The following is a 56610-nucleotide window of genomic DNA, read 5'->3' as shown; positions in this document are numbered from 1 at the left end:
AAAATAATAAACCGGCCCTGCCGTCAGGCTAAGGCCGGTTTTTCTGCAGTTACTTATTCTTTAGGTTTAAAATGCGGCCCCCAGAGAAACAAGATGATAATAGAAATGACAATCACCAGAGGAGGCGCGATCATGATTAGAAAGAAGTCCATCCCAATCATCCTTTCTTCGAGGTTTTTCCTTGCACATATTTGCTGTCGAACAGAAACAACCGCATGATCAGGAACAACGAAGGAATCAGCAGAACCAATCCGGCAATGAAGGCGACAATCAAGGCAATGGCCATCGTTTCGTTAGTAAATCCGTCGTAAATCGTAATGTACGGATACAACAGGTAAGGCAAGTGGGCCGCCCCGTATCCGAAGAAAGCGAAGGCGTATTGCAGGATGACAAAGATAAATGCCGTTCCATACCTGCGCCCTTTCCACAGAAAGAAGAAAACGACGAGAAAACAAAGGAACGATAGGACGAACATCCACGACAGATCGACCATTCTGTTAAAATGCTCCGGATTGTGTTGGCTGATAAAGAAGAAAACGAACAGGCTGGCAAGTATCGTCGGCATGCTCCAGGCAAGGGCATATTTACGCAGGATGCCGAGAGCGGCATCATCCTTCGCTCTGGAAGCATAATAGGTCAGGAATGTTGCCGAGATATACAAGACGCTGACGATGGCCAGCATCACGACGGCCCATGAATAAGGGCTCAGGAACAGCTTGTTGTACAGGAAAGTAATTTTTCCGTCGACTACGGAGATATAGCCTCCCTCGGAGATCGTCAGCACGGTCGAAAGCGAGGCCGGGATAAGAAGCCCCGTAGCGCCATAGAGAAAGGCGTAAATCCGGCTGTTCCTGGCTCCGTAGGTGCCGAAGGCGTAATAAGATCCGCGAATGGCCAGCAGAATAATCGCGATGCTTCCCGGAAGCAGCAGAGCCGTTCCGAAATAATAAGCCGTGTCCGGGAAAAAACCGATAATGCCAACGAAGAAAAAGACGAGAAACACATTGGTGACTTCCCATACGGGAGATAAATAGCGTTCAATAACCCCTTGGATAATATGCCTCTTGCCCGTAATCATACTGGAATAGCTGAAGAAGCCGGCCCCGAAATCGATGGAAGCCACGATCAGATATCCGAACAAAAAAATCCACAAAACGGTTATCCCTACAACTTCGTAGCTCATTGAAGATAACCTCCTTCTGCCGCGCCCTCCTCCAGCTCTTTCTCAGCCGGGTGGTTGCGGAACAGCTTTCTCAGCACCTTAATGCAGGTTATAGCCAGTACAAGATACAATAAGCTGAACAATATAAGCATAGTTCCTACGTGCTCGGATGTCGTAGCTCCTTCCACCGTTTTCATATATCCTCGCAAGATCCAGGGCTGACGTCCGACTTCCGCGAAGATCCAGCCGAATTCGATAGCCAGGATGGCTAACGGGCCGCTGGCCACGATGAGCCTCAGCAAGGTACGGCGATGCGGGTTCCACGATTTTTTGTACTGCAGAACCATATAAACGCAGGAGATCAAGGCGAGGAAGACGCCGATCATAACCATTCCGTCGAACAAATAGTGAATATAGAGCGGCGGGCGCTCGTCTTCCGGAAAATCGTTCAAGCCGATCACTTCGGTGTTCGGCATGCCATGAGCCAGTATGCTGAGAGCATAAGGAATCTCAATGGCGTATTTGACCTGATTATCTTCCGTGAGAATACCCCCTAATATGAGGGGAGCCTTTTCGATAGTTTCAAAATGCCATTCGGCCGCAGCGAGCTTCTCCGGCTGGTATTTGGCGAGAAATTTACCTGAGAAATCACCGATCACCGCCGTCGAAATGGAGAAAATAAACGCCGCTGTCATCGTCAGATTTAATGCTTTTTTATAGTAGACGTGATCCCGTTTCTTCAACAGGGAGAAAGCCGCTATCGCAGCGAGAATAAAAGCGCTGGTCATATAGGCGGACGACAGGACATGGGAGACCTTAGTCGGTGTGGCCGGATTGAACATGGCCGCCAACGGCTGAATGTCCACAAGCTTGTTGTCTTGAAGCGTAAACCCTTGCGGTGTATTCATGAACGAATTGACGGTCGTGATAAAGAAAGCCGAAGCAGAAGAACCGATGACAACCGGAATGACGAGCAGGAAATGAGTGAAGCGGGATTTGAACCTGTCCCATGTATACAGATAAATTCCTAAGAAAATCGCTTCAAAGAAGAAAGCAAATGTCTCCATGAACAACGGCAAAGAAATAACCTGGCCGGCAACCTGCATGAAGCTCGGCCACAGCAAGCTCAGTTGCAGCCCGATAGCTGTTCCGGTTACAACGCCGATCGCTACCGTAATGACAAATCCCCGGGCCCAGCGTCTGGCAAGTAAAATATAATGGGGGTCCTTGCGGCGGATGCCCGTCCACTCGGCAAGAGCGATCATGAGAGGCACCCCGACGCCGACCGTTGCGAATATAATATGGAAACCGAGTGTTAAAGCCGTAAGAATTCTGCTGTATAAAGCCGGATCATTTGCAAACATGGCGTGAACTCCTTTCTCCCGTCAGGGTCAGAATAATCTTCTCAATAAGGCCAGCAGCATAACGGAAGCGGTGATGATGCACAGTACGATCAGCTTTTTTTCCTGTTTTTTATAATGGTTCATTCGGCTTCTTCCTTTCCATTAGCCAGAATTAATCCTCTTATCTATATATTAAGCTGAAAAGTGTGATCTTTTTCACATATATTGTGAGGAGTTCATGTCAACTTGTTTACAAACTGATGAATATTGCATGGCAGCTTGGTGACACAGGTATTCGGAAGCAGATTGGCAAGTGTCATTGATGCCGGGGAATGTCTTCACTGGAGACGGGTACTTGTCCATAGGCGCAACAGAAATAGTCGGTCGGTTCCACCAGATGTACGGGAACAAGGAAAAGCAAAGAAGCCGGGGGAAACCTTTGGCTTCTTTGCTTTTGTCAGTGCATGCGAAGATTGCAGGCCGTTTATTGACACTCGATTTATAAACGCTTATTCCGAACGTTTTTTGTCGGATTCGTAAATTGTAGGGGTGCCGAAAGGCTGGAACGATGAAATTTCTTCCTCGCCCAATCCAAAGGCCGTTTTACCGGATTTGGATTCCGCATGGGCGCCAAGTCCGTAGGGCATAACGTTTGGCAGTCCTGCGGCCTGCATGTTAGCCTCGTACGGCATGAAATTGGGCAATCCTGCGGCCTGCATGTTAGCCTCGTACGGCATGAAATGGGGCAGTCCTGCGGCCTGCACGTTAGCCTCGTACGGCATGAAATGGGGCAGTCCTGCGGCCTGCATGTTAGCCGAGTAAGGCTTCACATTGGATTGGCCGGCAGCCTGCATGTTAGCGGAGAACGGCATCACATTGGGCTGACCAGTAGCCTGCATGTTAGCGGAGAACGGCATGACATTGGGCTGACCTGCGGCCTGCATATTAGCGGAGAACGGCATGACATTGGGCTGACCTGCGGCCTGCATATTAGCGGAGAACGGCATGACATTGGGCTGACCTGCGGCCTGCATATTAGCGGAGAACGGCATGACATTGGGCTGACCTGCCGCCTGCATGTTAGCGGAGAACGGCATGACATTGGGTTGGCCGGCGGCCTGCATGTTAGCGGAGAACGGCATGATATTGGGCTGGCCGGCGGCCTGCATGTTAGCGGAGAACGGCATCACATTGTGATGGCCGAAATCATCCGGCTCTTGACCATACGGCATTATGGTAGGGGTGTATCCAGGCGCACCATATGTTTCATAGGGCATCGAATAAGGATGGAAGCCTCCCTCTTCGGCAAGGCCATGAAGTCCGGGATAACCCGGGGATTTGGACTTCCCGCCGGTTTGCAGCGGACCGATATTCGGCGCCGCCTGATAAGGCATCACCTGTGCAGGTGCGTTGGACATCGCCGAGTACGGTGCCGTTTGTTCCTTATATAATGTCTCGGTATGCATGCTGTGAAGTTTGGGGATGCCTACGACCTGACCGGCGCTTAAAGTCTGTGAACCTTTAAGATGAGGGTTCATCGTGCTAATGATTTGTGCCGGAACGTTGTAGGTTTCCGCCAGCCTTCCTAAGGTGTCTCCGTCCTCACACATATGCTGAGTGTAGAAGCTTTCATTCCTCTCATCGTCCTCACGGAAAAACGGGAAGAAGAACGGGGTCAGGAAGAAGAATGGAAAGAAGCGGCGCGGAAAAAAGAACGGACTGAAAAACGGGAAAAACTGTCTTTCGTCAAAACCTTGTGTCGTCGATGACTCAAATGAAGCACTCATGAATCGATCCTCCCAATCATTTCTGTTTGTTTTTTAAATATAGGCCATTATATGTGCGAATTCATGAACTGGTTCAATCGCCCGCCCATTTGGGCTTGCCAGAAGATTTTACATTCGCTTAACGAAACGATTGTTTTCCATTAACAAACCGTTGTTACGATGGAATTGTTAAGAACGAAGAGCATTTTTAAAAAGGGAGGACTCATGAATGTTTAAAAAGGTGACGAAAAAAGGTTTAAGCTTGGCTTTATCTGCCGTCCTGGCAGTAGGATTATTGGCCGGATGCGGCGGCAAAGAACCGGCGGGTAACGCGGGAGCGAATCCAAGCCCATCCCCGACGGCAACGGCACAAGCGAATGAGCCGGATAAAAATCCGGAAATCAGCGGCATGGTGACTTCCTCCGGATCAACGGCTCTCCTGCCCCTCGTTAAGCAAGCGGCGGAAGATTTTATGGCGAAGCATGAGAAGGTAACCATCAACGTGACCGGCGGAGGTTCCGGAACCGGAGTCAAGAATGTGGCGGACGGAACGTCGCATATCGGAAATTCGGACGTAGAGGCCGACGAGCAGTATAAAGATATTCTGGTAGATCATATCGTAGCGATCGCTCCGTTCGCACTTATTGTTCATAAGGACGTAACGGTCGACAATTTGACGAAGCAGCAGGCGGCGGACATTTACATGGGGAAAATCACGAACTGGAAGGAAGTTGGCGGGGAGGACAAGCCAATCGTGCTCGTTCACCGTCAGGACAGCTCCGGTTCCCGTAAAATCATTCGCAAGCTGATTCTCGACGGGCAGGAATTTTCCAAAGAGGGAGTTACCCAGGATTCCAGCAAGACGGTCGTAGAAGCGGTTGCTTCGACCGAAGCGTCTATCGGCTATGTTGATACACCTTACTTGAACGATCAGGTCAAGGCTCTGAAAATCGACGGTGTCGCGTTTTCCAAAGAGACTATCAAGGACGGCACCTATAAGCTTTATGGAGAGGAGCACATGTATACGAAAGGACAGCCGGAAGGAGCCACGAAAGCCTTCCTGGATTATATCATGAGCGATGAATTCCAGAATGAAAAGGTGGAGAAGCTTGGATTTCTGCCGGCCAACCTGTTGAAATAATAGCGATCATTCCGAAACTTTCAGGCCAAACGGTTCTTCTCTTGTGAAGGATCGTTTGGCTGTTTTGATGAAGGAGCAATTCCTGTTATGGCAGCCTTTTTTAAAGTTCGGGGCTCCCCGCAAAGTACCGGAATACGCTTCGAAGGCCATGCGTCATTTTGTGGGATATTTTACAGGGCTCCCCGCAAAGTACCCGGAATAAGCTTCGAAGGCTGCGCGTCACTTTGTGGGGGATTATAGGGATACGTTGGAAGCTTTTTTTTATATATTTCATAAAGATTGAAGGGCAGCGGCGAAACAAAGAGAGGGTTGGGGCTCATTTTTACAATGCGTTAACAAAAGCTTGATTCTCCTCTAACATAGTTCCCTTATGATGAAATTACTTGAAAAAAAGATTTGCCGGGACATCTGATCGAGATGTACGAAGGGGGATTATCATTTGGCTTACAAAATAGAGGACAAGTTGGAGGAGGTTAAGTCCGTTGCACCGGAGAGCGGCGGCACGGCTCGCTGGACCCATAACCAGAACAGTAAGGACACGGTGATGAGGTGGCTGTTTATCGTTAGCGCTTCTTTAGTCTCCGTTATCATTTTTTCAATTATATTGTTCGTAGGCTTTCAAGGAACACAGGTGTTTAAAGATGTCTCTTTCGCACAGCTTTTTCTGTCTACGGACTGGAGTCCGTTATCGGATACTCCCAAGTTCGGTATTCTGTCCTTCCTGTTCAGCACCTTGCTGTTGACTCTGCTGTCGGTCATCCTGTCCGTGCCGATTGCCTTGTCAGGAGCGGTGTTCATGGCCAAGATCGCTCCGAAATGGATGAGGGAACTGATGAGGCCGGCAGCCGACTTGTTCGTCGGAATTCCATCGGTCGTATACGGACTGATCGGACTGACGGTGCTCGTTCCTTTCCTGGGCAAAACGTTCGGAGGTGCGGGATACGGTATACTGCCTGCAGCTATTATTCTGGCCGTCATGATCCTTCCTACTATTCTATCCATCTCCGAGGATGCTATCCGCAGCTTGCCGGGCAGGCTGGAAGAGGCGTCCCTGGCGCTGGGAGCCACCCGCTGGCAAACCATCTGGAAGGTGCTGCTTCCCGCAGCCAGGCCGGGGATACTGACTGCCATTATTCTCGGAATGGGGCGGGCTATCGGAGAAACTATGGCTGTCTTCATGGTCATCGGTAACTCGCCTAAAATGCCCGGATCGCTGCTCGATTCCACAACCGTATTGACGACCGCGATTGTAAAAGATATGGGCAACACGTTCTACGGCACGGCCTGGAACAACGCGCTCTATATGATGGCGCTGGTCCTGCTCGTCATTTCCATGCTGCTGATCATCATTATCCGAGTCGTCGCCAAAAGGAGTGAACTGCGTTGAAGCTTAGCAAAACAACCGATCGTATTGCGACCGTCTATTTTTGGGTGATGGGGATCGTGATCGTTGCCATTCTGGCCTGGTTTCTGATTCGGATTCTGGGTGACGGGCTGCCTCATATTTCCTGGAGCTTCGTGACCGGCAAGCCTTCGGAAATGACGGCGGGAGGGGGAGTAGGTCCCCAGTTGTTCAACTCGTTCTACATTCTGTTCCTGTCTCTGGCGTTCTCGCTCCCGATTGGGGTCGGAGCCGGAATATACCTGGCCGTATACGCTAAGAAAAATAAATTTACGGAGCTGGTCCGCATATCCGTCGAGGCACTGTCCTCTGTTCCGTCGATAGTCTTCGGGCTGTTCGGGGCGCTGTTGTTCGTCAGCCTGATGGGTCTGAAATTTTCCATCCTGGCGGGGGCGCTTACCCTGTCGCTGCTGAACCTTCCCGTATTGGTGCGGGTGACGGAGGAAGCCATTCGTTCCGTCCCGGAATCCTACTGGGAAGCCTCGCTGGCGTTAGGCTCCACACGCTGGCAGGCGATCCGCAAGGTGCTTATCCCGGCTTCCCTGCCCGGGCTTATAACCGGGATTACCCTTGTATCGGGCCGGGCGCTTGGGGAAACCGCGTTATTGATCTATACAGCGGGGCTGTCGGTTTCGCGAACCTTTCCCGATTTCAACCCGTTGGTGATGGGGGAAACCTTGGCGCTTCATCTGTGGTATTCCGGTTCCAGCTCGCTCGCTCCGGATGCTAAAGAAATAGCTAAAGCGAGCGCCGCACTGCTCGTAATTATCGTATTGGTATTTAATTTGCTCATAGCCATTCCAAGCCGAATACTGCAAAAAAGGCTGTCAGGAGGGAAATAACCGGTGGGTCAAACAGAGAAAATCAAAGTGGAACGATTAAATTTGCATTATGGAACAAACCAGGCTTTGTACGATATTGAAATGAACATTCCGGAAAATTCGATTTGTGCCTTGATCGGGCCTTCCGGCTGCGGGAAATCCACCTTCCTGCGGACGCTGAACCGGATGAACGACCTTATTGAGGGCGTCAAAATAACCGGGGAAGTCAAGGTTGACGGCCGTAATATTTACTCGCCGGACACCGATGTCGTCTCCTTGCGCAAGCGGGTGGGGATGGTTTTCCAGCGGCCGAATCCTTTTCCCATGAGCATATTTGATAATGTGGCTTATGGACCGCGAATTCACGGAACGAAGAAGAAGGCTGTCCTTAACGAAATTGTGGAGCGCAGTCTGAAGCAGGCGGCTCTATGGGATGAGGTCAAGGACCGTTTGCACAAATCCGCGCTGGGCTTGTCCGGAGGACAGCAGCAGAGGCTGTGCATTGCCCGTCTGCTGGCAGTGGAACCGGACGTTCTGTTGATGGATGAGCCGACCTCGGCCCTCGATCCGATTTCCACCTTGAAGGTGGAAGAATTGACGCAAAATCTGAAAGAACGGTACACCATTATCATTGTTACTCACAACATGCAGCAGGCCGCCCGGATTTCCGATTATACTTCATTTTTCCTGAACGGGTATTTGGTGGAGACGGACAAAACCGACAAAATGTTTACGGCCCCGGGAGATCAGCGTACGGAAGATTATATCACTGGCCGATTCGGCTAAAGGACCGGCGGAGGAAATTTAGGAGGGAGAAGAAATGGATACTCGCCCGAATTACCGGCAATCGTTGGCTGAATTGCAGCGATATCTGATGAAGATGGGAAACGAGGTCGAGCAGCAGATCCAACAGGCTGTTCAATCCTTGACCGATCTGGATGAGCGGAAAGCGAAGGAGACTGTGAGCCGCGACGATTCGATCGATGATATGATGATGAGAATTGAAGAGCGCTGTTTACGGCTTATCGCCCTGCAGCAGCCTATGGCTACGGATTTAAGAATTATTGGCATGACGCTGAAGATCGCCATCGATTTGGAACGGATTGCCGATCATGCGGTCGATATCGCCAAGGTTACGCTTCGATTGTCCGGTGAGAAGCTGGTCAAACCGCTCGTCGACATTCCAAGGATGGCCGAAGCCGCCATGGGGATGGTCAAGGACAGCTTGCTGGCCTTTACCGAGAGAGATATCCAGCGTGCGGCCGCCCTGGCCGAGCAGGATGATGTTGTCGACCATATCTACAGCTCCATGCTCCAGGAAATTACCGGCATGCTGGGCAAGGAACCTTCATCGAACCGGCAATGGATCCACCTTCTTCTGGTCGCCAATTATTTGGAACGGGTAGCCGATCATGCGACCAATATCGGAGAAGGAGTCATTTATCTGGTCACCGGCAAGCGCAAAGATCTCAATTTGTAATCCGGTCAGATTACAGCAGCACTGTCAATTGTTCGAGTTTACGAATAACGGCTACTTTTTTGCTCCCTATTTTTCTGAGGGAGCTTTTGTCTTTATGCCCGGGATTTAACCAGATCGCATCCATACCGGCACGGAGCGCACCGATTACATCGTTGGGCCATGAATTCCCGACCATAAGCGCCTGTTTGGGAGTGACCTTCATAGCCTGCATGGCATGGACGAAGATAGCCGCATGGGGCTTGCGCTTATCTTTCTGCTGGGAAGTGAATAAGTGTTCGGGAGGGAAAAATTTGTCCAGCCCGAGAGCGGTTAAATGCCGCTCCTGCTTCTCTCGCCGGCCGTTGCTGATGATGGCCAGCCGATAGCGGGGAGCCAAGTATTCCAAAGTATCGAGAACTCCCGGAAACAGCTTGGGCGATTGCTGCGCTCTTGCGTCGATCCGCTGCAGCAAGGATTGAATAAAGGATGGCTCCTGAGGGAGAGGGAGCGGTTTCAAAGCAGCGGCAAGAGAGCTTTGCCTTAACTGCAGACGGGAAGCGGAGGTACGTTTTTTGGAGCCGGCTCTCGATTTGTATTCGGAGTGAAACTTCGCCAGCGCCTGCCTGGCTATCCCATCTCTCTCAACGGAAAACCAACGGTCTGTGTATTCCTGCAGCACTTCGATGAAGCTTTCGTTATAGGCCGAGTCGGGGTCAAGCAAGGTTTGATTCATATCGAAGAAGATGACCCTCTTCCTCTCCGGCGTAAATAAACGTTTCAATTAACGTTCACCTCGGGCGTCGAATTTTGTAACTGCTCACTCTATCCCTATGCGGGCTTCAACTAATTTATCCTGCCGCTTTCATGCCCTGTCTATCGTATGCTATGATGAAATAAGAATGAATAATGGGGTGTGTGCGCATGAGCAAATTAATATTAATTGATGGTAATAGCATTGCCAACCGCGCTTTCTACGCTTTACCCTTGTTGACCAATTCGAGCGGACTGCACACCAATGCCGTCTACGGATTTACGACCATGCTGCTCAAATTGATCGAGGAGCAGCAGCCGACGCATTTCATGGTCGCCTTCGATGCCGGCAAGGTTACGTTCAGACATAAAGATTATAAAGAATATAAAGGCGGAAGAGCGAAGACGCCGCCTGAGCTGTCCGAGCAGTTTCCCCTGCTCAAAGAGCTGCTCCAAGCCTTCGGAATCACTCAATTTGAACTGGAAGGATACGAAGCGGACGATATTATCGGAACCCTGACCCGTCAAGCGGATGAACAGGGCATTAACGTGCTGGTAGTTACCGGGGATAAGGACATGCTGCAGCTGGCATCCCCGCAGGTCACTATCGCCCTGACGCGCAAGGGCATAAGCGAGGTAGAATTGTACGATCCTGCAGCCATTGAGGAGAAGTACGGTCTTAAGCCTCTGCAAATTATTGATTTGAAGGGTCTGATGGGCGATTCCTCCGATAATATACCGGGAATTCCCGGTGTGGGAGAGAAGACCGCGCTCAAGCTGCTTCATCAATATGGCAGTGTGGAAGAAGTGCTTGCCCATGCGGACGAATTGAAGGGCAAGATGCAGGAGAAGGTTAAGACTCATGCGGAGGATGCCCGGATGAGCAAGGAGTTGGCCACCATCTTCCGGGAGGTCCCGATGGAGTTGACCTTGGACGAGATGGCGTACTCCGGAAGCGAGGGACAAGCACTCGCTTCTATGTTCCAGAAGCTGGAATTCAAATCTTTGCTGGATAAGATGGATTTCACCGCCGAGGAAGCGGGAGAAGAGCCGGCTGAGGAGCTTGAATGCCAATGGGTGGATACGTCAGCCGCCGCTGCCTTCGCGGACAAGCTGAAGACGGTAAGCGCCATCTATGTGGAAGTGATCGGGGACAATCCGCATTATGCGGAAGTGGTCGGCATTTCCTTCTATGACGGAGAGACCGCCTATTATGCTCCTCTCGATGTGATTCTGTCGGAGGAAGGGGCGCCGATTCGCGCTTGGTTGTCCGACCCTTCGAAGAAGGTGGCATCGTACGATGTGCATCGGGCGGATGTGGCGCTGTCCTGGCAAGGCATAGAGCTGCGAGGCTGCTCGTTCGACGTGCAGCTCGCCGGTTATTTGCTGGATCCGACGGAAGCGAGCCATACGTTAGCCGCTATTGCCTCCAAATTTTCCGTCGGTGGGCTGAAGGAAGACGAAGCGGTGTACGGCAAGGGGGCTAAATTCAAGCTGCCGGATTCGGAGACGCTGAATAACCATCTTGGGCGCAAAGCGGAAGTGATCGCCAGGGTAACCCCGGTTCTGGAGAAAGCTCTGGAGGACAGCGAGATGGCCAAGCTGTTCCATGAGCTTGAGCTTCCTCTGTCCGCCGTGCTGGCCGGGATGGAGAAGCAAGGAATTCTCGTACACTCGGAAGAGCTGAGGACGCTTGGGGTCGAGCTGAATGAGCGCATCCAGGATTTAATGAAGACCATCTATGACTTGGCCGGAGGAGAATTCAATATCAACTCTCCCAAGCAGCTGGGCGAGGTTCTGTTTGACAAGCTGCAGCTTCCCGTGATCAAAAAAACGAAAACCGGTTATTCCACCGATGCGGAAGTGCTGGAGAAGCTGGCTTCGCGCCACGAAATTGTGCAGCATTTGCTTAATTACCGCCAACTGGCCAAGCTCCAGTCAACTTATATTGAGGGGCTGTTAAAAGAAGTTAACGAACAGACCGGAAAAATTCACACTTATTATAAACAAACGATTGCAGCCACCGGCAGACTCAGCAGCCAATACCCGAACCTGCAGAACATTCCCATCCGGCTGGAGGAAGGCCGCAAAATCCGTAAAGTCTTCGTTCCGTCGGAACCCGGCTGGTCTATTCTCGCGGCCGACTACTCGCAGATTGAGCTGCGGGTGCTCGCTCATATTTCGCAGGACGAGAAGCTGATGGAAGCTTTCCATCATAATATGGACATTCATACCAAGACGGCAATGGACGTATTCGGAGTTGCTGAGGAAGACGTGGATTCCAACATGCGCCGCTCTGCGAAGGCCGTTAATTTCGGAATTGTATATGGAATCAGCGATTACGGACTATCGCAAAATTTGGATATTACCCGAGCGGAAGCGGCCCGGTTTATCGAGCAGTATTTTTCCGTCTTCCAGGGGGTTCGCCGATATATGGAAGAGATTGTAATGAAAGCCCGCAAGGACGGCTTCGTAACGACCCTTCTCCAGAGGCGCCGTTATTTGCCGGAAATTAATGCGTCCAACTACAATCTTCGCTCCTTCGCGGAACGCACCGCCATGAACACGCCGATCCAAGGGACGGCAGCGGATATTATCAAGCTGGCCATGGTCCAGATCGCCGACCGCTTGAAGCGGGAGAAGCTGGCCAGCCGCATGCTGCTGCAGGTTCATGACGAGCTGGTGTTCGAGGTGCCTGATAATGAATTGGAGACTATGAAGCAGCTGGTTCCTGAAATGATGGAAAAAGCGATTAATCTGGACGTACCGCTGCGGGCCGATGTAAGCTGCGGAAGGAACTGGTACGAGGCCAAGTAGCCGGCCGGGTGGCAATCGCCCCGGTGTTGAGGTATGCTCAGTAATGTGAAGAACTGAATGGCCGGAGGTGAACAAGATGCCAGAGCTTCCAGAGGTAGAAACTGTAGTTCAAACATTAAACAAGCTCGTTAAAGGAAAGAACATCAACGAAGTCAGCGTCCATTTGGCGCGTATTATACAGCGGCCGTCCGACCCGGATGAGTTCTGTGCCATTCTGAGGGGAAGGTCTATACACAATATTGAGCGGAGAGGGAAGTTCATCCGTTTTCTTCTGGACGGTCTTGTTCTCGTCTCCCACTTGCGGATGGAGGGGCGCTATGGTCTCTACCAATCGGATGAACCGGTAGAGAAGCATACGCATGTTATTTTTCATTTTGATGACGGTACGGAGCTGCGCTACAAGGATGTGCGGCAATTCGGAACGATGCATTTATTCTCCCCCGGAGAAGAATTTGTCCAGCCTCCCTTGCATAAGCTTGGACTAGAGCCGCTCGGTCCCGAGTTTACGTTCGAGGCGTTCCGTGAGCAAATTTCTCCTCGCTCCACGAAAATCAAGCCGCTGCTGCTGAATCAGGAACGGATTGCAGGAATAGGCAATATCTATGCGGATGAAGCCTTGTTCAGGGCCGGTATTCATCCGGAACGAACGGCGGATTCCCTCACACGTAAAGAATTGCTCCGGCTGCATGAAGCGATCATAGAGACGCTTCAGGAAGCGGTGAGTGCCGGCGGGTCCTCTATCAAATCGTATGTCAACGGCCAAGGAGAAATGGGCATGTTTCAGCAGAGTTTGAATGTTTATGGCCGTAAGGATATGCCCTGCAACGAATGCGGACAGCTTGTTGCCAAAACCGTTCTTGGAGGAAGAGGGACGCATTACTGTCCTTCGTGCCAACCGTTAAAAAGGCGCAAAGTCCGCCGATAAACAGACCGGAGACGGGCCTGCTTCCCGCTTCGGTATCCGTCCATTCCTGCGATAAGCATGCAGTGGGCCCTGTATCCCGGGCATGCACAGAATAACGGCTTCTCCCATATGATGAAACTGACTCGCCTAACCGAGGACTTTATTCCCGGAATAGGAAAGGTCCCGTCAGGCGGGCGGTCTTCACGGGAGGGATGCAGGGATGATGGCGACATCATTAATCATATTGGCATTAGCTGTAAGCTTGGATGGGTTCGGTGTAGGGATTACATATGGTTTGAGACGGATCAGAATCCAGGCCTTCTCTATAATAATCATTGCTATTTGCTCCGGGTTGACCATTCTTCTATCCATGCAAATAGGGGGCTTGCTGTCCCGGCTATTTTCCCCGTCAGCAGCCAGTGCGCTAGGAGCCTTCATTCTGATCGGCATTGGAATCTGGTCTTTATATCAAATGCTGTCCAAAAAAGACGAGTCCAACGAAAATTCCGATTCCGGAAAACCGGAGCATGAGCCGGCGGCATCTTCATCTACCCATGTAAATAAAGCCATTGTCAGGATTGAACTCAAACGGTTGGGGCTGGTCATCCAAATTTTAAAAACCCCTTCGGCCGCTGATTTGGACCGTTCCGGGGTCATCTCCCCCTCAGAAGCGGCCTTGCTTGGCCTGGCTTTGTCTCTGGACGCTTTCGGGGCGGGTATAGGAGCGGCGTTATTAGGCTATAATCCTTATGTCACTTCTGCGGTTATCGCTATTTCCAGCGGTCTGTTTATTGCCGCGGGGCTTTATGCGGGCTTGCGTTTTGCGGGGTTTGGCTGGATGCGGAAATTATCGCTGCTGCCAGGTTGTTTTTTAATTATGATGGGGATTTCCAAGCTGTTTTGAAAAGACCGAGATGGGCGGGTAAGACACAGGCCGAAGGTTATATATGAAGCAACGGGATTTGTCTTATATTACTGTGTTTATAGACTATTATTGGGAGTGCAGCTTTTATGAATATAGGTTTGACTGGAGGAATAGCCAGCGGCAAATCAACCGTAGCCTCTATACTTGTTGAGCGGGGAGCGGTATTGGTTGATGCAGATCGGATTGCCCGGGAGGTAGTGCTTCCCGGAACCGAGCTGTTGGAGCAGGTTGCGAACCGTTTCGGACAAGCTATTCTTAATCCGGACGGTTCCCTGAACCGCAAGAAGCTTGGAGAAATCGTATTTGCGGATGACGCAGCGCGCAAAGATCTGGAGGGCTTGCTGCATCCGCAAATCCGATTGGGTATGAAACAAAGAATGCAGGAGGCGGAGGATACGGACCCCGGCCGATTGGTCGTTGTGGATGTGCCGCTTCTCTATGAATCCGGTCTTCAGCATATGTTCGAGCAGGTAATGGTGGTCTATGTTCCCCGTTCAAAGCAATTGGAGAGACTGATGGCGCGGGACGGAATTACCGCAGCACAGGCGGAGCAGAGACTAAACGCTCAGATGGATATCGAGAAGAAAAAAGAGCTGGCCGACATTGTTATTAACAATGAGGGAAGCTTGACGGATACGATACGACAAATTGACCACTTTATAGAAGGAAAGGGGCTCTGATGAAAAGAAGACGGAAGCGAAGCCGGTTATGGTTCGTACTTTCATTTATTGTAGTGATCGTTGTCTTATTCTACAACAGCAATTGGCTTGGCAAGCTCGTTCATCCGATTCACTACCAGAAGGAAATTTTTCAGTTTGCGGAGCAGAACGGATTGGACCCTTATTTGGTAGCCGCCATTATCCGGGTGGAAAGCAACTTTAATCCCGATGCGGAATCGAAGAAAGGTGCTGTCGGGCTGATGCAGCTAATGCCGGACACGGCCGACTGGATATTGGAGAAGGAAGGATTTAGCACGTATGATTTCAAAGATTTGCGAAATCCGGAGCTTAATATTCAGGCAGGCACGAGATATCTGAATTTCTTGTTTGAATATTTTAACAATAATCGATTTGAGGTATTGGCTGCATACAACGCGGGGCAGGGCAATGTGAAGAAGTGGAAGGAAAGCGGAATTTGGGACGGAACCTTGCAGGACGTGGATCGTATTCCATTCCGCGAAACTAAAAAATATGTCAGCTCTGTCGACTATTATTATAAGAAGTATATGGAAATCTACGCTAAAGAAAGGTAATATTGAAAGCATCGGACAAGCTCCGTAAGGAGCTCGCCGATGCATGAGGTACAAGACTAAAGAATTCCTTAACGGTTACCGCCAGACAGTTGTTGCTCAGCGATTTGTACCAGACGACGGGTGATATGACCTCCGATTGCACCTGCATCACGAGTAGCCATGTTACCCATGTAACCGTCTTGAGGAATGGCGATACCCAGTTCCTGAGCTACTTCGTATTTTAATTGATCCAATGCAGCGTTAGCTTGAGGAACAACCAATTGGTTGCTGCTCCGAGATTGTCCTTGTGCCATGTTGTTCACCTCCTTGTCGGTTGGTAATTCTATTATGTGCGCTTTGTTTGGGATCATAACAGGGAACGTCTGGTAAGAAGAATCGCAAATGGGAGAACGGGAAGAAGGAGGGACTCAAGTTGAAATGTCCATTTTGTGATCATTCGGGCACTAAAGTATTAGATTCGCGAGCCGCTAACGAGAATAAATCGATTCGCCGGCGCAGAGAATGCGAGAAATGCTTCCGCCGCTTTACAACGTTCGAGATGGTGGAGGAAACACCGCTAGTCGTCATCAAGAAGGATGGAAGCAGGGAAGAATTTAACCGCGAGAAAATTTTAAGAGGCTTGATCCGCGCTTGTGAGAAAAGGCCAGTTTCCATGGAAACATTGGAGAAGATGGTTTCCGAAGTGGAGAAACAGATTCGGAATACAGCCCGCAATGAAGTAGAAAGCCGGGAAATTGGCGAGATTCTGATGAACCAGCTCTATCCTGTGGATGAGGTGGCCTACGTTCGCTTCGCTTCAGTTTACCGGCAATTTAAAGATATTAACATGTTTATGAAAGAACTGAACCAGATCCTGACTAAGCACCAGCCGGATCCTAACGATGCCCCCTGAATAAATAACGCGGACACGGGTAATTTACGCGAGTCGCGTTATTTTTTTGTATAAAGAGCAGAACTCATCCCGGATTAAACAAATTAGGAGTTTCTCTCTTCCGGTAGAACACAACCGGCATCCGTGCATGCCGCACTGTCCTCTGATCCGCCGATGACGGTAAGCGGATTCTCTTCACCCCAGGCTTTCTGCAATGCCTCCAGGAACACTTCACTTGGCTGTGCCCCGGATACCGCGTATTTACGATTAATCACGAAGAAAGGAACGCCCCTTACGCCAATCTGGCTTGCTTCCCGTTCATCATTTCGCACTTCATCGGCATACTTGCTGCTGTCATTCAGAACCCGAAGGGCCTCCTCGCGATTCAGGCCGACTTCTGCGGCCAAGTCTGCTAATGTTTCATGATGGCCGACGTGCAGCCCATCGGTAAAGTGAGCTTTCAGCAATCGCTCGGTCAACTCTTTATTCTTGCCTTGGGAAGCCGCGTAATGAGTCAGACGATGAGCATCGAAGGTATTGGTCTGGATCGTGCGGTCGAAGTAGAAATCAAGGCCGACCGCCTTGGCTTGCTGCGCTATTTGGTTCGTATTGGCAATGGCCTGATCACGGCTCATTCCATACTTGGCCGCAAGCATGTCATATACGCTCGGATTGCCGTCACGGCTGGCATTGGGATCCAATTCAAAGCTCCTATAAATCACTTCTACCGATTCCTTATTGGCAAACTGCTGCAGCCCGGCTTCGAACCGGCGCTTGCCGATGTAACAGAACGGACATACATAATCCGACCAAATTTCCACTTTCATTTTTTTCTAACCTCCAAATTTTGATAATAATAAGTATGCACATGCGGTGAAAACTAAATTATAGCACCAATTGGATTATTCCTGACAGATCTTAACAAGGATTAGACGAAGGTACGGTTGAATTTGGTCAACAATTTTCCGAAGGTATGGCAATCTTCATCGGACCAATCCTTCAATTTTTCCGTTACCCTTGCTAATCTAGCCCGCTTGCTTTCATCCAGTTCCTTGGCTCCCAAATCCGTAATTTGCAGAGAGAAGGATCTTCGATCTTGGGGGTCTGGAGTTCTATAGATGTATCCCTTCTGCTCCAGGGCCGCAGCTTGCCTGCTGACTGTGGAAATATCCAACCGGAATTCGTCTGCGAGAGCCTTGACGCCGGCGGAACCGTGAGCAGAAATTTGATGCAATAACAGGTATGCGGACCGGTCGAGGGTTCCGATTTTCTTGTCAGACGCAATGGAATTGATATGACGAACCAGAATAGCCAGCTCCAGCTCTATAGTTTCCAACGATCTCGGGTCCAATTTTTGTATCACCTCACAACAGAAGCTGCTTAATGCTCATACTCATGGTAGCATAATGGTTCATTTTTTCAAATTACAGCTAATGAAAGCAGATTTATTGACATGAAAATATATAGTTGTATAATACAATAATGTAGTTTCATTATACAACTTATTTTGTTTTCTTTGAAATTTAACTTTAATCGGAGAGGAGCAGGTATATGTCATATCAGAATTCGACAGAAGGCAGTTCATCCAATGCGCCTCTTTATGAAGAGGGGAGCCTTCTTAAACAGCCCAAGGCGGTTTGGGCGGTATTTTTCGCATGTATTATTGCTTTCATGGGCTTAGGCCTGGTAGACCCGATTTTGCTGGCTATTGCCGATCAGTTGGAAGCAACCCCCAGTGAAGTCTCTTTGCTTTTTACAAGCTATAATGCGGTCATGGCGGTTGCCATGTTAATAACGGGAGCTATCTCATCGAGGCTCGGAATCAAGCTGACACTGCTCGCCGGTATAGTAATTATCGCAATTTTCTCCTGTCTCGGCGGCCTCTCTAATGGAATATGGCCTCTTATCGGTTTGAGGGGAGGCTGGGGGCTGGGCAACGCGCTGTTTGTCGCGACGGCTCTGACCGCGATTGTTACTTTGTCCAAATCCGGTACGGCTAAAGCTATTATTTTGTACGAAGCGGCGATTGGACTAGGCATTTCGATAGGTCCGCTGCTTGGCGGCGAGCTCGGTTCCATTTCTTGGAGAGGACCCTTCCTGGGAGTGGCCGGGTTGATGGTCATTGCTTTCGTCAGCCTGCTTATTCTTATGCCGAAATCCCAGGTACCGCAGGCCGGGAAGCTTCCAAAAACCTCACTGCTCGATCCGTTCCGGGCAATGAAACATCGATCTCTTGTCGTTCTTGGAGTAACGGCTTGCCTGTATAATTTCGGTTTCTTTACATTACTGGCTTACGCGCCATTCGTTATGGGCTTGAGTGAACGGGGATTAGGCTATGTATTTTTGGGATGGGGCTTATTGTTGGCAATAACATCGGTATTTATGGCGCCGAGGCTGCAGCAGAGGTTCGGAACGATTAAATCCATGTGTGCCATGCTGATCTTGTTTGGCGTAGACCTGCTGGCCATGGGCATCTGGACTTCTACTCAGTGGTTAATCATCGCGGCCGTTATCATCGCCGGAGCCCTGTTGGGGAACAATAACACACTCATCACCACGGCGGTAATGAATGCCGCTCCTGTCGAACGTTCCACCGCGTCCGCCGTATACAGTTTCCTTCGTTTTCTTGGCGGGGCGGTTGCGCCGTTCCTGGCAGGAAAGCTCGCGGAATGGTACAATCCCCATGTTCCTTTCGTAGTAGGTGCGGTTTTCGTAGTGCTGTCCGTTTTCTTTGTGCTGGCAAACCGAAAGCACCTCAACCATGTTGACGATATGGAATCCGGTCATTAATTTTCCAATATTTCAAAAGGGCTGCTTTTTGTCTTTGCAGCCCTTTTTTTCAATGGAGGATTTCAATTTATGAAGTTCGAAAATTTCTTAACTCATCCGATAACTGCAAGGCCAGACGGTCCAATTCTTCCGCCAGCTCCGTCAGCCGGTGGATGGAATGGCCCTGTTGCTCCACGGTGGCGGATACCTCTTCGGTCCCGGCTGCCGTTTCTTCCGTAATAGAGGTTGTCGTTTCCATGGCCTGCAGCATTCTCTCTTTCTGCTGTGTGGTGTCCAATATCGCCGCCGCAATGCTCCGAATCTGCTCCGTATTGGACTGAACGGTGCTCAGAATGGTTCGGAAAGCCGAGTCCGTATCCGATACAGCCGATTCCTGGCGCTGCATTAGGCGATGAGCCTCCTCAATCACGGTCATCGTATGCTTGGATTCGCGGCCGATTTCATCTATGATTTCGTCTATTCGGGCAACAGCGCTTTGGGATTGGTCGGCCAGCTTTCTGACTTCTCCGGCGACAACGGTAAATCCTCTGCCGGCCTCTCCGGCGCGTGCCGCTTCGATGGAAGCATTGAGCGCAAGCAAATTCGTCTGGGCGGAAATTTCGGATACCGTACCGATAATTTCGCTGATTTGCGCTGTCCGGTCGTTCAAAGTCGTTATCGCATCGACTATTTGTTCCATGGAACGGTTCGTGTGGGCTGATTGCTCCTTAAGCTCCATGACCGTATTCATTCCGTCCCTGGATACCATTTGCATTTGCTCTGATTCCGTCTCCAGAGACCGGCTCTGGGCTTCGATTTCGGTCAGCCGTTCAGCCAATTGATAGATCGCTTCCGAAGTTTGCTCCACCAATTCCGCTTGATGTCCCGCTCCCAGGGCAATCTGATCCACGGTTCTCGTAATTTCCGTGCTGGCTGCCTGATTTTCCTGCGAATTTGCGACCAGTGTCCGGGACGCTTCCTGCACTTTAGCCGAAATCCGATCGATGCCGCCAATCATGTTTCGTATTTTCATTACCATACTGTTAAATACCCCGGCCAGCTGTCCTAATTCGTCTTTGCGATCAAGCCGGATTTGCAGGTTCAAGTTCCCTTGCTCAACTTCTTTCATCGAATTCATCAAGCTATGGAGCGGTTTGGTTATTCGTCTGGCAAAAACGAAAGAAACAAGGACTACAATGATCAGCACGATAACCGTCATGATCGTAAGCGGCATAATCAATTGCTTGGCCTCTTGTTCAAACTCATTTACATAAACCGTTCCCGCCAGCTTCCAATCGGTCGTCGGATTGGTGGTGAAGCTGAATTTTTTATCTTCTCCGTAGAAGTTATAGGAGATGGTTCCTTGTTCGCCGGCCTCCATCATTTTAATATAATATTCTTCCTGCGTTACATCCGCCCCGTTTAATTGGCTGTCGGGATGATACAGGAAGGTTCCCTTATCATCGAACAATATAGCATATCCGGCATGGCCGATTTGAATATTTTTCACCAAATCGATCAACTCATTCAGCGTTATATCAATAGCCAGCACCCCCCACGGCTTTCCGTCCCGGACCAATGTTTTGGCGGCGCTTATGACCAGAGAGCCATCCGTGGCCGTTACATAGGGTTCCGTCCAGATCACCTGTCCTTCATTCCGGACGGCCTCCTCATACCAGGGACGCGTGCGCGGATCAAAGCCGGGTGGCAACGATTGTCCCTCAGGATACAGAAAAATATCGCCTTCCGCTGTGCCCAGATAGATATTTGTAATATCATTGTTGGCTGTATGATACATCCCGAACACAGACATTAAACCGGATTGATCCTCCGGCTGTTGAGAGAAACCGCCAACCACCCCGTTGTCGGAAATAGCCGTTAACTGGTTTTCGAATTTTCTGAAGAAACGCTCGAACATCCGGTTGGTTTCCTCGATGGAATATCCGACATTTTTGGTCAGTGTGTCTACAGTCATATTTACGCTGAAATAGTAACTCGCGGAGGATAGAATGACGGCCGCCAGCAGAGTTAGTGCCAGGAAAGGAATGAGAATTTGCTGCTGCAATTTTAAATTTTTCATACGTACCCCCGAAGTTTGAAGTGGTTGCGAATATTCTAGTTATTTAGTCGGAACAACTAGAAGTATTTTCTATTATATAGACGAAAAGACCTATAAAAATAGTCTATAGACGCAGGGAATTATGAAATTTTTGTTAATAAACTGTTTATTTTTTGTAATGTAAGGAATTTTCTATAAGAAATTAAGCAAAATATAAGTGGCGAGGTATAGGCTGCCTACAACTCATAATAATAAAGGGCTTGAAGGTCCGAACAGATTCAGGAGGCCACAATGAACGAGGGTAATCAGAAAACCGAGCATGATCTTACCTTGACTAACCGGCAAGGGCATCCCGTCACAAACAATCAAAATTTAAGAACGGTAGGAAATCGCGGTCCGGCAACTTTGGAAAACTATGATTTTATCGAGAAAATCAGCCATTTCGACCGTGAGCGCATCCCGGAGCGTGTGGTTCATGCCCGCGGAGCGGGGGCCCACGGCTACTTCGAAGCTTATGGAACGGTAGGGAACGAGCCTGTATCCAAATACACACGTGCCAAGTTATTTCAAGAGAAGGGCAAGCGCACCCCTGTATTCGTCCGGTTCTCGACCGTAATCCATGGCGGACATTCCCCGGAGACGCTTAGAGATCCCCGCGGATTTGCCGTTAAATTCTATACGGAGGATGGAAACTGGGATTTGGTGGGGAATAACTTGAAAATTTTCTTCATCCGCGATGCGGTCAAATTTCCGGATATGATCCATGCCTTTAAACCGGACCCGATTACGAATATTCAGGATTCTGAAAGGTTCTTCGACTTTTGCGCCAATTCTCCCGAAAGCTTCCACATGGTAACGTTTGTTTATTCCCCTTGGGGGATTCCGGCCAACTATCGTATGATGCAGGGCTCGGGCGTCAATACATATAAGTGGGTAAACAGCGAAGGGGAAGCCGTTCTGGTCAAATATCATTGGGAGCCCAAGCAGGGGATCAAAAATTTGACGATGAAGGAAGCTGCAGAAATTCAGGCAGTCAATTTCAATCATGCTACCCAGGATTTATATGAAGCGATTGAGCGCGGGGATTATCCGGAATGGGAGCTGCTGGTGCAGATCATGAGTGACGGGGAACATCCCGAGCTTGATTTCGACCCGTTGGACGACACGAAGCTGTGGCCTGAAGATCAGTTTCCGTGGCTGCCGGTCGGCAAAATGGTGTTAAACCGCAATCCGGAAGATTATTTCAACGAAGTAGAGCAAGTAGCCTTCGGTACGGGGGTGCTGGTGGACGGGCTGGATTTCTCCGATGACAAGATGCTTCAGGGTCGGACATTTTCCTATTCCGATACGCAGCGCTACCGTGTAGGCGCGAATTATTTGCAGCTGCCCATCAACTCGCCCAAGAAGAGGGTGGCCACCAACCAAAGCGGCGGCCAAATGCAGTACAGGGTGGACCGTGCCCCGGGGCAAAATCCTCATATTAACTATGAGCCATCGTTGCTGGGCGGCCTGAAGGAAGCTGAGCAGGCAGGGAAGGAATATACTCCCCAGGTCGAAGGCAGGCTGGTGCGCCAATCCATCGACCGGCAGAGCAATACGAAGCAGGCGGGTGAAACCTACCGCAGGTTCGAGGAATGGGAACGGGCCGAATTAATCGCGAATCTGGTGGCCGATCTTTCCCGCTGCGATAAACGAATACAGGATAAAATGATCGCTCTCGCAGAGGAAGCGGATGAAGAATACGGTCGCCGTCTGAGAGAGGGATTGGCGAATGCGCCGCAGGGCGGATCGAGTCAGAAGCCGCTCGGCAACAGGGAAGGGGACAAGGCTCCTCAGCAAGCCGTGGACAAAGGCCACGAGGCCGAGCCGTATTAAGTGAAACGCAATTTAGAAAAAAGCCCGCCTTGCAGTCGTTCTGCAGGCGGGCTATAAAGATTTGATAAGTGTCTGGCATCCTTGGCGAACCCGGATGGCCTCCAAGGCCTGTTTTTATTCTTCGCCTTGTCTTCCAGAGTAATAAGGCTCTCCCGGATCGAGATCGATAACAACTCGCCGAGGTGCAGCCAGCGCATATTGATGCTCGCATCGCCAGCGCATATCTTCGGTGAAGCCGATCGTCTCCCCGTCAGCGATAACATCTCCATTATTAAATAAATAATACCCGATATTAATTAAATGGTCGCCTACCTCGTTGGGGTCCAAATCGTAGAAGTGACACTGAATATCGGGGATGCCGAGAGCGGCAAGTCCTACCGTATCCATCAATCCTTCGGGGCGATTGCTGCCGGTTCCTTCCACATTGTAGAATCGTAAATTCATTGCGCCATATAAAGCGGCTCCTTCTTCCACTGCAGCCAAATACTCTTTGGGCTCAACCAGCTTGTCGCTCTCACGGAAGTAAATCGCATCGCAAGGCGCCGCTTCCAATATCGCTTTAAGGGCGCCAGTGAACAGCTCTAATCTCGATTTGGGATCAAGTCCGGAAGCCATCATGTCCGACATAAGTAATGAATGGCTGCACTCGCTTAGTGTCTGTGCGGCTTCCTTCCAATGCCAGCATTGCTGGATCGCTGTCTCATAGTCCGTGACCGGCCGGTTATCGATATTCATTAAGCTGGTCTGGGCGGGCATTTCTCCATCTGAATACCGAACCATATAGTTTAAATGGAAGAAATGCAGCAATTGCTCCTTTTCGGTTTCGTAGGCTTCCCAAACCGCTAGTCCGGCGGCATCGGCTTCCTCTAGTTCCGGCTGCTCCGTTTTGCCGGTGTAAAGCTCCATTTTCTTATAGAGTAAGTCCCGGTCAATCTCAGGCCGTTGTCTGTATTTAAGTTCAACCGTGTAAACCCGTGCAAATCCGAAATCCCTATCTTCTTCAAGCATATCGTTCATTTAACTTGTCTCCTTTGTCACCTTCATGATTGTTCGGCCCGTGTGCGATCTCCTTCATTTACTAAGTAAAAGAGTATGTATGGTTTTAGCGTCCCGCGAGCAAATCTTCCTTGCTGATGACAGATGAAAAGTATGGTTCATAACATTCCCATCCCCGTCAATGACTTCAATAATGTTATTCGTACGCTCTTATGCGCTGCGTTTGGCGGCCGCGGCCCGATTCGCATGCCGCTGCGACCAATAGGCCAGACTCATCGTGGCGAGCAGAAGGAGGCCTGTTGCCCAGAAGACGGCATGAATCGAGAACACGCCGCTAATGGCGCCGCCGACGAGCGGTCCCAGCATGCCGCCTAGTTGGTTCGCCGTCTGATTCAAGCTAAAGGCCCGTCCGCGGAACTCACTCTCCGTAGTGCGTACGACCAAGCCGTTTAGCGCCGGGAATACCGCACAGAAGAAAATACCGTACGCAAACCGGATAATAGAGAACCACCAGATGTTATGGAATGGAATTTGCAGCAAGGTTCCGATTCCTCCGGCTAGCAGACCGATAAGCAATATTTTGTGAAAACCTACCCGGTCGGCCAGCTTTCCCCAGCGGGGAGCGAACATAATGCTCGCGACTCCGACCAGCGAGAACACAATTCCTGCGGCCAGCGAAGCGTCCTTCGTCGGAATGCCAAGCTCGACTATGTAGAGCGGCAGTACCGGTTCGATCGTCATAACGGAAAACTGGGTGCATAACGTCAGCACGACAATGACGATAAACGGCTTGTTCTGCACCGCAATGCCGATCGTATGGATGATCGAGCTGCTGTCTTTGCTCGGCACGAAGGACTCCTCTTTCACCCAAAAAATAATGAGAATCGTCGCGATAAAGCAAAGCACCCCGGCGCTGCCGAATGCAATCCGGTTATCGAAAATTTTGGACAGTACGCCGCCCAGCATCGGTCCCATAATGCTTCCGGTTGCCGTAGCCGTTGATATCATTGACAGGGCATACCCTACCTTTTTCTCCGGAGTGTTCGTCCCCACAAGCGCTATCGCTCCTGGAATGAAGCCGGACAGCAAGCCTTGCAGCAGCCGAAGCACAAGCAATTGATATGGATTAGTCACGAATGCGGTCAAAAGATAAATAACACATAGGGCGATACCTGCCCGGATAATCATCGGCTTGCGCCCGTATTTATCTCCGATCGCGCCCCAGAACGGCGATGACACGGCCCCTGCCAAAAAAGCGCTGCTGAACAAGATGCCGGACCATAGCTCGATATGATCCTTCACCCCAATTTGCAGTAAAAACAGAGGCAGAAACGGAATGACCATCGAAAAGCTGGACGATACGATGAATGAGCCGAACCATAAGATCCATAAGTTTTTCTTCCATGTTTCCATACATGATCACTTCCGAAGTATTCTATTTGCCGCAGGTTACTGGCCGTTATAACTATGAGCAACGATTTCTATCGGGCCGAACTTTTTAATAGACTTTATTATACACCAATCCCCCCATTCTGCAATTTTCAATTAATCCATAAGCCTATTTCCAAGTATGCACAAGAAAAGATAGGCATTGAAACTTTAGGGCAATTTCACAAGCGAAAGCACCGCTCAAATGAACGGAATCGGATCAATCCTCAATTTCACAACTCTCAATTTCGCCTTGATTCTGAACAAATTTCAATGCTATACTCGAGTCAAACGGTCATGAAGCACATGCCGCTTTGATACTTAAAAGTATCGAGGCGGCATTTTTATTTTGTTTTGTGGAAAGGGGGCGAGCTTCATGTTTATGAAACAATATGAGATTTGGATGCAGAAGCAAATTGAACAGGAGAAGAACCATCGAAGACGTGAGTTGTTACAAAAAGGACTCAGCCACGGAACTGTGGAGTTGTTGCGTTCGATCTGGTATCCGGTTGTCGGTAACTTCGATCATTTGTATCCTGAATGGGAGGTCCGCGATTTCAATAATGGGTATCGGTATCTCGATTTGGCTTTCTTGCCAGGAGGTGCTAAAGGAGATATAGAAATTCAAGATTACCGATCGCATGCCAGAGATTTGGATACACGTCGTTTCAAAGACTTGTGTCGCAGACAAAGCTTGTTGTCGCTTGATGATTGGGTCTTTTTGCCGATTGCGTATTTGTCAATTCAAGAAGAACCGGAGTTTTGTAAGCAGTTAATCTTATCGTTCATTGGGAAGATTCTTTCGTTCGAGGTGGATGTCCGGCTGAACAGTATGGAGGCGGAAACAGTGCGATATGCGCGAAGACTTTTGAGGCCATTTACACCAACGGAGCTTGCGAGGCATCTTCGAGTAACTGATCGTTACGCCCGTAAGGTGCTGCATGACTTGGTGGAGAAACAACATTTGATAGTGGTTGGAGGAAAATTGAGATTTCGGACGTATCAGTTGAATATTGGCAGTAACTTAAGGACTTTAGGGGGATAAGGAAGGGAAGAGGAGAGGAAAGAGAAAGCCTGCGGAACTGAGAGACGTTATTCAACGAAATATCGCCATTTTTTAAAGTTAACGGAACTGTACGCCGTTATTGGCTGCAATTCGCGAAGTATTGCCATCGAAATAAGCAAATAACGGTACTAAGTTCCGTTAGGATTAAAATGCTGCCAAAATCAATGAAATAAGGTCGCTGACTTCCGCTACTGTCACCAGAGCCTGGGGCATGTCCGAATCCCGATTGAACTTGCTGACGAAGCTTATTCGAAGAAGACTCTTAGCGGAAGATTCAGACGCCGATTTCTTACCCCACAAAGTGAAGAGCCGCTTCGAAGTGAAATCCGACTACTTTGCCGGGGATCCCAGTAAACATTCATGCTGCGCGGACGAACCCCTGGGGTTCGCTCCCCCATAACCCAGTAACGAAGAAAGAGGCTGATCCCCAGGGATCAACCTCTTTCTTCGTTATGGAGCCTACTTCAAGGGGCATGTCCGAATCCCGATTGAACTTGCTGACGAAGCATATTCGAAGAGGACTTTTAGCGGAAGATTCAGACGCCGTGCTCCTCCGCTTCGCTCCGTCCGCGCGGACGAACCCCCGGGGTTCGCTCCCCCATAACCCAGTAACGAAGAAAGAGGCTGATCCCCAGGGATCAACCTCTTTCTTCGTTATGGAGCCTAGGGGGATCGAACCCCTGACCTCATCGCTGCCAGCGATGCGCTCTCCCAGCTGAGCTAAGGCCCCTCATGGCTACCTTTATCATTATATCCGGGAGCATACGGAAATGCAAGTCCGAACATTAAAGTTCTAAAATTCTAACAATTTCATTATTTCATTCATCTTTTAATGAGCTTCCGATTTTTAATGTTCGGCATATAACCCGGCGGCAATTGGGGATAATTTAAGAATACCCGTTTGCTTAATTCGATGATAATGGAACCTTCGGAAGGAGAGGGCATAATGGTTTTTTACATTTCGTTAATCCTTATCGGTTTGTTCGTATTATGGGGAGTGTTTTACCCGGAGCATCTTTCGGCTACAGCCAACGCAACATTCGAGTTTACTATAAGCACCTTCGGCTGGTTCTATTTATTGGTTACGCTAGGTTTTCTTATCTTTAGCTTATATATCGCCTTCAGTAAATACGGAACGATTCGGTTGGGGGATGACGACGATGAGCCGGAATACTCGAATATCAGCTGGTTTGCCATGTTGTTTAGCGCCGGAATGGGGATCGGCCTTGTCTTCTGGGGAGTAGCCGAACCACTTTCCCATTACCTGGTCCCTCCGGAAGGGGCGCTGGGGGGGACGGCCCAAGCCGCGCGGTTGGCCATGAGATATTCCTTCTTTCATTGGGGGCTTCATCCCTGGGCGATTTATTCCGTCATTTCACTAGCTCTGGCTTATTTCAAATTTCGTAAAGGCTACAGAGGGCTTATCAGCGCGACCTTTACTCCATTATTGGGAGATAGAGTGAATGGACCGATCGGCAAAGGAATCGATATCCTGGCCATACTGGCCACGGTATTCGGAGTGGCTACCTCCCTGGGACTCGGTACGCTGCAGATTGGAGGCGGCCTAAATCACTTGTTCCATATACCTAATGTGGTATGGACGCAAATCATCATTATAGCAGCGGTTACAGTTCTTTACTTGATTTCCGCGACTGCCGGACTGGATAAGGGGATCAAAACGATAAGCAACATCAATTTGCTCATAGCCGTAGGCTTGATGCTGTTTGTGCTAATGACGGGCCCCACTTCGTTCATATTTGATACGTTTACCTCCACGCTCGGAGGATATTTGCAAAATGTCGTTCAGATGAGTTTAAGGCTGTCGCCTTTCACCGAAAGCACATGGATCGGCACATGGACCTTGTTTTATTGGTCGTGGTGGATTGCATGGGCTCCCTTCGTCGGAATGTTCATTGCCAGAGTATCCAAAGGCAGAACCATACGCGAATTTATTCTTGGGGTATTAATCATTCCCAGTGCATTCGGCTTTGTCTGGTTTTCCGTATTTGGCGCCACTGGCCTTAAGCTGGAAATCTTCGACGGGGCTCATCTGGCCGAAGCCGTGCAGCGGGATGTGACGAGTGCGTTGTTTATTATGCTGGAGCAGCTTCCTCTGGGGACAATAATAGCCGGTTTGGCGACAATATTAATCATTACGTTTTTTGTTACATCGGCCGATTCCGCCACCTTCGTTCTCGGGATGTTATCCAGCAAGGGGGCATTGAACCCTTCCGCCAAGGTTAAGCTGATATGGGGGGTTCTGCAATCGACCATTGCCGTCGTACTGCTCCTTAGCGGAGGGCTGAACGGTCTTCAGACGGCTTCCATTGTGGCAGCCCTTCCCTTTGCCTTGATTATGGTTTTTATGTGCTTTTCTATCCAAAAGGCGCTGAACGACGACTATAAGCAAATCCGCAAAAAAGAAAAGGAACGATTGAAAAAGCTGGAAGCTCTCCTTCTTAGGGAGCCCTAAGGTACGCTCCTAATACCCATAGGTTGCCTTTATGCCCGGGGTGGAGCTTCTGCGCTTCCCTCCGAAACGGATGAATATTGTCGAGGCGGCCTCGCTGGGCTTCTGCTCAACGCAGCACTTTTGTGAAAGAGGCCCCACCTATGATATGATGTTCAGCAGTACGCCCCCCAGTTAGTACAGCTCATTCTTATAGGGATTCACGGTCCAAAACGAGATCAGCCCAATGTACCAAGACTCCAAAAAGGGTATTCCATATTCAAGGGAGACTCATTATAATTTATTTTTAAACCCCTATTGCATACCTTAGGGGGGTATGGTAATATGAATATGTAACAAGGAGGGATTGCTCATGGATCACTTGATGGATGGCTTAATGGACGACACTCATGCCTGTGCTTCCGGAGATGAAAGGAAGAGTCATCATTCTGATAAAATCAAATCCAATCTGATTACCCGGCTGAACCGGATTGAAGGGCAAATCCGCGGAATTAAAGGGATGATTGAGAGAGATACTTATTGTGATGATGTACTTAACCAGATTGCCGCTATTCAGTCCGCATTGAATGGTGTAGGGAAGATGCTGTTGGAAGGGCATATGAGAAGCTGTGTGGTAGAAAGAATTCAAGAAGGCGATCATGATGTGATCGACGAGTTGTTAAAGACCGTCAATAAGCTTATGAAATAAATTACACGAATAAGGAGAGGTTTGTTATGAAATCCATCGTTCTGAAAGTGGAAGGAATGTCCTGCAATCATTGCGTTAATTCGATAGAAGGAGCATTGAAGAAAATTGGCGCTGCCGGTAAAGTCGATTTGGAGGGGAAGACCGTCGCGGTTGAATTTGACGAGTCCAAACTGACGGAAGATGCGATTAGAAGCGCCATTGAAGATCAAGGGTACGATGTAGCCTAACGTCGCTGGTTAGCCCAACCCCGGAGAGTAACGTCAGCCCGAGGGACGATGACATCAGCGATAGCTTAACTAATCCTGGCTTCGAGTGAACCAGTACGACGAAAGATTAATCTCAGAACATTGGGGAATTCTATAAATAACCTGTATGCTCCGTTCAGGAGCTTTTCTTCCCTCAATTATATACCCTACTGGGGTATGGTGTTTACTTACCTAGAGAGGTGTTTCCGATGGATGCCAAAGAAGCAGTAAAATCAACTAAAAATACGACCTACCAAATAACGGGGATGACCTGTGCAGCATGTGCTAATCGAATCGAAAAAGGATTGGCCAAAATGGACGGAGTCGAGTCGGCCAACGTCAATTTTGCCCTGGAAAAAGCAACGGTAGTGTATCATCCGGATAAAGTCGATTCCGAGCAGTTGGAGCATAAGATTCAGCAATTGGGTTACAACACCGTAAAGCAATCCGTTGAGCTGCAAATCTCCGGAATGACTTGTGCCGCCTGCGCGTCCCGAATTGAAAAGGGGCTGAACAAGCTGCCGGGCGTCACCAAAGCGACGGTTAATTTCGCTTTGGAAACGGCGCATGTCGATTATTCGGAAGATGAGGTAAAGCTGGAAGATTTGCAGAGGAAGGTCGAAGACCTGGGCTATAAGGCTGTTTTGAAGGAAGAAGCGGCCGGGACCGATCACAGGAAAAAGGAAATCAAAATTCAGCTAACGAAATTGATTGTTTCGGCGATATTATCGCTGCCGCTGTTATGGTCGATGGTCAGCCATTTCCGGTTTACTTCGTTTATCTGGATTCCAGATTTATTTATGAATCCCTGGTTCCAGTTCGCTCTGGCAACCCCCGTTCAATTTATTATTGGATGGCAGTTTTATGTCGGAGCTTACAAGGCTCTACGGAACAAAAGCGCGAATATGGATGTGCTTGTAGCACTCGGGACATCCGCGGCTTATTTCTACAGTCTCTATCTAACGACCAGATGGAGCGGCAATGCGCATCATTCGGTTGAACTGTATTATGAAACAAGTGCCGTCCTTATTACGCTAATTATTCTCGGTAAAGTGTTCGAAGCGTTGGCCAAGGGCCGGACATCCGAAGCGATCAAGAAGCTGATGGGGCTTCAAGCCAAGTCGGCTCGTGTGCTGCGCGATGGACAGGAGATGGATGTTCCTGTCGAACAAGTGGTTGTCGGAGATATCGTCCTTGTGAAACCGGGGGAGAAAATTCCGGTAGACGGCGAAGTGTTGGAAGGACAATCAGCCGTCGACGAATCGATGCTGACCGGAGAGAGCATACCGGTAGAGAAGCATGCCGGAGACCGGGTCATCGGTGCGACCTTGAACAAAAATGGTTCTCTTCGCTTCCGGGCAACCCAGGTAGGGAAAGAGACGGCGTTGGCACAAATTATAAAAGTCGTGGAGGAAGCCCAAGGCTCGAAGGCTCCTATTCAAAGAGTGGCCGACCGGATTTCGGGAATATTTGTACCGATTGTCGTTGGCATTGCTCTTGTCGCTTTTCTCTTATGGTACTTTATCATCGATCCGGGACAGTTTGCCGGTGCGCTGGAGAAAGCGATCGCTGTACTCGTTATCGCTTGTCCTTGTGCTCTCGGGCTGGCGACCCCTACCTCGATTATGGCCGGGTCCGGCCGGGCGGCGGAAGCCGGAATTCTGTTCAAGGGAGGAGAGCATCTGGAATCCGTTCACCGGATTACAACCGTTGTTCTCGATAAGACAGGGACCGTCACCAAAGGCAAGCCGGAGCTGACGGATGTGTTACCGGCTTCGGGTGTGGAGCGTATACGGTTCCTTCAATGGCTCGGAGCGGCCGAGAGATTGTCGGAGCATCCCTTGGCGGAAGCCATCGTTGCGGGAATTTCCGAGCAAGGGATAGCGATGCCGGAGGCACAGCAGTTCGAAGCGGTTCCCGGATACGGGATCCGTGCCAAGGTCGAAGATCGAGACCTTCTGGTCGGGACTGTGAAACTGATGGATCGGTTCGACATATCCATTCCTTCCGAAGCGATAGAGGAGAAGGAAAGAATGGAGAACACCGGCAAGACAGTCATGCTTGCAGCCGCAGACGGACGTTATGCGGGCATGGTGGCAGTGGCCGATACGCTCAAGGAGACCTCGCGGGAGGCTGTAGCGCGGCTGCGGGAGATGGGGCTCACCGTCATTATGCTCACAGGCGATAACGAGAGAACGGCTCAAGCGATTGCCAAGCAGGCAGGGATAGACCGCGTCCTGGCCGAAGTGCTGCCTGAGGAGAAAGCAGAGCAGGTGAAGAAGCTTCAAGCGGCAGGGGAGAAAGTCGCTATGGTCGGGGATGGCATCAACGATGCTCCGGCATTGGCGACAGCGGATATCGGCATGGCTATCGGGACCGGAACGGATGTCGCTATGGAAGCTGCGGACGTAACGTTAATGAGAGGCGATCTGAAGAGCATACCGGACGCCATCTATATGAGCCGCAAAACGATGAATAATATCAAGCAGAATCTGTTCTGGGCATTGGCCTACAATTCTCTCGGCATCCCGATTGCGGCAGCGGGTTTCCTCGCGCCATGGGTAGCCGGAGCCGCCATGGCACTTAGCTCGGTATCCGTAGTATTAAATGCTTTAAGATTGCAGAGGGTAAAGCTGTAACCAAACTCGGGAATAAAATAATCAAAATCTTTTAAGCCGGTCTCCATATAGGGGATCGGCTTTTTTTCCAACTTATGCTACTATGTAATGGAAATCTGATGCAGGGGGGATAAGTATGTTGAAAATCGGAATGGCCAGCTTCTGGCATGTGCATGCCGAGGATTATGCCCGCCAGGTAGAAAACCATCCTCATACGCAAATAGCTGCTGTCTGGGACGAAAATCCGGAGAGGGGCCAAGCGGCAGCGAATGCCAAGGGAGTCCGGTTTTACGAACGTTATGAAGACATGCTGGCACAAGTGGATGCGGTTGTTGTGGATGCGCCTACGACCATGCACAAAGAGGTAATTGTTGCCGCTGCTGAAGCCGGCAAACATATTTTTACCGAGAAAGTCATTGCCCCGACCTGGCAGGAAGTGAAAGCCATTCTTGAAGCGGTCCGGGCTAACGACGTCAGGCTGATGGTTTCTCTGCCGAGGTTATATTTCGGATATACCTTGGCTGTCCGCGAGATGGCGGCACAGGGGCTGTTCGGCCAAGTGACGCTGGTCCGTTCCCGCTTATCCCACAACGGTGCTATTCCTACGAATCAATCCGCGACAGGCTGGCTTCCTGCCCATTTCTACAGCAAAGAGGAGTGCGGGGGAGGAGCCATGATCGATTTGGGCTGCCACCCGATGTATTTGACCCGTCTGCTGCTAGGAATGCCGGAGACCGTCAGCGCCACCTACGGGTACATAACCGGAAGGGAAGTGGAGGATAATGCCGTCAGTGTCCTGCAGTGCGGCAACGGAGCCATCGGGATCGTCGAAGCGGGCTTTGTTAACCGCTTCTCCCCGTTCGCTCTGGAGGTTCACGGAACCGAAGGCAGTTTGCTTTACTCTTCCCATGACGGGAAAATGATGTTTCGCAGCAGCGTTAAGGGGGAAGACTACGCTAAGGAATGGCAAATCCGCGAATCGATCCCTCAGGATGCCCCGGCGGCATTCGATCAATGGATTGAGCATATCCACAAGGGAACCGATGCGGAGGAGAATATTCAACTGGCCGTTGATCTAACCAAGCTGATGGAGGCGTCGAACCGGTCTGTACAGGAAGGCAGGCCGATTGCAATCCGCGATCTGAATTGACAAGGGTTTTATAGCACGGTCAAATATTCGTGAGAACTTGGCCAGGCAACCTGCATTCGTGAACTCCCCTCGAAGCGGCCAAACCATTCAGACCCAAATTCGGGCCGTTTCAGGGGGAGGTCCCTTATCGATGTTGTTAGGGAAAGTCATCTTATGCATAAACGGGCCAGAACGAAGGAAACAAGAAGCAGCGTAACCGTCCCTGGTCGAATTTTCAACACACTATGTTATGAAAGGAGCGCTACCGATGAATCCGGCAGCCAAATGGATGATTATTGGCGGTATAATCCTGATTGTATTGGGCTTGCTTTGGCAAGTCGGGGGGCGTTATTTGAATCTGGGCAGGCTTCCTGGAGATATCGTCGTGGAGAAAGAAAACTTCAAATTTTATTTTCCGGTTGTAACCTGTCTCCTCATAAGCGCCGCGGGCTCTCTCATTCTGTATCTGATCCGCATGTTTAACAAATAAGGGTCACTTCTCGTTCAAATGAAAGAACGGATTGCCCGTACTTCAGTCGGACAATCCGGGTCTGCATTCCGTCCCTTCCTCGCTTCTCGTATAGGCAATGAGATGAACATGCTCCCCCATCCGGCCCCGGATTTTGTCTTCCAGCTTTATCAAATCGTTCAGAAGCTCGTCATGCCCGTCGAAATCGGTAAGCATATATTCTTTATTGTTCTCTGTCATTGAATGGTTCAACTCCTTACGGAAGAATTGTTTTTCCTTGTAAAAAGATCGTTATTGGCACGAAAAACTTCCTCTAATACCGGGTTATTCATCTTCGAAGAGGCTTCGTTAGGAGCTTTTTTTATTGTCGCCCCCGATTTCTTCAATTATTCTGATTGCCCGTAGAATTTTAACGGATGCGGATTCGGATTTCATTAAAGAAGTCCCCTTCGTAGTCCTTGGGCATGCGCACCTGCAGCACTCCTTTTTTAAGGATGGCCTTGGCAGATTCCCCTATCACATTTTTGGGCAGGCGGACTACTCGGCTTTTGGCAGATAAACCGTTGAGCTTTAATGAATTATGGCTGACGAATAGCTTTAGGTTACGAGGGTTAATATGGTCCGGTATTTTTATTTTGACGATAAGGTCGTCTTGAGTTTCCACCAATTCATGCTCCAGTCCGTTTTTGCTTTTAATTTTTCCCGGTCCTTTCAGGATTTGCCTGACATAGTTCTCCACCCACGAGGACTCTGCTTGCGCCCGTTGCTTTAAAGCTTCCGCCATGAATGGAAGAGGCCCCCCGAATAACTTCTCCAGCGACTTCCAGTCGAACGAACCGGAGTTTCTATCGCTCATTTCCGTATTCTCCTTTCTGTCCGTATATTATTTTCCTGAGCAAATCGTACACCAGGCAAACTTGGGTCTAGGCGGAGGAAGCTGATCACTGCAGCCTCATCATTCTGCTAATCAGTATACGGGCTCGATGCCCAAAAGGGCACTTAATGGTTTAACGCCTAACGCCTTTTTATTCTGCGATAGATTGCCGGTTTAAGATGTTCTCCTTCAGATTGCAGCGGCAAGGCAATTATATGAACCTCTGGGTATTTATCTACATACAATAGGTTATATGCAAATGACTTCTTCAGGGAACCGTTCCAATTGAGCCGAAAAGGAGGTCAAATCCGTGCCTTCCATCGTCGGAAACGTAAAAATATTAAGCGTTGACTCGGGAGGGATAGTCCAATTCGGTGATGCTGTCTTTCTGTCACCCGTCAGCACATCAAAAACATTTGCCGGTGCAGGCTCCTTCATAACGGGCGATCTTCCATTAACCAACAGCGGAATAAGCGCTACGAATACCAATGATCCTGATTTGGTCGATACGTCTTCGGCGAAGGCGGGATCGGGATGAATTTGACTGTTCATCAGAATATAACTATTCATACGATTCGAATCGGGGCGGTTACTAATTCTTCAGTCCTGCAAATAGGCAGTGCGGGAGTGATTAAGTCGCTGTCCAATCTGTACAACACCGGGGGATATACCAAGCCCGCTCCGGAAGTGAGTGCGGTTTCCACCGTTTCTCTAGTCCCTCTGCCCGGGCCTTCATGACGGGGTAGGTTCGTTCACAGGCATGGCCTGTTCCATGTACCGCATACATTAAATAAACGGGAGGTGTGCGGGATGTATAACGATCCTCGGCTCATGAGGTGGCTTCAGGATGTATATAATTTCTTGGCCCGGCAGCAGGAGAAAATGGAGCGCATGGAAGAGATGATTATCGAGATTCGTGAGGATATACGTGAATTTAAAAGCAACAAGATGACACATGTGGAGAGAATAGAGTACCATTTCGACCAACTGAAGGTAGAGACACTGGAAGGAACTTTGAACATAGGATTAACTCCGAATGGCAAAGGCATTGAAGAATTAGCCGTACCTTCCAACGGGGAGCCCGGAGGAGAGGGGGTAGAGGATGTCCCTTTTTTCCCCAAGCTTAAAGAGCAATTGGACCGCTATATTGATATGGAGATTCCCAGAGAGGTCAGCAGCTTCGAAGCCCATTACGGCGTTCAAGTGCCGGATGAGGTGCGATTTGCCATGATTGAGGACATACGTCGGCAGGTGGGGCCGAGAATAGTTGTTTACATCCAAAGGCTGCATAAGGATTCGTCGGATGACTCCGCCGTTGAGAAAGACATATTAGACAGGGTCAAGCGGGATATCCGGTTGGCCATTGAGCAATATTTTGAAAAACAGTATGGGAAGGGCAGTGAGGAAACATGAAGATGACTGTGGTTAATAAGGAAATCAAAGTAGGACAGATAAGGGTAATTGGTGTTACAACTTCTTCGGTTTTATTGGTGGGAGACACGGAGAGGATCAGTCTCGCTTCCGCATTCGATACTCCGCCCGAAGCTTTCGTCGTGGGGCCGTTCGTACCATTATCCGCTGCAAGGTAAAGTTTATGAAGCAGGCCCGAATTTCCTTGGTTGGTTTCTTCAAGGTTATTGAGATTAAACTGAGCTCCATTGTCCAGTTTGGGGATTCGCTCTGCTTGACGCCGGAAACGAAGGTTCTGGCAGTGCTGCGCAGCCAGTCCTCATATTACGGGGATGAAGGAGATTTCAATTACCCGATATTCACGAATCCTATCCCCGGCCCATCGCTCGATGAAGAGCTTGAGATGGAAATCATTAACGAATCCCCTTATATCAAGGTTGAATCGATCAAAATTATTGGAGTCTCAGCTTCCGGAATAGTACAGATAGGCTCTAACCAATGCATCGATGCCGAAAGCAGGATCAAGCATATTCGCCAAATGATCCGGGAAGACCTTCCTCTGCTGATGGGAACTGCCGCGGTCGAAGCAGTCGAAGCGGCTGCCGCCGGTTCGGGCGCTGTAATCGGTAACGGTCGAAAAGGGAGATAAGCGGCACACCTGCTGCAATTTCTATAGCATCTTGTGCTTGCGCAAAGTACGGATCAGCTTCCAATAAGTATAGTCTTTTTGGGAATATAGACTGCGGACATCCTGCACCCATTCCGGAATTTCTTGGGTTACCGCGAGCTTCTGCATAGATTTGACCGTTCCTTTTAACTCATTCCGCTTTTTCTCCAAATCTTTGCGAACGGACAGAAGAGACTGTTTAAGCTCCAGTACTTCTTTTTTGGATAAAGGGCGGTTTTTCTTTTTAGGACTTCCATTTTCCACACTTTCACTCAAGGATGTTCATCTCCTTCAACGATATATTTCATTGTATGCGGCCTTCGCCCGCCTGGTATAGACGTAAGCCCAGATTTGAATATGTCCTAACGGGGTGATATCCTAATGCTAGATACAAGCTAGAGAAGAATAGACAAAGGAGCATTCGCCAATGAATTCGATTCTTAAATGGGACGGTCACACCCATACCGCATTCTGTCCTCATGGCACCTCGGCAGAGCTCGGACTTTATCTCGACCGGGCGGTCCAACTGGGATTTACCCGTTATACGGTGAGCGAACATTCTCCATTGCCGAAGCACTGGATGAAGAACGAGCAGCTGCAGCGGGAGCTGGCTATGGAAGCGAGCGAGCTGCCGGCATACTTTGATTATGTAAAAAATTACAAGAATCGCTATGAAGGAGTACTGGAAATTTGGACCGGAATGGAAATAGATTATTTGCCCGGCAAGCCCCAGTATTCTCTGGAATTGGCCGAACAATGCCATCATGAGGTGGAGGATTGGGTGGTCTCCCTCCATTTCCTGCCTGGCAAAGATGGAATGAGATGTATAGATTATACACCGCAGGACTTCGAGGAAGGGTTAATCGCCTACTACGGCTCGATGGAGAAAGTAGTAGACGAATATTATAATGAGCTCGAGCAGGGAGTGGCCTTGGCGGCCAAACTCCCGGGCAGCCGCCGGTTGGGTCATGTCAATTTGATAGAGAAGTTCCATAAGGCGCTTCCTCCGATCGATCCGGATCAGATCCGGAAGCGGCTGGACGGGCTTCTTCCGAAGCTGGCCGAGGCAGGCGTGGGCATTGATGTCAATACTGCAGGCTTGAGAGTTCCGACCTGCGGCCAGCCGTACGTTCCCGGATGGTTTATCGGCAGATGTCTGGAAATGGGGATCCCGCTTGTTTTCGGATCGGATGCCCATCGTCCGGAGCATGTCGGCGAGGGATGGAATTACTATGAGGAATCCATTGCCTCCTTCCGATCGGCCCGACCTTAATGTTGAAGGATAGTCGGAAGGGTTGGTAGCCGATAAATATAACTAGCGTTCTAAGTCAGTAAAGCGATACTGGTAGATTTGCGCTTGTTCTTTTTACAAAGGCCCGATATTGACCGCTTCCTTCCGGCCTTTCTTTCATGTATAATGTTTTTCGGATGGGTCCGTCTTTGATATAACGTCCGTTATTGAGGAGGGAATATCAGATGGAGGAGGGAGGTTGCATAATGACCGTCACGAAGAAAGATATAGCGGATTATTTAGGTATTTCCAGAACAGCGGTGTCTTTGGTTCTCAATAATACACCGAACAGCACCGTTTCGGAGGAAACGCGAAGGAGCATTCTGCAGGCCGCTAAAGAGCTCGGTTACCGGGACAGCGAAATTTACCCCAAAATATGCTATATTCTGTATAACCGCGAACCGGACGACCCCTTGTATATTCATGACCTTCGGGTGATCGAAAATGTAGCAAGCCAACATGGTTACAGGCTGATTTTCATGAATGTTCGCTCCAGTACGAATGATTTCAACATGCTTTCCAAGTATCTCGGAAACAAGGAGGTTTCCGGAATCGTTCTGACCGGAGATATAGATGACGACATTTTGGATATCATGGAGGATGCGGCAGTTCCTTATGTTGTTTATAGCGGTGTGTCCTCGAATAGAACCGATGTGAATGTCATTGTTACGGACGTGGTCAAAATTGCATATGAGGCAACGAAATATTTGACGGATCTGGGGCATGTCCGAATTGCCTTGTTCAGCGGCAGCCTGGATACGTTGGTTCATCAGCAGACGTTGACCGGCTACCGCAAAGCGCTGGAGGAGGCCGGAATACCCTATGATATCTCGTTAGTCCAGGCCAGTAAGGAAGAGGATGGATACGAGCTGGCCTCGAGAATGGAAATACTGGAAATCGACTACTCCGCCGCTTTTTGCGTTAACACCGTCATTCAATTCGGAGCGCTGCAGAAGCTTAAGGACCTTGGATTTCAGGTTCCCAGGAAGATCAGCCTCGTCGGCTGGGGATATTCGGAGCTTGTCAAGATGAGTGTTCCGAATTTAACTACGTTATATATCGGTCCGGAAGAGAAGGAAAATGTTGTGAAACGGCTGATTGAAATTATCAATGAAGGGGATAAGGATCGCCGTACCATTTATTTGAAGGATACGGTCATCCACGAAGGCGGGACAGCCGCTTTATACCGTTCGGGAAGTTGAGTTAAATGTTATTTATAAGGCAGGAATAGCGAAGGGCGGAAACGCCCTTTTTTGTTTGCTTCGGCAAGTACATAACAAATGTTATTTTAATATTGACGACAAATATAACGCGTGTTAATATGATATGGAAACGATTACTCATTCCTTTTTTAGTAAGAATTGACAAGGGGGAAGGTTTATGCAAGGTAAATGGGGGAAAGCGGCATCTGTCCTTATGGCGGGAGTAGTAGCTGCCAGTTTGACGGCATGCGGCAAAGAAGAGAAGCCGGCGTCAAGTCCGAATGCAAGCCCGGGCCCGAGCTCGGAGCCTTCTGAAAGCGCTGCACCGAAAACAGTTTCGCTGGATTGGCTTACTTATCAGTACGGTCCGGTGGACAACGATGCGCCGATTAAGAAGTTCGTGGAAGACAAATTTAATGTCAAGCTTAACATTTGGTATATGGACGTCACCCAGAGGGAGCAGCTTCTCGGCACGAAGCTGGCTTCGGGCGAAATTCCGGATTTTATGACCGTTTATTCGGGGGCGGATTTGCAGAAGTTCTATACCCAAGGGGTAACGGTAGGCTACACGGAAGAAGAGCTTAACCAGTATATGCCCAATTATAAGAAGCTGGTGGACTCTTACGATCCGAAAATTTGGGATTACGTGAAATATGACGGGAAGTACATAGGTATCCCGAGCATTAACAGCGATGGGGTATACAGTTTGGCTACAGCCTGGAGACAGGATTGGCTTGAGAAGGTAGGCATTACGAAAGTGCCGGAGACGCTTGAGGAGTACAAGGAAGCCTTGGTGAAATTCCGCAATGATGATCCGGACGGCAACAATAAGAAGGATACTTACGGGATGTCCAATTCCGGAATGACGAATGTTTACGGCGCTTACGGAGTCTACCCGGAATTCTGGACGATTCGCGACGGACAGATCGTCTGGAGCGGAATTCTTCCCGAAACGAAGAAGGCATTGGAAACGCTGAGAGAGTGGAAGCAGGAGGATTTGATCAGCCCGGAATGGGTTATCGGAGAGAACACCGGAGGCTATTGGGCGATCTCCCATGACTTTGTCAACGGCAAAATCGGAGTATCCTCCCACGGTTCTTATTATCACTGGTCTCCAGCCGATCCGGAAACGAATTTCCTGGGCGGCGACAACACCAAGATGCTGGCGGAAGTGACCAAAGGTGAAGGCAAGATTGCCTACGGCAAACCTCCGGTAGGGCCGGACGGCAAATTCGGAAACATAACGCCTGGTCTGGTCGGAGGTACTTATATGGCGTTCGGTAAAGATGCCGCAGATGATGAGACGAGACATCGGATTATGCAAATTTGGGATACAGTTTACGGAGATTTCGACACCTTCGTGAAAGTGAAATATGGCGATAAAGGTGTACACCATGACAATGGTCCGGACGGACATACGATCGTTATGAAGGAAGGCTTCAAGACCAATGAGGAAATGGCGAAGATCGGAGCGCATATTACATTCTCTCCTTTTGCCCAGCCTGAGTTCTCGAAGAAGCTGCAGGATCCGAAACGGGTCGGAGCCAACGATAAGTACTTCAAGTTCGAGGGAGCCGGCTATGAGAACGCAGTGAAGTCCCCGCTTCCGTCCGACAGCAAATATTCCAAAAACCTGATCAAGCTTCAGCAGGATACGTTCACCGCGATCATTAATGGAGAGAAGCCGTTGGAGGAATTCGATAAATTCGTCGAGGAGTGGAAGAGCTCCGGAGGAGACCAGTTGACCAAAGAAGCTAACGAATGGTATCAGTCCTTGAAATAATCCAGATTCATAAAAGCGGCCAGCAGGTGGTTCTTTGGCCGCTTTTTCCGTTAGGAGTGAGGGTATGAACGGGAAAATAACAACATCAAGCACGCTTCCTTCTCCAAACATGAGACCGGGAAGAATGAGAACGTGGCTTAAATCCTATTGGAAGCATAAATATTTGTTAATTATGCTGCTGCCATGTTTGCTGTATTTTATTATATTCAAGTATTTGCCGATGTACGGAATCATTCTGGCGTTTAAAGAATACCGGTTCATTGACGGGGTGTTCGGCAGCCCCTGGAACGGAATTCAAAATTTTGTCGATCTGTTTACAGGCAGGGATTTTCCGAAGGCTTTCCGCAACACGATCATCATCAGCTTCTACAAGCTGGTGTTCGGATTTCCAGCTCCCATTATATTGGCGATTCTGCTTAACGAGCTGAGAGTCATTTTGTTTAAAAAATTCGTCCAAACCTTAAGCTACCTGCCCCACTTCTTATCCTGGGTCGTCCTGGCAGGGATTTTCATGGAAATTTTCTCGCCTACGCGTGGAGTCGTCAACTATATCATCACCTCGCTGGGAGGAGACGCCATCTTCTTCTTCGGTGACAAGAACTGGTTCCGGACACTACTCGTCAGCACCGAAGTCTGGAAAGGTGTCGGATGGGGCTCCATCATCTATCTGGCTGCGCTGTCGGGAATCGATCCTTCCCTGTACGAGGCGGCTATTGTAGACGGAGCCAACCGGTGGAAGCAGATGATCCATATCACTCTGCCCTCCTTGATCCCGGTCATTACGATCATGTTTATCTTTGCCGTCGGAGGCATTATCAATGACGATTTCGACCAGGTGTTCAACTTCTATAATCCGGCTGTATATGAGGTGGGAGACGTGTTAAGCACCTATACCTACCGAATCGGGATCACCGAGATGCAGTACGGGCTGGCGACGGCCTCCGGATTGTTCATCAACGTCATCGCCTTCGTGCTGATTATTATAACGAACACGATCGTCAAGCGATTCAGCGACTACGGCATCTGGTGAGGAGTGATTAAACGATGTCCATGACTATAGGTAAGAAATCGTTCGGGGAGAAAGCGTTCGACACCTTTAACGTCGTCTTTCTGACTTTGTTTGCTTTCACGGCCGTTTACCCCTTTATCGATGTACTGGTGGTTTCCTTCAGCACACCGGCTGCGGCGAACGTTTACGGCTTGAAGCTGTGGCCCAGAGAATTCTCGGCGGAGGCGTATAAAGCCGTCTTCGACAACCGGATGATTTGGGTCGGATACTATAACACCGTTTATCGGACGGTGCTCGGAACATTCCTGAACGTTATTTTCACCGTTCTGTGCGCCTATCCGTTATCGAAGAAATATTTGCCCAACCGCAATCTGTTCACCATGATGATTGTTTTCACCATGTTTTTCAGCGGCGGCCTGATCCCCAACTACTTGCTCGTCAAGGAGCTGGGATTGCTGGACAACCGGATGGCGCTCATTCTTCCGGGACTGATCGCGGCTTTCTCGATGATCATTGTCCGGAATTACTTCATGTCGCTACCCGAAGAAATAGAAGAGTCGGCGAAGATGGACGGAGCGAACGACTTCCGCGTCTTGTTCTCGATCGTGCTTCCGGTCTCCAAGCCTATCATTGCTACGATTGCGCTGTGGTATGCGGTCGCACACTGGAACGCCTGGTTCGACTCTCTCTTGTATATTTCGAATCCGGAGAAGACGGTGCTCGGGAATGTGCTGCGCAAAATTGTCATTGAAGGCTCGGCGCAGTTTCAGCAGTTCGAATCCTACGATCCGACGAGGGAAAATGCGGTGACGCCGGACATTATCAAGGCGGCAACGATTATGGTCGCCACGATTCCGATTATTTGCGTATACCCGTTTGTACAGAAATATTTTGTTAAAGGCATCATGATCGGTTCTCTGAAAGGATAGAAAGGGAGTGAAACGATGACAACCGTCCGGCCGAAGCACGGATTTTATTTTACGGTTCAGGATGTAGAGCAGGCTAAGCGCAATCTGGACTCCCATGCCTGGGCGCGGGAAGCCTATCAAGCCTGGAAAAGAAGGTGCGACTCGTTCCTGGAGCTCGACGACCAATTAATCTATGACTGTGTCCTGAGCATGCAGGACCAGACTTTTGCTTATGGAATTGCCGGCTGTCCCGATTGTGGACAGCCCTTTCCCATGAATCTGGAGGAGCAGCGGCCCATGTTCTCCGACATTAGACAGTTTCCCCGCAAGTTGCTGACCTGTCCCCACTGCCGGATGACCTTCCCTAATGACAGGTATCCGGATACTGGTCACGGGTTTGAAAAGAACGGCAAAGGATATTATCCGGTAGGCATGTGGAATTTCTTTATCGCGGGCGATTGGTTCGGCGGAGTCCGAGATCACGAAGGAATGGTTACGAAGCTTACTTATTTATACATGCTGACGGGAGAAGAGCGATATGCGCATAAAGCGCTTGTACTGCTCGATGCTTTCTCCGCGATACTGCCCGGCACGATCGGGCCGCGGGATTTCACCCCGTTCGGCAGTGATTTTGAAATCGGCCGGCTGCATATGCTGACAAGCATCGTGCATCGGATCAAAGTATGCATCGCCCGCGATTACGATTGGCTGTACCGGCTGCCCGAGCTGGACAGCCCTTCTCCCGCCTTGAGCCGATTGGGCAGAACGGGGACGATGCGCGCCTGCATCGAAACGATGCTGAATGATTACATGCTGACCGAGCCGGGAGGACCGGTCTACGATCTGAGCGGCGGCAATCTTACGAACCTGCAGAATCATGAATCCGACGGAGTGAGGGCTATGCTGGCCGTCGGGCTAGTACTGGATAATGAGGATTATTTGCGGTGGGGAGTGCAGGCGGTCGAAGCTTACTTCTATAACGCGATTGGCCGGGACGGAATGTATTATGAAGGCTCCTATGGGTACAGCCTGTTTACCGGCTCGGTTTTTCTGGATGTAGCCCTGCTGGCCATGAGAGCATCCGGCGAGGAGCAGCTTAAACAATTTCATCCGTTTGACTGCAGCCGGTTCTTCCAATTTTCCGTTCGCAACCATCTCGATGTGTTATGCCAGGGACATCTTCCCTGCTTTGGGGACTGGGGCAGAGATACCCGTGAAAGCACAGAGCCGGACCGCAAGCTTCTGGTCGATACTTACCGGGCGGCGTCGTTCTTTAACCAGTTTTCCCCGGACCCGGACATGAAGAGGGAAGCGATGCAATGCATGGAGAAGCTGTACGCTGCGGCGGTTCCGGAGCTCGGCGGCCGGGGGATTGATTTATTCTTTGCCCATCCGCCGAGTCCCCGGACAGACGGGTTGGAACGGCCGAGAGGGAATACAGTCAAGGGCCAGTTCGGCTTGGCGATTGCCAGGGATGCCAACGATACGACCTTATTGATGAGAGTTGGGCAAAACAACACCCACGCGCACGACGATGTCCTCGGCCTTAATTTTTATGCCCACGGCAAAGAAATTTCGGCCGATATAGGCTATGGCATTTATGGAACGAACGGCCATTTCGGTTGGGGGACGAAAGCGATCGCCCATAACACCGTTGTCGTCAATCGGGACCGAGAGTTAAAGCGGGGGCAACTGTACAAGCCGTTCGCCGGCGGGGAATGGTCTGTTATTTACGAGGACGGTTACTTGTCCGCGATTGAAGGCCAGGCTCCGGCATTGTATGATATCGATGCTTACCAGAGAATGGCCGCTGCCGTTCCGATCGGCGATCAGGCTTCGTACATAGCCGATTTTTTCTATGTTCAAGGCGCGGAAATGTGTGACTACGCTTTCCATGCCTTTCACGAGGACAGTGAATTAGCAGTAGACGGGGTACGGCAGGCAGCGGAGCACTGGACTCTGGCCGGGGTGGATGCGGAGGAGAAGCCGTATTTCGATTATCCGGACAAGAGCTTCGGGGAGCGGCTGTCGACGGGCGAGACATTCACCCATGCGCTGGACGGGGAGAAGCTGCAGGCCTGGACTCCCGAACCGAATAACGGCTATGGGTACATCTATGCCGTTCGGGAGCATGCAGCCGAGGGGCGGACTGTAAGCGCCACATGGACCTCCAGCCAAGGCGGCGTGCTGAACTGGCACGGGATTTGCGGGCCGCAGGACCGGATATTGAGCGGACAATGTCCGAGCTTAGAAGGAACGGTCCAGCATCCCGTGCTCATCATCCGCAGCGAGGAGCGGGCCAAGCAGTATGCAGCCGTTTATCAGGCTATCAGCGCGGATGAGGCCGGGCCGAAAGTGACCGGATTGGAGCCGCTGAAGGCGTACGGTGAGCTCGTTACCGCCTTCCGTGTGAAGCTGGACAACGGCTTGGAGGATTACTGGGCATACAGTCCGCAGGATCAGACGATCAAGGTTGAAACTCCCTACGGCGAATGGCGGATCGAAGGCCGCTGCGCCTGGATGCGGTTGGACGAAGAGGGCCGGATGACCGCCCAGTCGCTCATTCGGGCCGATCATGCGGAATTCCGGGAGGCCACCGGGCAAGCGGAAGCGCGGAAGTGGCTGCCGGTGGAGCAAGTGGACATTCATGCGGATACCATCTGGGTGAAGGCCGATCAGCCGCGGGAGCTTCCTCAATATGTGAAGATCCGTTCCGGTGCGGGTCCCGCCTCCATATATCCTGTAAGATCCATGCATCAGGATGCAGGGTTGCTGAAAATTACGTTGAAGGATTCGGTCATTTTGTCCAAAGGGATTGTCCGGCAGATCGAGGATGGAGGAATCGATACGGTTTATCCTCTGCCGCTCGGGTTCGACCTTTCCTCCGAAGGTGTGACTCCTTTCCGCGGCAAAGCGATGAAAGGCTATTCTGGAGGAGAGGCAATCATTACCGGAGTGGATCATTTGAAGCGATTGAGGGTAGACATCGTGAAGCCTTTTCATTTGGAGGAAAAATTCGACATTGTCGACGTACAAATTGGAGATTTTATTCAATTTATCTGAGAAATCGCTCCCGAAATGATGAAAATTGGTTGAATCCTGCCAACGTTTGGGCTAAATTAAGAGAAGATAGATTATGATGGGAGAGGATTTGTGATGGAGAAAATGAAAATTGGCGTCATCGGTGCCGGGTCCATTTCGGGAGTGCACTTGGAGGCATACCACAACAATCCGGAAGTGGAAATTTATGCGATTTGTGATTTGAACGAGGAAAGAGCCAAGGCGAAGGCCGAGAAATACGGCGCATCGAAAGTATTCACCGATTATAACGAGCTTCTGGCCCTGCCGGAAATCGAAGCGGTCAGCGTCTGCACCTGGAATAATTCCCATGCTCCCATCAGCATCGCGGCTTTGAACGCCGGCAAGAATGTGCTTGTCGAGAAGCCTCTTTGCAAAACAGTTGAGGAAGCTCTGCAGGTAGAAGAAGCGGTCAAGCGCAGCGGTAAAGTGCTGCAAGTAGGTTTCGTCAGACGCTATGGAAGCAACACGAAGGTGCTGAAGGAATTTATCGACAACGGCGACCTTGGAGAAATTTATTATGCCAAGGCTTCCTGTCTGCGCCGATTGGGGAATCCCGGAGGCTGGTTCGCGGACAAGGAGCGTTCCGGCGGCGGTCCTCTGATCGACATCGGTGTCCATGTTATTGATCTGGCTTGGTATCTGATGGGCAGACCGAAGGTGCAGTCGATCACCGGAAATGCTTATAACAAGCTTGGAAACCGTAACAATGTGAAAAATTTGAGCTTCTACCGTGCTGCGGACTACGATGCGGACAAGAACACCGTCGAGGATGCGGCCAACGCCTTGATCCGTTTCGAGAATGGGGCTTCCCTGATGGTCGATGTCAGCTTTACGCTGCATGCGAAGAAGGACGAATTGACCGTGAAGCTCTACGGGACCAAAGGCGGAGCCGAAGTGGAGCCGGAACTGACGATCGTTACCGAGAAGTACGATACGATTTTGAATGTATCTCCTCAGGTCGATCATCCGACATTCGATTTTGCCGGAGGCTTCCAGAACGAGATCAACCACTTCATCGACGCTTGCAAAGGGCGCAAAGAAACGCTCAGCCCGGTACAAGACGGCGTCGAGATGATGAAAATTCTTTGCGGGATTTATGAATCCAGCGAGCAGGGCAAAGAAATCCGATTCTAATATTGAATTTCAAGGACTTATACAGCATACTTCATCCGTCGGCCTGTGGCCGGCGGATTTTTATTACCCCATGAAGGGAAAAATTGTACTACATTTTCGATTGGCTTTATTATACAGAACCCTTTTCTTGCTCTTAGTTAGTCAAATCAGAGATGCTGCATCCTCAACAGTACCTCTTCAACGGACTCGTTAGCTCCTCGTCAGCACCTCGCTAGAGCTTCGTCAGTCCCACGTTAACTCCTCGTTAGGATCTCGCCAGCGCATCGTCAGTCCCACGTTAGTGCCTCGTTAGGATCTCGCCAGCGCATCGTCATTCCCACGTTAGTGCTTCGTTAGCATTTAGCCAGCGCTTCATCAGTGCCTCGTTAGTTCCTCTTCAGACCGACCCCCTCCTTAGGTTATCTAGCCGACACCCTGTTCCTATGCATCTTCTCTTTGCCAAGGTATTGGACTGTTATCCCCTTGTCTCAGAAAGGCTCGATGTTTCGAATTATGCAGCTGGTTCTCATCCAGCTCCGGTAACTTTCAAACGGTTTATCCGGAATTTTCTACCTGGAAGCTACTAAGCGAAAGGGATAGCAGTCAAAAGGAGAAAAGGCACGAATTCTCCGGTTATAAAGAAACTGAGTAAATGGGATAGCAGTCAAAAGGAGGAGAAAGGTACGAAATCTCCGGTTATAAAGAAACTGAGTAAACGGGATAGCAGTCAAAAGAAGGGGAAAGGCGCGAAATCTCCGGTTTAAAGAAACTGAGTAAAGGGGATAGCAGTCAAAAGGAGGGGGAAGGTACGAATCTCCGATTAAAAGAAACTGAGTGAAGGGGATAGCAGTCAAAAGGAGGGGGAAGGTACGAATCTCCGATTAAAAGAAACTGAGTGAAGGGGAAAGCAATCAAAAGAGGAAAGAGGTACAAAGCCTCCTTGAAAGACACTGAGTGAAAAGGGGTAACGACCAAAGCAAGCTTGATTGTTAACAAAGTCAAGCCGCGATGTACGGACAGACTTCAAGGACTCGCAAAAATGCAGGTCTTTTTGGGGATTTTGTGTAAAATCAGCAAATGACGAGCAAATGTGCAGGTCTTTTTAGTGATTTGGCCGATTTTCGGGATTTTCTTGAGAAAGACCTGCAGAATTGTTGGTCTTTCCGGGCTTTTAGCTAAATTCCGGAAAAAGACCTGCAGAATTGTTGGCCTTTCCGGGTTTAAACGGTTTCCTGGAGAAAGACCTGCAATTTCTCGTCTTTGCTGTTGTAGGCCATGCCTTCTTTGACGTACAAAAAAGGCGGTGACACATACTACGGGCTAACTATCCGCCAGCCATCCTACGGCCAACAACACGAATGAAACACCGGAAGCGCGGGCCATGGCGGCCGGCCGAAACACAACTGTGCGAACCGGGGCGGGGGACTCTGTATAAGCATTTAAGACCGGCACCCGAACGGGCCGGCCTGTTTTTCGCCTAACGAGATTAGGAACGGGATGCGTTTGTCGTATGGGTCTCGGCAAATTCCGAATATTTCCTTTCCTTCGACTCCCAATAGCCAATTCCGAACAGGACGGCGATGATCGGAAAAACAACGAGCCGAATGATCGCGAATTGCCAGAACAGATCGTGCATGGAAATAAGTTCCAAGAGTGTAAGGATGACAGCCGTGGAAAGACCGAAGCCCAGTATGCAATAATTAACCAGAAATTTGGACTTTCCCATTTGCCGTTTCTTTTTCCACTGAAGAGCTTGACGTTCGTTCATAACGGGACCCCTTTCTATCTCCTACCTATTTATTGTAACCCGCCGGCAATTTCTAGGCAATTCTACTTTGCAACAACTTTGTGCCAAAATCGTTAGTTGTTGATATACTTATAATTAACTAACACGATCGGCACCTATGGACAAATATGGGGAGAAGGGTGAAATTCCATTATGAGGATCGTTCAGACGAAACATGCGGTAGTTCAAGAGGAACTGCTGGCCCCTTTTGGCTTTAAAGGAGGTTACATAGATGAACTGTGGCAGTCCGTTGTCCTGCTGGCCAATGAAACGGGGGAGATTGGAGCAGGAACCGGCGTGCAAAGCGTGCTGTGGTCGGATGCCGATGTCTTTACCCGGCTGGGCGGGCAGAAGGGCAACGAAATCATGGCCCGAATGACGACGGCAGCACTGGATGCAGCCCGGGGTAAGGAATTCAGCGATCCCTTTGCCCTTCTGGAGCATGTTCTGCCGCAGGTTTATGAATATGGCCGGGGGCATAGCCACCCGGATCTTCGCTTGACCTTTGCTCTCAATTCGTTGGTTCCCGTTGATTTTGCCTCGTGGCAATTATTTGCCCGGCAGAGCGGGATATCCTCGTTCGATCAGCTCATCCCGGAGGAGTACCGTGCTCCTTTGTCCAGCAGACATTCCGCGCTGGCCAGTACTCCTCTGATTCCTTATGGCATGCCGGAGGAAGAAATCATCCGTTTGCTGGAGGAAGGCTATTTCGTGTTGAAAATCAAGCTGGGAGCGGATCCGAAGCAGAATGGCGACCGAAGCGAGATGCTCGAGTGGGACAAACAGAGACTGGAAACCGTCCATAGGTTGGCCGGCGAGAGGTCAAGCGAATTTACGGAGAGCGGGAGGATCGTCTACTATTTGGATGCGAACGGGCGCTATGATCATAAAGACCGGCTTCTCTCATTATTGGAGCATGCCGACCGCATTGGAGCGTTGGAGCGGATCGTTCTGCTGGAAGAACCCTTCCCGGAGAACGATGAGACGGAGGTAGCGGATCTCCCCGTTCGCATTGCGGCGGATGAGAGCGTGCACAACGAAGAGGACGCGCTGGCCAGAATAGAGCTTGGCTACGGAGCAATTGCTTTGAAACCGGTAGCCAAAACATTGAGCGTCAGCCTGAAAATGGCCAAGCTGGCGCATGAACGGGGCATTCCTTGCTTCTGCGCGGATTTGACGGCAATCCCGTGGATGGTCGATTGGAATAAGAATGTGGCTGCCCGGCTGAAGCCCATTCCGGGACTTAAGACGGGCCTGCTGGAGTCCAACGGTCACCAGAATTACCGGAGGTGGGAGGAGATGCGCCGGCATCACCCTCACGGTCAAGCCGAGTGGACCGAATCCACCCGGGGAATCTTCCGGTTGACTGAGGCTTTCTACTCGGTGAACGGAGGGATACTCGACCGCAGCGAAGCCTATGAGCAGATCGCCACACAAGGAGACCGGCGCGGGTAGGGGATAGCCGGGATACGGCAGTATTTATTCATGACGAACTTTATGTCCGGAACCTTAAACGTACTTCTATGAAAGAAACAGCCCGATTTTCCTTCGCTGGACGGGTTCATATAAGGGATTGTTGAAAAATGATAAAATCTCCTTTTGGGTGAGGCAGAGTTTCTTTGATATAATAAAATAGTTGTGAAAGAAATAGCTATCGGTCTGCGTTAGGGAAGATTAGGAGGAGTGACTATTGAGAAACATTTTTGTGTTTGCACTGCTCTGGTGGCTGATAGGCAATCCATTCATTGCCATTATCATTCTTTTCGTGGTTCTCTACTGGCTTGACCGTAAGTTTCTGGGACTGTCGCCCAGCATTACCAAGCCGTTTCGGCAAAGCCGGAGGCTGCGTCAACTTCGTCAGGAGCTGCGGCTGCAGCCGCATCAAACCAGCGCCAAGCTGGAAGCCGCCTATCTGCTTATCGGCAAGAAGAAATATAGGGAAGCACTGTCCTATTTGGAAGAAATCGAGCCCATGATGGAGGAATCGGCAGATGTCCAATTTGGCATCGGACTGTGCCGGTTGAAGCTGGGAGAACTTGAGAGCGGAGAGCGCAGCATGCTCCGCAGCATTGAGCTAAATCCGCGCATCCGCTACGGGGAGCCTTTTCTAAGACTGGGTGAAGCGTTTGCGGAATCCAAGCCGGACCAAGCGCTGGCTTACCTGGAGCAATTCAGGGAGGTTCACTCCTCCTCCTGCGAGGCATATTATCGGCTTGGACAGCTATACGACAGGCTCGGACGCCGGCAAGAAGCCCGCCAAGCCTATGCGGAGACATTGGATATCTACCGGGGACTGCCGAAGTATAAGAAACGATCGGAACGGCGATGGGCGCTGCTGGCCAGGATGAAGGGCGGCTAGCTTCGGTTTGTCGGGCATTCCTGCAACGTATCACAACCTTTTTTTCAGCCCAGATGGCTAATAACAGAATGACACGGGAGATGAATTTAGATGTCCATGGAATATCCGATGCAAGCGATCGTTCTGATTGTCGTAGTTGCAGTCACCTTCGTATCCATGTTTATGTGGACTAAAATGAAAAAAAGAAAGTAGGCTGTCAAATGTATTATATTAACAGGGAGCAGCTGGAACAGCTGCTCGAATTTTTGCCCGTCATCAGCGACGCATGTGAACAATTGAAGGATAATTGGAATGGAACCTTACTGGATGGGTTAGCTCAGGAACGTATTCTTCATCTGGCGATTGAGAGCGTGACCGATGTCGGCAGCCTTCTGATCGACGCGTTTATGATGAGAGACGCCAGCAGCTATGAGGATATTGTAGAAATTTTGCTGGGAGAAAATGTGTTTGCCCGTGAAATCGGGGAACCGCTGATCGAACTCGTCAAGCTGCGCAAACCGCTTGTTCAGGAATATATGAAGCTGGATCGGGATGGATTACATCCGTTAATCGGTGACCTGCCGGCTATATTGAAGGAGTTCGCTCCTTCCGTCCGGCAGTTCGTCCGTAAAGAGCTTGGTGAGTAGGCTGCCTTTAGATACTCAACATTTTGGTTTGTTTAATTTACTATCCGCTTCAAATGCGATACAATGGCATTACAGGTGGTGATCAGGATGAGTAAAGAGCAGGAATCATCCACTCGCAGATTGCTGTTGACGATGATGAAGACGGACGGTCCAATGAGCGTTAGCGAAATGGCCAAGCAGTTGGGAATAACGGAGATGGCTGTTCGCCGTCACTTGAATACATTGGAGCGGGACGGTCTGGTCGAAACCCGGTTGTCCCGTCAGGCAATGGGCAGGCCGACGCACTTATACTCGCTGACAGAATCGGCAGATGAATTCTTTCCGAAGAACTACCATCAATTAACGTTAGATCTGCTGCATGAGCTTGTAACCGAGGACGGCGAGGAGAAGATCGGACGTCTGTTCCAGCTTCGCAAGGAGAAGCTGCTCGGCAAGTACCGCGAGCAGATGGAGGGTAAATCCTTGTCGGAAAGAGTGGCTCTTCTGGCAGATATACAGAATGCTAACGGGTATATGGTGCAGTGGGAGCACAAGGAAGACGGGTTCGTATTTACCGAGTTCAACTGTCCCATCTCACAGGTAGCCCGGCAATATAACGAAGCATGCAGCTGCGAGCTGGCGTTGTTCGAGGGATTGCTGGGAGCGGAGGTCAATCGCACGGAATGCATAACGAGCGGCGGACGCAGATGCACCTATCTGATCGGAAAGCAGCCGGTGAAATCAGTCTCGGAAGGTTAAGAGAAGCTTCTCCTGTTTTTCATAATCCAGAAATTAAAGACAGCCCGATTCTTCTGCAGGCAGGAGGGTTCAGGCTGTCTTTCTTGACTTTAGCAGGGAAGAAAATACTTCATAGAGGCAACTAGCAGAGCTCCAGCCGGAGCCCTTCGTGAGCGAGCTTGCATCGTTCCGGCAATTCGTAGCGCTCTGATTCGTTCAGGTCGATGCCATGGGACAGATGAGTGAAGAACACCCGCTCCGGGTTCATTTCCTCGACAAGCTGCAGAGCTTCCACGATATCATAGACCGATCGCGTGTCCGGATCCGCTTCCTCTTTATAGAAATTTGTCCCGAGAATAAGCAGCTGGAGGTTCTCGAGAGGCCGTTTCTCCTCCGGGCTCAGCCGAATCGAATCGGGACAGTACACCCATTGATATCCGGGCTTGGAGAAGTGATAGGCATAGGAAAATCCATTCCTGCCATGGCATACCCTCCAGGGAAAAATCCGCCACTCTCCGAACGAAAATCCGTCATCCACTTCTTGGTATACAAGCTGATTCTCCAGCCAAGGGAAGAAGCCGCGAAGTGACTGCAGCACTTCGGCAGGAGCGTATACATGGCCTTTCTTCCGGCGCCACCGGCACAAATCGGCATATTCCGGAAGACCGCCGATATGATCGTAATGGGCGTGGGTGATCAATAAATGATCGAGGTCTCTCATTCGCATCCGTTCCATCTGACTTCCCCAGGTGGGACCGCAGTCGATGATCATTTGCCCCCCTCCACATTCCAGCAGGACGGAGGAACGGGTCCGCCTGTTGAGGCCACCCGTTCTTGCCTCGGTGCATACCTCGCAGTCACAATAGACTCGCGGCACTCCCATGGAATCACCGGTGCCCAGGAAGGTCAGCCTATCCATTAGCCTCATCCCCGTTCATTGTGCTGGTTAAGCGGGCGGCCTTATCACGAAGCGCGTTATAATTGCCGTTGTCGATTTCCTTCAGGCTAATGAGAGAGCCGCCAACTCCGACGGCATAGCAGCCTATGTCCAGGTAATCCCGCACATTATCCTCGCGAATCCCTCCGACCGCAATCATGGGAATGCGGTCCAGCGGAGCCATCAGCTCCTTCAGATAAGGCAAGCCGAGTCCCGAGCTTGGGAAGATCTTAATTGCTGTCGCTCCGGCTTTCCATGCGCGAACGATTTCCGTCGGAGTCATCGCCCCGGGGAAGATGGGAATCCCTTCTTCGGCGGCATAGCGGATCACGTCTTCATCCGTATTGGGGGTAACGAGGAAGGATGCTCCAGCCCGAACGGCCTCTTGCGCATCATCCGAATCCAGCACCGTTCCGGCCCCTATGTACATCCTGTCGCCCAGCCTCTCTTGCAAATCTTGAATCATCATGAGAGCATCAGGGGTATTCAAGGTCACTTCCATAACCGTTATTCCGCCTTGAAGCAGTGCTTCCGCTGCAGGTACAATCTGTTCGCGTTTGACCCCTCTGGCAATGGCTATCAGCCGTGTTTTCTTAATTTGCTGCAGGCCTTGCTCGCGGTTCATCGTATCCCTCCTTGTTGGCTTCTTCTGCATTATACCTTCTGCCGATATGCTCGATCAAACGGTTTCGGGAAACGAAATCTCCCATTTCTTTAGCTGCTTTTTTGTGATACGCTCAATAAAGAAAGCTCCGGGCTTCTTGATGGCCGGCCTGTATCTATTGCGACAAATCCGGGTCAGGAGAGCCATTTTACCGGAATTAAACCGTTTATTTGTTATCGGGAGAGATTCCCGGATACAATGATAATAGAAGAAGGAAAGGATGAGAGCTTCCATGAGTCAAGAGGAACGGATTAAATTAACTTCATTATCAACTAAAGGAGGCTGCGGCTGCAAAATCGGACCGGCCGATCTTGCACAGGTGCTGCGTGGATTGCCCCAGTCGGAGTCTAATCCGAACCTGCTGGTCGGCCTGGATACTAGCGATGATGCGGGAGTGTACAAGCTGAACGACGAACTGGCGCTTGTACAAACCGTTGATTTCTTCACGCCGATCGTCGACGACCCGTATTCTTTCGGACAGGTGGCCGCGGCCAATGCCATAAGCGATATTTATGCGATGGGCGGCAAGCCTCTGACGGCCTTGAATATCGTCGCGTTTCCGATTCGCAAGCTGGACAAGCAGGTGCTGACCGAGATTTTGCGCGGAGCGGGGGATAAGATGAAGGAAGCCGGAGTAACGCTGGTCGGCGGCCATTCCATCGATGATAACGAGCCCAAATTCGGGCTGGCGGTAACCGGGGTGATCCATCCGGATAGAGTCAGAACCAATGCCGGGGCGAAGCCGGGAGACCGGCTCATTCTGACCAAGCCTATTGGCGTAGGGATTTTGACCACCTCCATCAAGAAGGACCTGTTGAGCGAGGAAGAGGTAAACCGGGTGACCCAAGTGATGACTACCCTTAACAAGAAGGCCGCAGAGACGATGGAGCCCTACGCAGTTAATGCTTGTACGGATGTAACGGGCTTCGGCTTGTTGGGTCATGCATACGAAATGGCCAATGGAAGCGGGGTAGGCATACGCATTGATCACAAGAGTGTACCTGTGCTCCCCCGGGTCCGTGAGCTGGCCGAAGCAGGCCAGGTGCCTGGCGGCACCAAAAATAACTACGCCCATCTGGAGGGGAAGGTTACCTTTGACGAATCGATAGACCAGATCGGACAATGGATTCTATGTGACGCCGTAACATCGGGAGGCTTGTTGATTTCGGTTCCCGAAGCGGAAGCCGATGCTCTCCTTCAGAAGCTGTGGGAGGCGGGAGTGGAAGCGGCTCTCATCGGAGAAGTGACGGCAGACCATCCGGGAAGGATTATCGTTCAGTAGATGCATACTAGATGAGGTGACCTCTGATGTTTCAAGATATAACGATAGAACAGCTTTTGGAGCGCCGCCAGTCGGACGAGCTGCTCCTGATCGACGTTCGCTCCCCGAGCGAATTTGAGGAATCTACCATTCCCGGAAGCTTGAACATTCCGATCTTTACGGATGAGGAACGCAAGGAAGTAGGAACCCTTTACAAGCAGGTAAGCATACAGGCTGCCAAAGATAAAGGATTGGAAATCGTATCGCGGAAGCTTCCGGCTTTTATCAAGCAATTTGAGGCGCTGGGTGAGCGTCCGAAGGCCGTATTCTGCTGGCGGGGCGGGATGCGCAGCAAGACGACTGCAACCGTGCTGTCATTAATGGGGATCCGGGCTCAACGGTTGGTTGGCGGGTATAGGGCGTACCGGAGATGGGTCGTTTCTATGCTCGATTCTTTTCAACTAACCTCCAAATGTATTGTTATTCATGGCTATACC

Annotated in this window: 55 protein-coding genes and 1 tRNA gene (1 of these 56 only partly in view); 38 read left to right on the top strand and 18 right to left on the bottom strand. The window is 50.1% G+C overall.

The window, feature by feature from the left end; genetic code table 11:
* Positions 1-53: 53 nt before the first annotated feature.
* From cydS to ACFQ03_RS13415, 4 genes are all read right to left on the bottom strand, one after another.
* On the bottom strand, positions 54-152 hold the full coding sequence (gene cydS / locus ACFQ03_RS13430; protein ID WP_379288667.1) for a cytochrome bd oxidase small subunit CydS: 99 nt from the start codon (positions 150-152) through the stop codon (positions 54-56).
* Between the two features lie 5 nt (positions 153-157).
* The gene (locus ACFQ03_RS13425; protein WP_144932146.1) at positions 158-1183 is read right to left on the bottom strand and encodes a cytochrome d ubiquinol oxidase subunit II; all 1026 of its coding nucleotides are present in this window, start codon (positions 1181-1183) and stop codon (positions 158-160) included.
* Positions 1180-2526 carry a cytochrome ubiquinol oxidase subunit I gene (locus ACFQ03_RS13420; RefSeq protein WP_144932144.1) on the bottom strand — a complete coding sequence of 449 codons (1347 nt, stop codon included), beginning with the start codon at positions 2524-2526 and terminating at the stop codon, positions 1180-1182. The genes ACFQ03_RS13425 and ACFQ03_RS13420 overlap by 4 nt, the downstream gene beginning before the upstream one ends.
* Before the next feature lie 488 nt (positions 2527-3014).
* Complete coding sequence (locus ACFQ03_RS13415; RefSeq protein ID WP_379288664.1) at positions 3015-4292, bottom strand: LysM peptidoglycan-binding domain-containing protein; 1278 nt, start codon at positions 4290-4292, stop codon at positions 3015-3017.
* 208 nt (positions 4293-4500) lie between these two features.
* On the opposite strand from ACFQ03_RS13415, the gene ACFQ03_RS13410 reads away from it, so the two are divergent.
* The 5 genes from ACFQ03_RS13410 (at position 4501) to phoU (ending at position 9115) form a co-directional block, all read left to right on the top strand.
* The gene (locus ACFQ03_RS13410) at positions 4501-5412 is read left to right on the top strand and encodes a phosphate ABC transporter substrate-binding protein (protein WP_379288662.1); all 912 of its coding nucleotides are present in this window, start codon (positions 4501-4503) and stop codon (positions 5410-5412) included.
* 544 nt (positions 5413-5956) lie between these two features.
* Positions 5957-6799, top strand: coding sequence for a phosphate ABC transporter permease subunit PstC (pstC, locus tag ACFQ03_RS13405; RefSeq protein WP_144932250.1), 843 nt, complete (start codon positions 5957-5959; stop codon positions 6797-6799).
* A complete protein-coding gene (pstA, locus tag ACFQ03_RS13400) occupies positions 6796-7656 on the top strand; it encodes a phosphate ABC transporter permease PstA (RefSeq protein WP_150959528.1) in 861 nt (286 codons plus the stop codon). Before pstC ends, pstA begins: the two co-directional genes overlap by 4 nt.
* Positions 7657-7659: 3 nt before the next feature.
* Complete coding sequence (pstB, locus tag ACFQ03_RS13395) at positions 7660-8421, top strand: phosphate ABC transporter ATP-binding protein PstB (RefSeq protein ID WP_144932136.1); 762 nt, start codon at positions 7660-7662, stop codon at positions 8419-8421.
* Positions 8422-8455: 34 nt separating this feature from the next.
* Positions 8456-9115, top strand: coding sequence for a phosphate signaling complex protein PhoU (gene phoU / locus ACFQ03_RS13390; protein ID WP_144932134.1), 660 nt, complete (start codon positions 8456-8458; stop codon positions 9113-9115).
* A gap of 10 nt (positions 9116-9125) precedes the next feature.
* Here phoU and ACFQ03_RS13385 read toward each other — a convergent pair whose 3' ends face one another.
* The gene (locus tag ACFQ03_RS13385) at positions 9126-9875 is read right to left on the bottom strand and encodes an HAD family hydrolase (RefSeq protein WP_144932132.1); all 750 of its coding nucleotides are present in this window, start codon (positions 9873-9875) and stop codon (positions 9126-9128) included.
* Between the two features lie 140 nt (positions 9876-10015).
* On the opposite strand from ACFQ03_RS13385, the gene polA reads away from it, so the two are divergent.
* The 5 genes from polA to ACFQ03_RS13360 all read left to right on the top strand — a co-directional run bounded on the left by polA (position 10016) and on the right by ACFQ03_RS13360 (position 15742).
* The gene (gene polA, locus ACFQ03_RS13380; RefSeq protein ID WP_144932130.1) at positions 10016-12661 is read left to right on the top strand and encodes a DNA polymerase I; all 2646 of its coding nucleotides are present in this window, start codon (positions 10016-10018) and stop codon (positions 12659-12661) included.
* 76 nt (positions 12662-12737) lie between these two features.
* Positions 12738-13586 (top strand): DNA-formamidopyrimidine glycosylase, encoded by an 849-nt coding sequence (gene mutM, locus ACFQ03_RS13375; protein ID WP_144932128.1) that lies wholly within the window; start codon positions 12738-12740, stop codon positions 13584-13586.
* A 199-nt stretch (positions 13587-13785) separates the two neighbouring features.
* On the top strand, positions 13786-14469 hold the full coding sequence (gene ytaF, locus ACFQ03_RS13370) for a sporulation membrane protein YtaF (RefSeq protein WP_379288658.1): 684 nt from the start codon (positions 13786-13788) through the stop codon (positions 14467-14469).
* A gap of 107 nt (positions 14470-14576) precedes the next feature.
* Entirely contained in the window at positions 14577-15170 is a 594-nt protein-coding gene (gene coaE, locus ACFQ03_RS13365; RefSeq protein WP_150959532.1) for a dephospho-CoA kinase, read from the top strand.
* Entirely contained in the window at positions 15170-15742 is a 573-nt protein-coding gene (locus ACFQ03_RS13360; RefSeq protein WP_144932122.1) for a lytic transglycosylase domain-containing protein, read from the top strand. The genes coaE and ACFQ03_RS13360 overlap by 1 nt, the downstream gene beginning before the upstream one ends.
* A 68-nt stretch (positions 15743-15810) precedes the next feature.
* Here the strand turns inward: ACFQ03_RS13360 and ACFQ03_RS13355 are convergent, their stop codons facing one another.
* The gene (locus ACFQ03_RS13355) at positions 15811-16035 is read right to left on the bottom strand and encodes an alpha/beta-type small acid-soluble spore protein (protein WP_150959533.1); all 225 of its coding nucleotides are present in this window, start codon (positions 16033-16035) and stop codon (positions 15811-15813) included.
* A 119-nt stretch (positions 16036-16154) separates the two neighbouring features.
* Between ACFQ03_RS13355 and nrdR the strand changes: the two genes are divergently transcribed.
* Positions 16155-16634, top strand: a complete 480-nt coding sequence (nrdR, locus tag ACFQ03_RS13350; RefSeq protein ID WP_144932118.1) for a transcriptional regulator NrdR — start codon at positions 16155-16157, stop codon at positions 16632-16634.
* 83 nt (positions 16635-16717) lie between these two features.
* Here nrdR and ACFQ03_RS13345 read toward each other — a convergent pair whose 3' ends face one another.
* Positions 16718-17440 (bottom strand): DsbA family oxidoreductase, encoded by a 723-nt coding sequence (locus ACFQ03_RS13345; protein ID WP_379288655.1) that lies wholly within the window; start codon positions 17438-17440, stop codon positions 16718-16720.
* A gap of 101 nt (positions 17441-17541) precedes the next feature.
* Positions 17542-17964 carry a MarR family winged helix-turn-helix transcriptional regulator gene (locus tag ACFQ03_RS13340; protein ID WP_144932113.1) on the bottom strand — a complete coding sequence of 141 codons (423 nt, stop codon included), beginning with the start codon at positions 17962-17964 and terminating at the stop codon, positions 17542-17544.
* 200 nt (positions 17965-18164) lie between these two features.
* On the opposite strand from ACFQ03_RS13340, the gene ACFQ03_RS13335 reads away from it, so the two are divergent.
* The gene (locus tag ACFQ03_RS13335; protein ID WP_379288652.1) at positions 18165-19403 is read left to right on the top strand and encodes an MFS transporter; all 1239 of its coding nucleotides are present in this window, start codon (positions 18165-18167) and stop codon (positions 19401-19403) included.
* 67 nt (positions 19404-19470) lie between these two features.
* Here ACFQ03_RS13335 and ACFQ03_RS13330 read toward each other — a convergent pair whose 3' ends face one another.
* Positions 19471-21462: a methyl-accepting chemotaxis protein gene (locus ACFQ03_RS13330; protein ID WP_379288650.1), complete on the bottom strand. Its 1992-nt coding sequence runs from the start codon at positions 21460-21462 to the stop codon at positions 19471-19473.
* Between the two features lie 270 nt (positions 21463-21732).
* On the opposite strand from ACFQ03_RS13330, the gene ACFQ03_RS13325 reads away from it, so the two are divergent.
* Positions 21733-23316 (top strand): catalase, encoded by a 1584-nt coding sequence (locus ACFQ03_RS13325; RefSeq protein ID WP_144932107.1) that lies wholly within the window; start codon positions 21733-21735, stop codon positions 23314-23316.
* 114 nt (positions 23317-23430) lie between these two features.
* Here the strand turns inward: ACFQ03_RS13325 and ACFQ03_RS13320 are convergent, their stop codons facing one another.
* Both ACFQ03_RS13320 and ACFQ03_RS13315 read right to left on the bottom strand, forming a co-directional pair.
* Positions 23431-24333 (bottom strand): DUF4261 domain-containing protein, encoded by a 903-nt coding sequence (locus tag ACFQ03_RS13320; protein ID WP_379288648.1) that lies wholly within the window; start codon positions 24331-24333, stop codon positions 23431-23433.
* A 189-nt stretch (positions 24334-24522) separates the two neighbouring features.
* Complete coding sequence (locus tag ACFQ03_RS13315) at positions 24523-25725, bottom strand: MFS transporter (protein WP_150959540.1); 1203 nt, start codon at positions 25723-25725, stop codon at positions 24523-24525.
* Between the two features lie 391 nt (positions 25726-26116).
* Here ACFQ03_RS13315 and ACFQ03_RS13310 point away from each other — a divergent pair, with 391 nt between their 5' ends.
* A complete protein-coding gene (locus ACFQ03_RS13310) occupies positions 26117-26785 on the top strand; it encodes a transcriptional regulator (RefSeq protein ID WP_144932100.1) in 669 nt (222 codons plus the stop codon).
* A gap of 678 nt (positions 26786-27463) precedes the next feature.
* Here the strand turns inward: ACFQ03_RS13310 and ACFQ03_RS13305 are convergent.
* A tRNA-Ala gene (locus ACFQ03_RS13305) sits at positions 27464-27536 on the bottom strand.
* A 216-nt stretch (positions 27537-27752) separates the two neighbouring features.
* Between ACFQ03_RS13305 and ACFQ03_RS13300 the strand changes: the two genes are divergently transcribed.
* The 6 genes from ACFQ03_RS13300 (at position 27753) to ACFQ03_RS13275 (ending at position 34446) form a co-directional block, all read left to right on the top strand.
* Entirely contained in the window at positions 27753-29279 is a 1527-nt protein-coding gene (locus tag ACFQ03_RS13300; RefSeq protein ID WP_379288645.1) for a glycine betaine uptake BCCT transporter, read from the top strand.
* A gap of 373 nt (positions 29280-29652) precedes the next feature.
* Entirely contained in the window at positions 29653-29964 is a 312-nt protein-coding gene (locus ACFQ03_RS13295; protein WP_144932248.1) for a metal-sensitive transcriptional regulator, read from the top strand.
* 26 nt (positions 29965-29990) lie between these two features.
* On the top strand, positions 29991-30191 hold the full coding sequence (locus ACFQ03_RS13290; protein ID WP_144932096.1) for a copper ion binding protein: 201 nt from the start codon (positions 29991-29993) through the stop codon (positions 30189-30191).
* A gap of 227 nt (positions 30192-30418) precedes the next feature.
* Positions 30419-32848, top strand: a complete 2430-nt coding sequence (locus ACFQ03_RS13285) for a heavy metal translocating P-type ATPase (RefSeq protein WP_379288643.1) — start codon at positions 30419-30421, stop codon at positions 32846-32848.
* A gap of 115 nt (positions 32849-32963) precedes the next feature.
* A complete protein-coding gene (locus ACFQ03_RS13280) occupies positions 32964-33977 on the top strand; it encodes a Gfo/Idh/MocA family protein (RefSeq protein ID WP_379288641.1) in 1014 nt (337 codons plus the stop codon).
* Positions 33978-34224: 247 nt separating this feature from the next.
* Positions 34225-34446, top strand: coding sequence for a DUF2905 domain-containing protein (locus ACFQ03_RS13275; protein ID WP_379288639.1), 222 nt, complete (start codon positions 34225-34227; stop codon positions 34444-34446).
* A 42-nt stretch (positions 34447-34488) separates the two neighbouring features.
* On the opposite strand, the gene ACFQ03_RS13270 is transcribed toward ACFQ03_RS13275, so the two are convergent.
* Both ACFQ03_RS13270 and ACFQ03_RS13265 read right to left on the bottom strand, forming a co-directional pair.
* Positions 34489-34665, bottom strand: a complete 177-nt coding sequence (locus ACFQ03_RS13270) for a hypothetical protein (protein ID WP_379288636.1) — start codon at positions 34663-34665, stop codon at positions 34489-34491.
* Positions 34666-34834: 169 nt separating this feature from the next.
* Positions 34835-35281 (bottom strand): Hsp20/alpha crystallin family protein, encoded by a 447-nt coding sequence (locus tag ACFQ03_RS13265; RefSeq protein ID WP_379288634.1) that lies wholly within the window; start codon positions 35279-35281, stop codon positions 34835-34837.
* 328 nt (positions 35282-35609) lie between these two features.
* Here ACFQ03_RS13265 and ACFQ03_RS13260 point away from each other — a divergent pair, with 328 nt between their 5' ends.
* From ACFQ03_RS13260 to ACFQ03_RS13240, 5 genes are all read left to right on the top strand, one after another.
* Positions 35610-35837: a spore germination protein gene (locus tag ACFQ03_RS13260; RefSeq protein ID WP_144932086.1), complete on the top strand. Its 228-nt coding sequence runs from the start codon at positions 35610-35612 to the stop codon at positions 35835-35837.
* On the top strand, positions 35834-36037 hold the full coding sequence (locus tag ACFQ03_RS13255) for a spore germination protein GerPB (RefSeq protein WP_150959544.1): 204 nt from the start codon (positions 35834-35836) through the stop codon (positions 36035-36037). Before ACFQ03_RS13260 ends, ACFQ03_RS13255 begins: the two co-directional genes overlap by 4 nt.
* Before the next feature lie 72 nt (positions 36038-36109).
* Entirely contained in the window at positions 36110-36712 is a 603-nt protein-coding gene (gene gerPC / locus ACFQ03_RS13250) for a spore germination protein GerPC (RefSeq protein ID WP_379288631.1), read from the top strand.
* The gene (locus ACFQ03_RS13245; RefSeq protein WP_144932080.1) at positions 36709-36888 is read left to right on the top strand and encodes a spore gernimation protein GerPD; all 180 of its coding nucleotides are present in this window, start codon (positions 36709-36711) and stop codon (positions 36886-36888) included. Before gerPC ends, ACFQ03_RS13245 begins: the two co-directional genes overlap by 4 nt.
* Positions 36889-36893: 5 nt before the next feature.
* Positions 36894-37358, top strand: coding sequence for a spore germination protein GerPE (locus tag ACFQ03_RS13240; protein WP_379288629.1), 465 nt, complete (start codon positions 36894-36896; stop codon positions 37356-37358).
* A 21-nt stretch (positions 37359-37379) separates the two neighbouring features.
* Here ACFQ03_RS13240 and ACFQ03_RS13235 read toward each other — a convergent pair whose 3' ends face one another.
* Entirely contained in the window at positions 37380-37652 is a 273-nt protein-coding gene (locus ACFQ03_RS13235; RefSeq protein WP_144932076.1) for a hypothetical protein, read from the bottom strand.
* Between the two features lie 151 nt (positions 37653-37803).
* Here ACFQ03_RS13235 and hisJ point away from each other — a divergent pair, with 151 nt between their 5' ends.
* The 7 genes from hisJ to ACFQ03_RS13200 all read left to right on the top strand — a co-directional run bounded on the left by hisJ (position 37804) and on the right by ACFQ03_RS13200 (position 47784).
* Positions 37804-38649, top strand: coding sequence for a histidinol-phosphatase HisJ (hisJ, locus tag ACFQ03_RS13230; RefSeq protein ID WP_379288626.1), 846 nt, complete (start codon positions 37804-37806; stop codon positions 38647-38649).
* Positions 38650-38873: 224 nt separating this feature from the next.
* On the top strand, positions 38874-39869 hold the full coding sequence (locus ACFQ03_RS13225) for a LacI family DNA-binding transcriptional regulator (protein ID WP_379288623.1): 996 nt from the start codon (positions 38874-38876) through the stop codon (positions 39867-39869).
* A gap of 178 nt (positions 39870-40047) precedes the next feature.
* Positions 40048-41652, top strand: a complete 1605-nt coding sequence (locus ACFQ03_RS13220) for an ABC transporter substrate-binding protein (protein ID WP_379288621.1) — start codon at positions 40048-40050, stop codon at positions 41650-41652.
* Between the two features lie 124 nt (positions 41653-41776).
* Complete coding sequence (locus tag ACFQ03_RS13215; RefSeq protein WP_260981920.1) at positions 41777-42682, top strand: ABC transporter permease; 906 nt, start codon at positions 41777-41779, stop codon at positions 42680-42682.
* A 14-nt stretch (positions 42683-42696) separates the two neighbouring features.
* On the top strand, positions 42697-43590 hold the full coding sequence (locus ACFQ03_RS13210) for a carbohydrate ABC transporter permease (protein ID WP_144932070.1): 894 nt from the start codon (positions 42697-42699) through the stop codon (positions 43588-43590).
* A 15-nt stretch (positions 43591-43605) separates the two neighbouring features.
* Positions 43606-46632 carry a heparinase II/III domain-containing protein gene (locus ACFQ03_RS13205; RefSeq protein ID WP_379288618.1) on the top strand — a complete coding sequence of 1009 codons (3027 nt, stop codon included), beginning with the start codon at positions 43606-43608 and terminating at the stop codon, positions 46630-46632.
* 93 nt (positions 46633-46725) lie between these two features.
* A complete protein-coding gene (locus ACFQ03_RS13200) occupies positions 46726-47784 on the top strand; it encodes a Gfo/Idh/MocA family protein (protein WP_144932066.1) in 1059 nt (352 codons plus the stop codon).
* 1465 nt (positions 47785-49249) lie between these two features.
* Here ACFQ03_RS13200 and ACFQ03_RS13195 read toward each other — a convergent pair.
* A complete protein-coding gene (locus tag ACFQ03_RS13195; protein WP_144932064.1) occupies positions 49250-49531 on the bottom strand; it encodes a hypothetical protein in 282 nt (93 codons plus the stop codon).
* Between the two features lie 171 nt (positions 49532-49702).
* On the opposite strand from ACFQ03_RS13195, the gene ACFQ03_RS13190 reads away from it, so the two are divergent.
* The 4 genes from ACFQ03_RS13190 to ACFQ03_RS13175 all read left to right on the top strand — a co-directional run bounded on the left by ACFQ03_RS13190 (position 49703) and on the right by ACFQ03_RS13175 (position 53272).
* Positions 49703-51004, top strand: a complete 1302-nt coding sequence (locus ACFQ03_RS13190) for an enolase C-terminal domain-like protein (RefSeq protein WP_379288615.1) — start codon at positions 49703-49705, stop codon at positions 51002-51004.
* A 235-nt stretch (positions 51005-51239) separates the two neighbouring features.
* A complete protein-coding gene (locus ACFQ03_RS13185) occupies positions 51240-51908 on the top strand; it encodes a tetratricopeptide repeat protein (protein WP_379288613.1) in 669 nt (222 codons plus the stop codon).
* Between the two features lie 200 nt (positions 51909-52108).
* A complete protein-coding gene (locus ACFQ03_RS13180; RefSeq protein ID WP_379288611.1) occupies positions 52109-52534 on the top strand; it encodes a DUF86 domain-containing protein in 426 nt (141 codons plus the stop codon).
* Between the two features lie 87 nt (positions 52535-52621).
* A complete protein-coding gene (locus tag ACFQ03_RS13175; protein WP_144932056.1) occupies positions 52622-53272 on the top strand; it encodes a helix-turn-helix transcriptional regulator in 651 nt (216 codons plus the stop codon).
* 121 nt (positions 53273-53393) lie between these two features.
* Here the strand turns inward: ACFQ03_RS13175 and ACFQ03_RS13170 are convergent, their stop codons facing one another.
* Both ACFQ03_RS13170 and ACFQ03_RS13165 read right to left on the bottom strand, forming a co-directional pair.
* Positions 53394-54170 carry an MBL fold metallo-hydrolase gene (locus tag ACFQ03_RS13170; protein WP_379288609.1) on the bottom strand — a complete coding sequence of 259 codons (777 nt, stop codon included), beginning with the start codon at positions 54168-54170 and terminating at the stop codon, positions 53394-53396.
* Complete coding sequence (locus ACFQ03_RS13165) at positions 54163-54813, bottom strand: bifunctional 4-hydroxy-2-oxoglutarate aldolase/2-dehydro-3-deoxy-phosphogluconate aldolase (RefSeq protein ID WP_379288607.1); 651 nt, start codon at positions 54811-54813, stop codon at positions 54163-54165. The genes ACFQ03_RS13170 and ACFQ03_RS13165 overlap by 8 nt, the downstream gene beginning before the upstream one ends.
* 271 nt (positions 54814-55084) lie before the next feature.
* Here ACFQ03_RS13165 and selD point away from each other — a divergent pair, with 271 nt between their 5' ends.
* Both selD and mnmH read left to right on the top strand, forming a co-directional pair.
* Positions 55085-56134: a selenide, water dikinase SelD gene (gene selD, locus ACFQ03_RS13160; protein WP_379288605.1), complete on the top strand. Its 1050-nt coding sequence runs from the start codon at positions 55085-55087 to the stop codon at positions 56132-56134.
* A gap of 26 nt (positions 56135-56160) precedes the next feature.
* Positions 56161-56610, top strand: partial view of a tRNA 2-selenouridine(34) synthase MnmH gene (gene mnmH / locus ACFQ03_RS13155; protein WP_379288603.1) — the start only. Its footprint extends 621 nt past the window's final position; only the first 450 of its 1071 coding nucleotides appear in the window; the start codon lies at positions 56161-56163; its stop codon lies beyond the right edge, outside the window.

This window comes from Paenibacillus residui (assembly GCF_042677205.1).
Classification (GTDB): Bacteria; Bacillota; Bacilli; order Paenibacillales; family NBRC-103111; genus Paenibacillus_L; species Paenibacillus_L residui.
Note: the sequence above shows the minus strand (reverse complement) of the source record. Positions and strands in the feature narration are given on the sequence as shown.

What these genes read in the sequence shown, in the direction of transcription:
- ACFQ03_RS13200 (WP_144932066.1), top strand. Translation starts at nt 46,726, where the DNA reads ATGGAGAAAATGAAAATTGGCGTCATCGGTGCCGGGTCCATTTCGGGA.
- ACFQ03_RS13425 (WP_144932146.1), bottom strand. Translation starts at nt 1,183, where the DNA reads ATGAGCTACGAAGTTGTAGGGATAACCGTTTTGTGGATTTTTTTGTTC.
- ACFQ03_RS13415 (WP_379288664.1), bottom strand. Translation starts at nt 4,292, where the DNA reads ATGAGTGCTTCATTTGAGTCATCGACGACACAAGGTTTTGACGAAAGA.
- ACFQ03_RS13170 (WP_379288609.1), bottom strand. Translation starts at nt 54,170, where the DNA reads ATGGATAGGCTGACCTTCCTGGGCACCGGTGATTCCATGGGAGTGCCG.
- ACFQ03_RS13325 (WP_144932107.1), top strand. Translation starts at nt 21,733, where the DNA reads ATGAACGAGGGTAATCAGAAAACCGAGCATGATCTTACCTTGACTAAC.
- ACFQ03_RS13290 (WP_144932096.1), top strand. Translation starts at nt 29,991, where the DNA reads ATGAAATCCATCGTTCTGAAAGTGGAAGGAATGTCCTGCAATCATTGC.
- ACFQ03_RS13210 (WP_144932070.1), top strand. Translation starts at nt 42,697, where the DNA reads ATGTCCATGACTATAGGTAAGAAATCGTTCGGGGAGAAAGCGTTCGAC.
- ACFQ03_RS13315 (WP_150959540.1), bottom strand. Translation starts at nt 25,725, where the DNA reads ATGGAAACATGGAAGAAAAACTTATGGATCTTATGGTTCGGCTCATTC.
- ACFQ03_RS13220 (WP_379288621.1), top strand. Translation starts at nt 40,048, where the DNA reads ATGCAAGGTAAATGGGGGAAAGCGGCATCTGTCCTTATGGCGGGAGTA.
- ACFQ03_RS13205 (WP_379288618.1), top strand. Translation starts at nt 43,606, where the DNA reads ATGACAACCGTCCGGCCGAAGCACGGATTTTATTTTACGGTTCAGGAT.
- pstC (WP_144932250.1), top strand. Translation starts at nt 5,957, where the DNA reads ATGAGGTGGCTGTTTATCGTTAGCGCTTCTTTAGTCTCCGTTATCATT.
- ACFQ03_RS13335 (WP_379288652.1), top strand. Translation starts at nt 18,165, where the DNA reads ATGTCATATCAGAATTCGACAGAAGGCAGTTCATCCAATGCGCCTCTT.
- ACFQ03_RS13245 (WP_144932080.1), top strand. Translation starts at nt 36,709, where the DNA reads ATGAAGATGACTGTGGTTAATAAGGAAATCAAAGTAGGACAGATAAGG.
- ACFQ03_RS13355 (WP_150959533.1), bottom strand. Translation starts at nt 16,035, where the DNA reads ATGGCACAAGGACAATCTCGGAGCAGCAACCAATTGGTTGTTCCTCAA.
- ACFQ03_RS13190 (WP_379288615.1), top strand. Translation starts at nt 49,703, where the DNA reads ATGAGGATCGTTCAGACGAAACATGCGGTAGTTCAAGAGGAACTGCTG.
- ACFQ03_RS13215 (WP_260981920.1), top strand. Translation starts at nt 41,777, where the DNA reads ATGAGAACGTGGCTTAAATCCTATTGGAAGCATAAATATTTGTTAATT.
- selD (WP_379288605.1), top strand. Translation starts at nt 55,085, where the DNA reads ATGAGTCAAGAGGAACGGATTAAATTAACTTCATTATCAACTAAAGGA.
- ACFQ03_RS13270 (WP_379288636.1), bottom strand. Translation starts at nt 34,665, where the DNA reads ATGACAGAGAACAATAAAGAATATATGCTTACCGATTTCGACGGGCAT.
- ACFQ03_RS13295 (WP_144932248.1), top strand. Translation starts at nt 29,653, where the DNA reads ATGGACGACACTCATGCCTGTGCTTCCGGAGATGAAAGGAAGAGTCAT.
- ACFQ03_RS13265 (WP_379288634.1), bottom strand. Translation starts at nt 35,281, where the DNA reads ATGAGCGATAGAAACTCCGGTTCGTTCGACTGGAAGTCGCTGGAGAAG.
- cydS (WP_379288667.1), bottom strand. Translation starts at nt 152, where the DNA reads ATGGACTTCTTTCTAATCATGATCGCGCCTCCTCTGGTGATTGTCATT.
- ACFQ03_RS13180 (WP_379288611.1), top strand. Translation starts at nt 52,109, where the DNA reads ATGTATTATATTAACAGGGAGCAGCTGGAACAGCTGCTCGAATTTTTG.
- ACFQ03_RS13410 (WP_379288662.1), top strand. Translation starts at nt 4,501, where the DNA reads ATGTTTAAAAAGGTGACGAAAAAAGGTTTAAGCTTGGCTTTATCTGCC.
- ACFQ03_RS13310 (WP_144932100.1), top strand. Translation starts at nt 26,117, where the DNA reads ATGTTTATGAAACAATATGAGATTTGGATGCAGAAGCAAATTGAACAG.
- gerPC (WP_379288631.1), top strand. Translation starts at nt 36,110, where the DNA reads ATGTATAACGATCCTCGGCTCATGAGGTGGCTTCAGGATGTATATAAT.
- polA (WP_144932130.1), top strand. Translation starts at nt 10,016, where the DNA reads ATGAGCAAATTAATATTAATTGATGGTAATAGCATTGCCAACCGCGCT.
- ytaF (WP_379288658.1), top strand. Translation starts at nt 13,786, where the DNA reads ATGATGGCGACATCATTAATCATATTGGCATTAGCTGTAAGCTTGGAT.
- hisJ (WP_379288626.1), top strand. Translation starts at nt 37,804, where the DNA reads ATGAATTCGATTCTTAAATGGGACGGTCACACCCATACCGCATTCTGT.
- ACFQ03_RS13360 (WP_144932122.1), top strand. Translation starts at nt 15,170, where the DNA reads ATGAAAAGAAGACGGAAGCGAAGCCGGTTATGGTTCGTACTTTCATTT.
- ACFQ03_RS13225 (WP_379288623.1), top strand. Translation starts at nt 38,874, where the DNA reads ATGACCGTCACGAAGAAAGATATAGCGGATTATTTAGGTATTTCCAGA.
- ACFQ03_RS13275 (WP_379288639.1), top strand. Translation starts at nt 34,225, where the DNA reads ATGAATCCGGCAGCCAAATGGATGATTATTGGCGGTATAATCCTGATT.
- ACFQ03_RS13285 (WP_379288643.1), top strand. Translation starts at nt 30,419, where the DNA reads ATGGATGCCAAAGAAGCAGTAAAATCAACTAAAAATACGACCTACCAA.
- mutM (WP_144932128.1), top strand. Translation starts at nt 12,738, where the DNA reads ATGCCAGAGCTTCCAGAGGTAGAAACTGTAGTTCAAACATTAAACAAG.
- ACFQ03_RS13345 (WP_379288655.1), bottom strand. Translation starts at nt 17,440, where the DNA reads ATGAAAGTGGAAATTTGGTCGGATTATGTATGTCCGTTCTGTTACATC.
- ACFQ03_RS13320 (WP_379288648.1), bottom strand. Translation starts at nt 24,333, where the DNA reads ATGAACGATATGCTTGAAGAAGATAGGGATTTCGGATTTGCACGGGTT.
- phoU (WP_144932134.1), top strand. Translation starts at nt 8,456, where the DNA reads ATGGATACTCGCCCGAATTACCGGCAATCGTTGGCTGAATTGCAGCGA.
- ACFQ03_RS13330 (WP_379288650.1), bottom strand. Translation starts at nt 21,462, where the DNA reads ATGAAAAATTTAAAATTGCAGCAGCAAATTCTCATTCCTTTCCTGGCA.
- ACFQ03_RS13255 (WP_150959544.1), top strand. Translation starts at nt 35,834, where the DNA reads ATGAATTTGACTGTTCATCAGAATATAACTATTCATACGATTCGAATC.
- ACFQ03_RS13240 (WP_379288629.1), top strand. Translation starts at nt 36,894, where the DNA reads ATGAAGCAGGCCCGAATTTCCTTGGTTGGTTTCTTCAAGGTTATTGAG.
- ACFQ03_RS13165 (WP_379288607.1), bottom strand. Translation starts at nt 54,813, where the DNA reads ATGAACCGCGAGCAAGGCCTGCAGCAAATTAAGAAAACACGGCTGATA.
- coaE (WP_150959532.1), top strand. Translation starts at nt 14,577, where the DNA reads ATGAATATAGGTTTGACTGGAGGAATAGCCAGCGGCAAATCAACCGTA.
- ACFQ03_RS13175 (WP_144932056.1), top strand. Translation starts at nt 52,622, where the DNA reads ATGAGTAAAGAGCAGGAATCATCCACTCGCAGATTGCTGTTGACGATG.
- ACFQ03_RS13280 (WP_379288641.1), top strand. Translation starts at nt 32,964, where the DNA reads ATGTTGAAAATCGGAATGGCCAGCTTCTGGCATGTGCATGCCGAGGAT.
- ACFQ03_RS13300 (WP_379288645.1), top strand. Translation starts at nt 27,753, where the DNA reads ATGGTTTTTTACATTTCGTTAATCCTTATCGGTTTGTTCGTATTATGG.
- ACFQ03_RS13195 (WP_144932064.1), bottom strand. Translation starts at nt 49,531, where the DNA reads ATGAACGAACGTCAAGCTCTTCAGTGGAAAAAGAAACGGCAAATGGGA.
- ACFQ03_RS13420 (WP_144932144.1), bottom strand. Translation starts at nt 2,526, where the DNA reads ATGTTTGCAAATGATCCGGCTTTATACAGCAGAATTCTTACGGCTTTA.